Source organism: Rhodanobacter sp. B04 (genome assembly GCF_002001125.1).
Classification (GTDB): Bacteria; Pseudomonadota; Gammaproteobacteria; order Xanthomonadales; family Rhodanobacteraceae; genus Rhodanobacter.
Genome location: NZ_MUNV01000021.1, coordinates 1 through 44,776 on the forward strand (window position 1 = coordinate 1; position 44,776 = coordinate 44,776).

Sequence of the window (44,776 nt, forward strand, 5' to 3'; positions counted from 1 at the left end):
GCCGGCGATCACTGCCGCCATAGGAGACGCTCTGTGCCAGCGGCGTCCCTTCGGCACCCTGCGCAGCCATCAGCTGGGCTGCCTTGGCATAGCCGAATTCACGGTAATTGGCTTTCAACACCTCATGCAGGTCACCGCTGTACAGCTCAAGCTTCTCCACCTGTGGCAGCTGCTTGCGCAAGGCGATGGCCGATTGCACAGGGTCGCTCATCAGCGTGGCCGGATCGGCCGCCGCCAATACTTTCTCGACCTTGCCGCGCTGCGTGGCGATCTCGTCGGCCAAGGCATGCACGGCTTGATCCTGGGCCGCATGCACTCGCGCGATGGCATTGCCTTCGTCGGCAATCAACCAGGTCTGCCAGGCGCAAAACAGCCCCAGCACCAGCAACACCGTGCCACCGACCAGCGGCAGCAAATTGCGCCAGTCGATCTGCAGTTGCCGCAACCGTTCCCTTGCGATATCTATCGCCATGTCCCGCCCCGCAGGTTGTGCCCGGTGAATCGGCCCAGCGCATGCCCCGCGCCGGCCCAGCCTGTCATTTGATACCGGTCGAGCCGAATCCTCCGCCGCCGCGTTCGCTTGGCGCGAATTCGGTCACGATGTTCAGCCGCGCCTGTGCCACTGGCACCAGCAGCAGCTGGGCAATACGGTCACCGACCGCGATGGTGTACGACTGCGTGCCGCGATTCCAGCATGAAATCATCAGCGGACCCTGATAGTCGGCATCGATCACCCCGACCAGATTGCCCATCACCAGACCATGCTTATGCCCCAGCCCGGAGCGCGGCACGATCAGCGCGCACCAACCCGGGTCGCCGATATGGATCGCGATGCCGCTGGGGACCAGAGCGCTCTCACCGGGCGCCAGCGTCAGCGGCGTCTCCAGCGCGGCACGCAGATCCATGCCCGCACTTCCCGCCGTGGCCGCCTGCGGCAGCGGAATGCTGTCGCCCACGCGCGCATCGAGGATCTTCAGCTCGACATCGACCTTCATGCACGTGACGCCCGGTAGCGCTCGGCCACGTGAGCGACCAGCTGCCGTGCCAGCTCCGGCTTGGCTGCCCGCGGCAACTCGACGCCACCACCGGGCCAGTACAGGGTCAAGGCATTGTCCGCAGCCTCGAAGCCGAGCCCCTCACCGACCTGATTGGCAGCAATCATGTCCAGTCCCTTGCGTTGCAGTTTGCCCTGCGCGTAGTTCGCCACATCGTGCGTCTCGGCAGCAAACCCGACCAGAAAGGGATGCACGACTTGTGCCGACAGGCTGGCCAGGATGTCCGGATTCTCGCCCAGCTGAAGCGCCATGGGCGCTCCATCATGCTTTTTCAGCTTGTGGGCGGACACCTCCAGCGGCCGGTAGTCACCGACGGCTGCGGCACCGATGTAGATATCGGACTGCGCGGCGGCCGCCAGCACGGCGGCATGCATCTGCGCCGCACTGCGCACATCGATCCGCCTGACCACTCCAGCCGGCGTTGCCAGGCTCACCGGGCCGGCCACCAGGGTCACCACTGCGCCCGCCTGTACCGCCGCTTCGGCCACGGCGAAACCCATCTTGCCGGAACTGCGGTTGCCGATGAAACGTACCGGGTCGATATCCTCGTAGGTCGGGCCAGCGCTGACCAGCACGTTCAGGCCGGCCAATTCCTGACGGCCGAACGTGGCCGCCAGCGCATCGCGCAACTCATGCGGCTCCAGCATGCGGCCGCTGCCGATATCGCCGCAGGCCTGTTCGCCAGCCGCTGGCCCGAGCAGTTGCACGCCACGCTGGCGCAAGGTTTCGATGTTTGCCCGCACAGCCGGATGCGCCCACATCTGCTGGTTCATGGCTGGCGCCACATAAAGCGGCGCAGCGCTGGCCAGGCACAGCGTGGTCAGCAGGTCATCGGCCAGCCCGTGAGCCAGCCGCGCCAGCAGATCCGCGCTGGCCGGCGCGATCAGGATGCGTTCAGCCCAGCGCGCCAGTTCGATATGCCCCATCGCCGCTTCGGCGCCTTCGTCCCACAGCGAGACACGTACCGGCTGGCCGGACAGCGCCTGGAACGTGGTCGGGCCGATGAACCGGGTAGCCCCCTCGGTCATCACCACGCGCACCTCGGCGCCCAGCTCGCGCAGGCGGCGAACCAAGTCGCAGGACTTGTAGGCGGCGATGCCACCGGATACTCCCAGCAGGATGCGACGTTGGGCAAGACTCATGTAAGAAGGGCCTGACAATCGGGCAGACCTGTAGCTTACCGGATTCACTCACTTCAACCGCTGCCCGGCCTGGGTATCGTCCGGCAACTTGCAGGCATGACTATCCGTGACTGGCCCGAAGGCGAACGCCCCCGCGAAAAACTGCTGGCACGTGGCAGCGCCACGCTATCCGACGCCGAGTTGCTGGCTGTGCTGCTAGGCAGCGGCAGCCGCGGCAAGGACGCCATTGCGCTTGGTCGCGAACTGCTCGCGGGCGCCGGCAGTCTTAGCGCGTTACTCGGCCGACCTGAGCAGCCCACTAGTGTCAGCGGCCTGGGGCCAGCCAAACCCGCGCGATAGCGGCGACTTCCTGCGTGCGCAATTGCGCCATCTTCCTTACGAGGTATTCGGCTGCCTGTATCTGGACAACCGTCACCGCGTGCTGGGATTCGAGGAATTGTTCCGCGGCACCGTCGACGGCGCCAACGTGCACCCACGCGAGGTGGTACGGGCCTGCCTGAAGCACAATGCCTGCGCGGTGATCTTCCGGGTTTATGTAGTCAAGCGTTATGGTGCAATACTATCTAAGTCATTGAAATAAAGCAATATGTATGGCCAATGTCAACAAAAATGTTGCAAAAAGTGGGTGCAGTCTTGCAGCTATCAAAGCGCCTCTGGCTCAGCAGGCCTGAACTGCGCCGCGTTTCCATAGTGAAAACTGATGGTCCCCTGGCGTCGAGTTCAATGCCGACTTGAACGCTATCCCCGGTGTTTGCGCGTGCCCGAGATTCTGTTGAAGAAAGGCTTGGCAGAACAAAGATGCCGTGGATCCCGCAACTGAATTCTGTGGCGCTGCGAGAAAGCCACAGAAGCTGGCCTTAGAAAAATGCTCACTAAAGAGTGGGCTTCCGGTCTTGCAGCAGAGTGAAATGCAGACCTTCTTTGTCGAATGCTTAACCTGAAGTGCTTTCCGTATGTCTGCTGACGTTTTTTCTCCATCGACAGCGAACTCGATAGAGTCCGAGTCACCATGTCCGATGAAAATAAGATGACTAAACATATTGATTCTAGTGCTTGCCCATTTCTTGAGCTCGTCCAGAGAGCGGAGCTTTATTCCTTCAATGTCAGAATCGTTAATCATCAGCCTACAGAACTGAAGGACGCTCTTATAGAGTGGATCAATAAGCATCGGCTCTGTAGACAAGTCGCCGATTGCGATAATAGCGATCCCTATGTGCTTTGAACATTTAGATACCGGAATCCAGTTAGAAACGCCTGGGTTTGGAGTTCCGTCGGGCGGGAGCTTCACCCTTACCCGGTTTCCACCTTTCCCAGCTGCCCGTTGGACTTGAGCAACAGTCGTTTTAACGATTGCGTATTCAAAGACCTGCGGGTTTGTCGACGGAAGTAGGGTGGCCGGGATGTAAATGGTGTCGTTGGCTTTGAAGGTGGGCATGCTCTCTCCCTATTGAGCCATTACCTTAATGAACTGTTAGCTTCTATCCTTAGGAGTTTGCAGGCTGTAGATAACGGCGGTATCGCTAAACTCGGCCATTTGTGAGTCGTCTAGGACATAGATTAAATCAAAGACGGCTGTCGACTACCCGTAACCTTGATCCCAGCATAACCAGGGGTCCTTGAGCAGCTATTCATTATTCTCGCTTGATAGGTCTAAATGGCTCGGGTAGCCACGATAGGTTGGATATTCGATGCTCGATGTGCGGGCGCCAAAGCGGCGAGCTGCCCCAAGACCAGCAGCAACAACGCGCCGACTGGAAAATAGGATAGAGGCAGGTGCGATAGCTCGTAGTGGCGCATTAGCCATAAGTTAATGCCGTAAGCCGCAACCAACCCCACTATCGCGCCCATACCTACTACTACTGCATTCTCAATCAGGACCTCGCGTATCACATCACTACGCCGTGCGCCTAGTGCGCGACAAACACCAATGCTGCGCGTGCGTTGCTGTACCCAGTAGCCTGTCATGCCTAGGATGCCGGTGATGGTCACGATCAGTACGACCAAAGTTACACCGGAGAGCAACCAGACCGCGGCGAGTGGTGCCGCAAGCTCTTGGTTGCGCAGAGTTGCATACGAATCGCACCCGATTTGATCGCCTGGAAGCAATTCGCTCCCAACGTCCTGCTTCAGAACCAAGAGCATGTTCTTACAGGTTTGGTCCGTATCAGAGCTAGCCAAACGCACCGCAAACATCGGAACAGCCCATTGCTGGACAATCCCCGGTACAAGAATCGCGTACTCCAGTGCGCGGCTGTCCTTAGTGGGATTATTACGGATAAGGTGCGCCACCACCCCTACAATCTGCGAATTTGAATCGGGAAGTAAGTTCCCCACTGCGCGACCATTTGGGAACAAACGCGCGGCCAATGCCTCTGTAATGATGACAGCCTCATACTTATGGCTGCCCATGATGTTGATATCAAGGGTTGTAGCCTCTTCCTCGGGCGTAAAGTCACGCCCACCAGTCAATTGCAGGCCAAGTGAATTGATTAAGTTGTCGCCAAAATATACCGTGGCGCTTACTTTGACGTTTGACTCCGCGGTCCGTACGTCCTGAGCCCACTGCGCTGAGCTAATCATTGGAAGAGTAGCGGCATAACTGACTTGGCGGACTCCTGGTACCGCGCTCAGATCTGCCTTCAAACCACGCATGCGCACTGCTGGCCATGGATCTCCGCGCGCGGCAATATTGTGTAGGAATACAAGACGCCCGGGGTCACTGATTCCGTCCGACGCCAAGATCGGCATCAACTGTTGATTCAGCAAAAACAATGCATTGCAGGTAATCGCGCAAGCCAGCGCAACCTGAAAGATTACGAGCAGCGGCATCAAGGGGCGGCGAAGTTGACGTCTTACGATCAGCCACATGGCCATCTCCTTATGACTCTTTGATCTGCATGGCGGGAGGCAGCTTGCACACTCGCCAGGCCGGCAGGATGCCTACAACCATGCCAACCAGAAGCGAGAGCATCGCTAAACCGACGAAGACGCTCAAGCTGAATTGCGCGATAGGGGCATACCCGACAGGCTGCTTACGAACGATCCACATACCCAGCCAAGTCAGCGGCAACGCCGCCACCCCCCCAGCAAGACCCAGCAATCCAGACTCGATCAGGTGCTGCTCAAAAATTTGCCGAACCGACGCCCCAAGGGCGCGCCTAATAGCAACGTCTGCCACTCTCCGCAGGAAGCGCGCGGTGAGAAGGCCCGCGACATTCATCATGCACAGCAGCAGGAACGCGCCAGCGAATACCAAGTTCAGAGATACGTCATTAGGTACGACATGGTTCAAAGCCATCCACGCGCGAGTACCGTACAGTTCTGCCTGCGGCGGGTAGACGAACCGCCCAGCGTCGTGCTGCCCTTGGGCGTAGTTGCTTAGAAAGCTTTGATAAGCCGCTTCCGCAGATGGAGTAGTGGTGGATACCCACACTTCTAACCAACGACATCCTTGTACGTCCACCGTCCCGAACGTTACGGCTGCTATTCCATTGTCACACTCGCCCGAACTGGCTGGCCCCAGCCCAGCATCTAGGGCTGCACCGATTGGAATAAACAGTTGCGTATTGCTGGCCAGTATCCCTCCCATGTTTTGCGCGGCGCCCAAGAACGCGATTCGGGGCTTCCATGGGGCTGTCACACCAATCACACGGAAGCGATGGGTGTTCATTTGCACACTGCGACCCACAGCATCCTCAGTACCGAACAATTTTTCGGCCAAATCGCTGTCAATCAGAGCAACCGGCGCATGAGAAGCTAGTTCTGATTCGGACCAAGGTCTGCCAAAGCGCAAAGGGACACCTAGTACCTGAAATACCGCCCCATAAGCCATTAATCCGTTGGCGATATACGACTGCTCTCTCTCGGGATTGCCGATCTGGGCGTAACTCTGCGCCAACGCTACCTGCCCGGATGCTTGATGCGCATCAATTAGCGCGATGGCATCCCTCAGTTTAAGCAAGCTATCCGGCGTTGTGTAGGTAGGGTTGCCGTCGACCATCTTCTCCCGCGCATCAATGGTCACCACAGACAAGTGGTCGCTAATGCCGGGCAGTGGCTCACCTTCCAGCGCCCTAAAAATCGTGGCTGTAGTCATACAGGCCGCAACCCCGATCGCCATAGTCAACACAACCAGCAACGAAATCGCAGGCTGCATGCAGCTGCGGCGCATAGCCAATCGAAGGTAGTAATGAATCATGGCCCAAGCCCCATATATCCGCATCCGCCTGTAATTTGTCCAGAAAATATTACATGATTAACAGTTCAAGGAATCCCTTAGTGCCATTTATCGACACAGGACGTCACATCCTCATCCGTAGTCAGTGTGTACGACTGCAAAATGACAATTTGCCCTCTCAAGTCACGCGCCTGATTTGCTTTCAAGTTTGCTAGGTCAGCACAAATCAATTTGGCTTGAGATCTCATTTGATTGATGCCCGACTCGTCGTTATTGGCAAGCTCATTGCTTTGTTGAATTGTTGAACTCGACTGCGCAACGCTCCGGCTCTCTCCTGCGCGGACCTTAGCGGTACTAGGATCGGGGTGCGGCCCCTTCATCATTTGGGCGGTTACATAATATTTCCTAAGCAGCGTTTTCTGATCGGGAATGACGTCGATATTCTTGCCTGAGATGATCAAATCACCGGACGACGTAATTTTAGCGTCCGGATGTCCAGCAGAACGCAAGAAGATAGGGTCACTCGGCGTGCCGATGTCTGATATCGAATTGACCGAGTAGCTCTCTTGTCCACAAGCCGTCGAGCCGATAGCAAGTGCGATTATCACTAACAGGGTTTGCTTGCGCATAACATGGCTCCTTTGAACTTAATATTCCGCCTTACTCAACTACTTCAATTCAGATGGGAAGCTAATCTTTGTAAGCAAGTCAGCAGAATACCCGGCCCGACGCGCCACCATCCTGCCTTGGCCGTCAAATAAGAACTCAGCAGGGGTAAGAGTACCTCCAAGAAATCCCGAGCTAAGGTCGTCAGGGGTGTACAAGACGCGCACCTCCGCCGGGAGGGTACCGGGGGGAAGGGCCTTGCTGCGAATCGCCAGGACAATAATGCTTGCGTGTTGCGTCTTTTCGTACGATGAGGCGTTTTTACGCAACCATTCCATGGACTCAATACATGGACGGCAATCCATTGCGACTTTAAGAAGCACAGTGGGGCCGTGAATTGCGCTCCTTAGGTCGATATCACGCCCTTCGCCATCCTTCACGAGTAGGCCCGATGGAAGGGTCTGGCCTACATTTAATGCATTCTCGTCCGTTTCAATTTTTGCAACTTCGGCCATTTGTGCGGCTTGGTCGGCGGCCACTTTTGGGGACATCTCACGTCTGGAATACAACAGGGTTGCAAATACAACACAAGCCAGAACTGCGGCGTATAGTGCAAATCTCTCAATCAAGCGCCACGTAAGCATCACAGGGTCCTTTTGTTAGAACTAAATTCAACACGTCATAAGCATGGCGAATAGCGAAAAGGCTCAATCAAATATGTGGGCGTTCTTGAACACGTTACGTATTTCTCACTTTTGTCCGAGGACGAGTAAGGAGCAGCTGATCGCACTACTGGGACGTAGGTTCCACAACATGGCAAATAAGATGACCTTCGCACGTGTTCGGGCCACTACATACAACGACAGGGTAGCAAACCACGTCCATTGGCTGCATTGGACTTGTCGCACCTGTGCTGGTGCTATAGGCGACGGCCGAGCACAGGCACAGACTGATGCCAGCGAAAATACGGATCGGACGATTGGCTGAATGATTTTTTTCCATGACAATATCCTATGTGTACGACGTGGAAAGAGAAGAAGTGTTTTCGGCATCCACTTCTTTTACGTGTCAAGTTAATCTGTCGGGACAATACTAGATTAGTCCGTATGACGAGACTTGGCGCGCAGAAGAAAATCAAATAGATAAGCGCTATGGAATGAAGCTGGTTTCTCTGCTCACCTTCTAAAGAAGATGAGCAGAGATCCGCCGATCGAGTTAGTGTGCGGTGGGGCTCACGACGTGGCAAACCTCGTTAATTTGACAGTTTTGATTACCATTAATTATTGGTCCACAAATCTTGACGCCGACGCAAACCGTGTCCATTGGCTGCATAGTTCCTGTCGCACTTGCGCTGGCGCTATAGGCGATAGCCGAGCAGAGACACATGCTGATACCGGCTAGTATCCGAAGTCGGCGATTTACTGACTGATTTTTATCCACGACAATCTCCTTAATCTATCAAGCGAAAAAAAGCGCGGTTTTTTGCTGGCCCATGGTTAATGCGCGGTAGGTGCGACGTCATGACAGACTTCGACGAAGGCGCATAGGCTGGATCCACCTGGACCATCCACACATCTCTCCTGCGTAACGCATATCTGCGCCGCACTTGCGATACCGACATAAAACATAACAGCGAAGAAGCCGAGTGTGACGGCGGCTCTTACCTTTTTATTCTTCATGTTGGCTCTCCTTTCGTTAATGACACGACAGATACCCGCCAATGCTTGGCCTGGTAACGTTAGACGTGATGTTTTTTTAATGCATTACTAACTCGTGTTTTTTGCCACCTCCTTGTCCCGTAGGAACTTATTTGTAAATAAATTTCGAGGACTGCTGCGGCAGCATGACGGGAAAATGAAAGGGGAGATTGCACCAGTTCCCAGTTTCAGCCTGGGTGACTGTGCGTGGGCCTTCGATTCGAGAAGTGTGCGGGCATGATCCAGATCGACGAAATGGCGGAAGCAGCCCGGCCCCTCGCTGAATGCCTCGACGTCGGGCGTGCGAAGGGGCTTGCCTCACTTCGCGAGCGGCGCGTTGTCGACGTTGCGGGTCGGGTTGATATCGGACGCTGATTGCTCGGGCGTCTCGTCCGTGGTCACGAACTGTTTGCTGTTTGCTGATCTACCTGCGACCTGGGCTTGGCGTTGTCGCCGTTATGCTCATCGCCTAGGTGGGCGTCGTCGATCCGGGTCAATTCACTTAGCTGCCGAGGCTCTTCACACTCGGTCATAGCCTGCATGATGTCGTGCCCGGGCTTCTTGAAGGCATCGGGCGAAAGGCACTTCTTGCGGAACAGGCATGCGGACATCCATATCCTCCCGTGCTGTCCTCAGACGTCAGCGCCTGAGGACATAATTGGGAATTCGCTGCTTCCACTCTCTACGTGATTCAGCCAATTTCCCCGCGACATCGTCGGTGCATCCGCATCGCTTGATGGTCGCTGTCGTCTTACCTTTGAAGACGCCCCCTCTGCAGTGAGACTTGCGTAGGGTCTGGGTTGTGTCAAGCTGTAATTTATTACGGATGCATTCTTGCGTCATGACTTGACGCGGAAAGCGTAGCAATCCATTCGACGACGTGGACCATCAAGCGTACGTCTTCCTTCGCACGTGCTGAGAACGGGTGACATACCCGACATTTGACCGGGTTGGGCGTTCGCTGCCCCACATCAATTGACCACACATGTCGTCGCAGAGCGTCTGTGCTGGTTGTCGCCGAGCCGAGTGCCGCCGATCGGGCGATCACCCGCGAACTGCGCGATGCCCTGCAGCTGGTAGGCGTGCGCGTGCTTGATCACCTGGTGATCGGCAACGGCGAGCCGGTGTCGATGGCCGCTCGCGGCTTGCTCTGAATCAGGCATTCGCCCACAAAAAACGGCGTGGGATGAACCACGCCGTCAGGGCCGCTTTGGGAGGGGAGGGTGCGGCGTCTCCAGATGCCTGCCATGGAGGGGAGTCATGTCAGGCACCCAAGCAGTGTCGCAGCGCCGCATGACAGGTTGATGACGTGGCGCATCCCCTCGAAAGCGCCGCCAGGCCAACAAAACTTATTCACATATCGCCGATATCGGCACTTGGGGAAGGCATTACGACCACTTCTCTAATTTAGTTGTGCAATTTGTTGATATTACTAGATTCTTTGTTTCCGATGTTTGATTTCGGCGGGAATGCCGAAGCTTTCAAGCACGGGCAAGCCGCTTTCCCCACAGACTTATCCACAGGATGGCAGCCGCAGTGCATCAATCGCCGCGCCGCCGGGCAGCGCATGCCCGGCGATACGACTTGGCGTCGGCAAACCCCGTCCGCACTCATGGCGGTCTGTTAGGATTGGCGGTTCCATCACGAATCCGACCCCACCCGTGAAAGAACAGTTGCGCGAACTGGTGCTGCAGGCGATCCAGACCCTGCAAGCCGATGCCACCCTGCCTGCCGATCTCGCCCTGCCGGGCTTCGTGATCGAGCGAGCGCGCAGTCGTGAGCACGGTGATTTCGCCTGCAACGTCGCCATGCTGCTGGCCAAGCCGGCACGGGCAAAACCACGTGACTTGGCCGAGAAGCTGGTGGCGGCCTTGCCCGCCAGTGCGCTGGTGGAAAAGATCGAGATTGCCGGCCCCGGCTTCATCAACTTCTACCTGGCCGCCGCGGCGTATCACGCCGAAGTGCTCCGGATCATGGCGACAGGCGACGCGTACGGCCGCAACGACAGCGGCGCCGGCAAGACGGTCGGCGTGGAGTTCGTCTCGGCCAACCCGACCGGCCCCTTGCATGTCGGCCATGGCCGCAACGCGGCGATCGGCGACTGCCTGAGCCGGCTGCTCGATGCCAGCGGCTGGAACGTGAAGCGCGAGTTCTATTACAACGACGCCGGCGTGCAGATCGCCAACCTGGCGATCTCGGTGCAGGCGCGCGCGCGCGGCATCACCCCGGACGACAGCGGCTGGCCGGAAAACGGCTACCGCGGCGACTACATCGCCGACGTGGCACGCGCCTACCTCGACCGCGAGTCGGTGGTGGCCGACGGCGAAACCGTCACCGGCAGTGGCGATGTCGACGACCTCGACGCGATCCGCCGCTTCGCCGTGGCCAGCTTGCGTCACGAACAGGATCTGGACCTGCAGGCGTTCGGTGTGGGCTTTGACAGCTACTTCCTGGAATCGTCGCTGTACAGCGACGGCAAGGTGGAGGAGACCGTGCGCGAGCTGGTCGCCCACGGCCACACCTACGAGGAGGGCGGTGCGCTGTGGTTGCGCACCACCGACTACGGTGACGACAAGGATCGGGTGATGCGCAAGTCCGATGGCACCTACACGTATTTCGTGCCGGACGTGGCCTACCACCTGTCAAAATGGCAGCGTGGCTACGGCAAGGCCATCACCGTGCTGGGCTCGGATCACCATGGCTCGCTGGCACGGGTGAAAGCCGGCCTGCAGGCGCTCGATTGCGGCATTCCCAAGGGCTATCCGGACTACATGCTGTATCAGATGGTGACGGTGATGAAGGGCGGCGAGGAGGTGAAGATCTCCAAGCGCGCCGGCAGCTACGTCACCCTGCGCGACCTGATCGACGAGGTCGGCCGCGACGCCACGCGCTACTTCCTGATCGCCCGCAAATCGGACTCGCAGCTGGTGTTCGACGTCGACCTGGCGCGCTCGCAAAGCAACGACAACCCGGTCTACTACATCCAGTACGCCCACGCCCGTGTCTGCCGCGTGCTGGAGGAACTGGCTGAACGCGGCCTGCCCGCCGTCGACACGCAAGCGGGCATGGCGCAACTTGTTCGGCTGGGCAACGAACACGAGCAGATCCTGCTGACCGAACTGTCGCGCTACCCGGAAGTGGTCGAGGTGGCCGCCGCCAACCTGGAACCGCACCTGATCGCGCAATACCTGCGTGAGCTCGCCGGCGCCTTGCACAGTTATTATCACGAGCACAAATGGCTCGTGGATGACGCCGAGCTGCGCAACGCGCGCATCACGCTTGCCGTCGCCACGCGCCAAGTCATTCGTAACGGCCTGGATTTGCTGGGACTCAGTGCCCCGGAGAAGATGTAAATGGCAGCACGCAAGGGCAAGGGCCGGCAGGCCGTGCGCAACAACAGCGGCGGGTTCCCGGGTTGGGGCTATGCGGTCATCGGCGTCGTGATCGGTGCCATCCTGATGGCCGTGATGATGCGCGGCAGCCTGCTGACCAGCCTGCGCCAATCCGCAGCCGTCCCGCAGGCCAACCCGCAGGCCACGGCGCAGCACGACAGCGATGCCGGGCTGGCCCCGGCCGCCAGCGACAGCGCGCCGAAAAAGCCGCAATACGACTTCTATTCGGTGCTGTCGGAGAAAGAAGTGCGCATCCCGGATGCCGAGATCAGCGCCCAGGCACGGGCCGAACAGCAGCAGAAGCAGCTCGCTACCCAACAACAGGCTGCGCAACAGGCCGCCGCACAGCCACAGCAGGCCAGCATCCAGCCGCCTCCGGCTCCGGTAAACACACCGCCAGCGGTCAGCCAGGACATCACCGCCGCACCCGCCAGCGCCGTGCCCGTGCCCAGTGCCGGCAGCGGCTACCTGCTGCAGGTCGGCGCGTTCCCAAGCGCAGCCGATGCGGAAACCTTGAAGGCGAAGATGGCACTGCAAGGCTTCGTCGCCAACGTGCAATCGGTCAGCATCAACGGCCAGACCTATCACCGCGTGCGTCTAGGTCCGTTCCGCTCGGCGACCGAACTGGAATCGACCAAGCAGCGGCTGTCGGCGGCCGGAATCAATGCGATTGCGCTGAAGGAAGGCAAATAACCGGCAGCCGCACCAGCGCCTGTCTCCGACCGCAACATTGCGCCTGCCTGGCTGGACTTTCACGCATGACGACCAAGACTGTCTGGATTACCGGCGCCACCTCCGGGTTCGGCGCCGCCGCCGTGGAACGTTTCGTGACCGGTGGCTGGCGGGTGATCGCCAGCGGCCGCCGCGCCGATCGGCTGCAGCAATGGGTTGAACGCCACGGTGCTGACCGCGTGCACGCGACGGCCTTCGACGTCCGCGACGAGGCGGCGATGCGTGCGGCGCACGCGAACCTGCCGCCGGCGTTCGCCGGCATCGACCTGCTGGTCAACAACGCCGGCCTGGCGTTGGGCACCGCGCCGGCGCAACAGGCGGACCTGGCGCAGTGGAAGCAGATGATCGACACCAACATCACCGCGCTGGTGTCGCTGACCCATCTGCTGCTGCCGCAGCTGATCGAGCGCCGCGGCGCGATCGTCAACATCAGCTCGATCGCGGGCAGCTATGCCTACCGCGGCGGCAACGTGTACGGCGGCAGCAAGGCCTTCGTCACCCAGTTCTCGCAGAACCTGCGCTGCGACCTGCACGGCACCGGCGTGCGGGTGAGTTCGATCGAGCCGGGCATGGCCGAAACCGAGTTCACCCTGGTGCGCACCGGCGGCGACCGGGCCGCGTCAGAGAGCCTCTACGCCGGCGCGCACCCGATCACCGCCGGCGATATCGCCGACACGATCTGGTGGGTCGCCAACCAGCCGCCGCACCTGAACATCAACCGCGTCGAGGTGATGCCGGTCAGCCAGTCGGCGGCCGGGTTGCAAGTTGCCCGCGACAGCTGAGCGGATACGCCCGACGGGCGGCAGCACGCTTCCCCCAGCTCCGTGCTTCCCGAGGCAGGCGCGCGAAGAAATCAGCTGGCCTCGCCGCGATGCATGTCATGCGTCACGAACGGATCTTCAGGATCGGGAGCGGCCAGCCATTGCGGATGCGCCAGCGTGTGGCGCATGTCGTCCAGGCCGCTCTGCCAGTGACCATGCATGCTGGCTCCGCTGAACTCGTAATCCTTGTAGTGACTCTCGTACGGCTTGTCCCGGTAGATCAGGTGGATCACGTTGGTCAACGCCGCGGCCGAACGCGCCACCGCGCGACGGTAGGCCGGATCGTTGCGACGGACTTCCGGCACCAGCGCCATCACGTCATGCAGCAGGCGCCGGTGCTCCTGCGTGCGCCGCATGAATTCGGTCATCAGGCGGGTGCGGCTGGAGTACTGGATCTCCTTGCTGCGTTCGGCCACCTGCACCAGATCGCGCGGCAGGCGGCCATGCGCGTTCCACAGGTCGACCTGGAACACCAGCGTGTCGCGGCTGGGGCGCTCGCTCAGCACCTTGTACAGCGGCGTGTTGGAGACCATGCCGCCGTCCCAGTAGAACTCGCCGTCGATCTCCACCGCCGGAAAACCCGGCGGCAGCGCGGCGGAAGCCATGAAGTGTTCGGGCCGCAGCGTATCGCGGGTATTGTCGAAATAAGTGAAGTCGCCGCTGCGCACGTTCACCGCGCCCACCGACACGCGCATCGCGCGCGCATCGTTGATCCGATCGAAGTCGACCAGTCGCTCCAGCGTGGCGCGCAGTGGCGCGGTGTCGTACCAGCTCGCGCTGGCCGGACTGGTATGCCATGGCAACAGCGGCCCCACTCGCGGCTGGAAAAAGCCGGCCTGTCCCTCGGTCATCGCCCGCCATGCCGCAAGACCGCTGATGCCGTTCTGCCACAGCAGCGGCCACGCGCTCATGTCGAAGGCGTGCGCTCCCGGCAAGCAAAGGTTGCCGGCAGATCGTCTCCCAGAACTCGCGCAGCCGCTCGGCGCGCCGCTCCGGCGCGTTGCCGGCGATGATCGCCGCGTTCAGTGCGCCGATCGAGATGCCGGCCAGCCAGGTGGGCTGCAACCCGGCCTCGGCCAGCGCCTGGTACACGCCGGCCTGATACGCACCGAGCGCGCCGCCGCCCTGCAGCACCAGGGCAACGGTGTGGTAGTCGCGTGCCACGGTTTCAGCCAGCGTGGCCGGCGGTTTCGGACGCTTGGTGTCAGCCACGGCGCTTACTGCATGTACCAGCCGTGGCTGACCACGATCGACTGGCCGGTCAGCGCGGCGGACGGGAAGGTGGCCAGATACAAGGCGGTCTGAGCGATGTCCTCGACGGTGGTGAACACGCCGTCGACGGTGTCCTTCAGCATCACGTTCTTGATCACGTCCGCCTCGCTGATGCCCAGCTCCTTCGCCTGTTCGGGGATCTGCTTCTCGACCAGCGGCGTGCGCACGAAGCCGGGGCAGATCACGTGTGAGCGCACGTTGTGCGGCGCGCCTTCCTTGGCCAGCGTGCGGGCGAGGCCGAGCAGGCCGTGCTTGGCCGCGACATAGGCGGACTTCAGCTTCGACGCCTCGTGCGAATGCACCGAACCCATGTAGATCACGATGCCGCCGCGGTCGTCCTTGTACATGTGCTTCAACGCGGCCTTGGTGGTGAGGAAGCCGCCGTCGAGATGGATCGCCAGCATCTTCTTCCAGTCGGCGAACGCGAACTGGTCGATCGGGTTGATGATCTGCACGCCGGCATTGGAGATCAGGATGTCGAGCGCACCAAACGCGGCGACCACTTTGTCGGTGCCGGCATTCACCGCGGCTTCGTCGCTGACATCCATCGCCACGCCGATCGCCTTGCCGCCGGCCGCATTGATCTCCGCCGCCGTGGCATCGGCGGCCTGCTGGTTGATGTCGGCGATCGCCACGCTGGCACCGTGCTTCGCGTAGAGCTCGGCAATCGCCTTGCCGAGGCCGCTGGCCGCGCCGGTGATCAGGGCGACCTTGCCATTGAGACTTGTCATGAGCTGCTCCTTCGATGTTCGGGATGGCGGCCGGGCCCCCCTTCTCCCGATGGGAGAAGGGGGGCCCGAAGGATCGGACGAGGGTTCGGGCCCAAGAGACATTCCGCTCCGACCGGACCCTCACCGCAACCCCCCTCCCAGCGGGAGAGGGGCTTAAATCAATGCGTGTCTTCGGCCAGATAGGTGTAGGCGACCAAGCCGCCGTTGAGCGTGCCATACAGCTGCTCGGCCTCGGCCCCGCTCACGCCCGCACTGGCGATGCGCTCACGGTAGCTTCGGCGCAACGCCTCGAGGTCGTAGCCGACGTAATCGAGCATCAGGTCGGTGGTGTCGCCGCGGCGGACATGTGCGAACTCGTAGCTGTCCCCAGCCACGCGCACGTTCACCGCATCGGTATCACCGAACAGGTTGTGGATGTCGCCCAGCGTCTCCTGGTACGCACCGACCATGAAGATGCCGAGCCGGTAGCTCTCGCCGTCCTTCAAGGCATGCAGCGGCAGGCTCACGTCGACGCCGTCGGCATCGACGTAGTGGTCGATGCGGCCGTCCGAATCGCAGGTGAGGTCGACGATCACGCCGCGACGGGTCGGCTCCTCGTCGAGCCGCGCGATCGGCGTGATCGGGAAGATCTGCTTGATCGCCCAGATGTCCGGCACCGACTCGAACACCGAGAAGTTGACGAAGTACTTGTCGACCAGCTTCTCGTCCAGATCGTCCAGCGCCGGCCGGTGCGAGCGTTCGGCCGGCAGCAGGCGTGCGCGCACCGCGTTGGCGATCGCGTAATACATCTCGTCCAGTCGGGCACGATCGGCCAGCGCGAGCTGACCGAGCGCGTACAGCGTCTGCCCTTCTTGCAGGTGGTGCTGCGCTTCATGGAACAGTTCCAGCGCGGGACGCTTATCCAGCTCTTCGTGCGTTTCGCGCAACCGGCGCAGCACGGCCGGCTCGTCCATGCACGGCGGCGGAATCGCACCGGCAGGCACCTCCTCCACCTCGGTCACGTTGACCACCATCACCGCATGATGCGCGGTCATCGCGCGACCGGCCTCGGTGAGGATATGCGGCGCCGGCAGTCCCTCGGCTTCCACCGCCTCGGCCAGCGATTGCACGATCGTGGCGGCGTACTGCTCGATCGAGTAGTTGATCGAATTGTGGCTGCGCGAGCGGGTGCCTTCATAGTCCACGCCGAGGCCACCGCCGACGTCGACGATCTCCAGCGGCACGCCCATCCGGTTCAGTTCGACGAAATAGCGGGTGGCCTCGCGCATGCCATTGGCGATGTCGCGCACGTTGGAAATCTGCGAGCCCATGTGGAAGTGCTGCAGCTTCAGCGTGTGCTTGAGGCCGGCCGCATCGAGCCGCTCGATCAGGGTCAGCACCTGGTGCGGCGACAGGCCGAACTTGCCCTTGTCACCGCCGGTGTTCTGCCACTTGCCCGCGCCGATCGAGGCCAGCCGCACGCGCACGCCGAGCAGCGGCTCGATACCGAGCGCCTTGGCCTCAGTGAATACATGGTCCAGCTCGGACAGCTTCTCGATCACGATGTGCACGCGCAGGCCGAGCTTCAGCCCGATCAGCGCCAGGCGGATGTATTCGCGGTCCTTGTAGCCGTTGCAGATCACGATCGAGCCGGGCCGCGCCATCGCCAGCACCGCCATCAACTCGGGCTTGGAGCCCGCCTCCAGGCCGAAGCCCTGCTTTCCCGCGGCGACCAGCTCGCCGGCCACGCCGCGCTGCTGGTTCACCTTGATCGGATAGATGGCCGTATAGCCGCCTGCGTAGTTCCACTCGCCGATCGCCTTGGCGAACGCGCCCTGCAACCGAGCGAGGCGATCGGCCAGGATGTCCGGGAAGCGCACCAGCAGGGGCAGTCGCAGGCCTTCGGCGCGGGCGCGCTCGACGATCTGCGGCAGCGGCAGCGCCGGGCCGCTGCTGCCGCGCGGACGCATCACGATTTCGCCGGCGGGGTTCACGTCCACATAGCCATCGCCCCAGTGCGCCACGGCGTAGGTGTGGCGGGCGGCGTCAGTATTCCAAGGGTTCGACATCAGCGTAGCTCCTTGTGCATGCGCTTGTTACAAGCATGGATGATGTCGTCGCAGCGGCGAGCCTTGACGGTGTTGCTCCACAAGAGCACGAGTCCGAGCGACCGGAAGCCTCGCACGCCGCGGGGTCGATCGGGCTTGTCGGCAGCCGGGCGCGATGCGTCGGCGATACCAGAGCGCCATTGTAATGGCCTGCTGTGACAATAGGCGCATGGCCCGTCACTGTCCCCGCCGGGACGTTCATCGCCGTTGCGGCTACAATTGGCGGTCTTTACCTTATCCACCCGGTTCGTCAGAAACACTCGTCAGGATTGCCCACCATGTCGCAGCAGCTCAGCTGGTTCACCGAAGCCCATCAGGCTTCCGGCTCCTCCATCGGTTTCCGCACCGAGCAACTGCTGCACGCGGAGAAAACCCCGTTCCAGACGATCGAGATCTACAAGACCACCGACTGGGGCAACCTGATGGTGATCGATGGCTGCGTGATGCTGACCACCCGCGACAACTTCCTCTATCACGAGATGATGACCCACCCGGCGTTGTTCACCCATGCGCGTGCCAAGCGCGTGGTGATCATCGGTGGCGGTGATTGCGGCACGCTGCGCGAGGTGCTCAAGCACGAGGAAGTCGAATCGGCGGTGCAGGTGGAGATCGACGAGCGCGTGACCCGGCTGGCCGAGGAATACTTCCCGGAGCTGTGTGATTCCAACCACGACCCGCGCGCCGAGCTGCTGTTCATCGACGGCATCAAGTACATGGCCGAGGCGGAGCCCGAGTCGCTGGACCTGGTCATCGTCGACTCGACCGATCCGGTCGGCCCGGCCGAAGGCCTGTTCAACGCCGCGTTCTACGCCAGCTGCCACAAGGCACTGCGCCACGGCGGCCTGCTGGTGCAGCAGAGCGAATCGCCGCTGGCCCACCTGGACCTGATCAAGTCGATGCGCTCGGCGATGCGCACTTCCGGCTTCAGCGCGGTTAAGACGTTGCCGTTCCCGCAGCCGTGCTACCCGACCGGCTGGTGGAGCTGCACGATGGCGCGCAAGGGCGGCGACCTGTCCGGCTTCCGCGAGCGCGGCGCGATCAGCAAGAATTTCCCGACCCGCTACTACAACGCCGACATCCACAAGGGTACGCTGGCCCAGCCGGAATTCATGCGCGAAGCGCTCGGCGAATAAGCCACACGCTCAGAACAAGGTGCCGCGCACCTTGGGCAGCAACACCAGCAACAGCGTGGCGAGCGGGCCGAACAGCAGCGACAGCAGGAACCACAGCAGCCCGCTGCGGTTCTTGCCCTGCGCCAATGCGGCGTTGATCAGCGCCAGCGTGCCCCAGCCCACGAACCAGGGCGCGCCATCGGTAAGCCTCGACAAATGATCCACTGCGCGCCTCCCGGCATCAGGGGCGCGGTGGTGCGCCCAATCGTTCATCCTAGCAAGGATGGCGGCAGCTGCCCGGCCGGCCGGAACGAAGAATCAGCCGTGCTTAATCTGCGGGCTGTATGCTGGCTGCTTTGACCCGCGGACCCAACCCCATGATGCGTGGATGGCGTTGCCTAGCCCTGGCATGTGCAGTTTCACTGGTGACCACCCCGGCGCTCGCCGGCAAGGCCACGACCGGCAACGCCGCCAGTTCGCCCGGCAAGGCGGCCAAGGCCCGCGACAAGGCCCAGCTGGCATTCCAGCGCGACCTGATCAGCGTGCTGGCGCCCAGCGCCGCGGCACAACCGCTGCTCGGCGCCGCCCTGCTGGCGCGGCCCCTGCCCAACCAGCCGGAGATTGGCAGTTTCCATACCCTGATCGGGCGTGCCGCGATGGCCGACGACGCCGATGCCGCGGTGAGCTGGGTCCGCCTGGCCGACTGCGACGCCAAGGCCGATGCCTGCCCCAATCCCGCCGCGCTGGAGCTGCTGCAGACGCAGGCGGCGGACAACGCCGCGGTGTGGCTGCTCAAGCTGGCCGAGGACACCCGCAACATGAAGTCGGATGCCGCCCGCGAGGATCTGGCCAAGGCCGCCGCCGCCAAACTGTATGACGACTACACCGGCGCCAGCCTGAAAGCGCTGGCTGGCGCGGTCGGCATGCTGCCGCCCCCGGCCGGCACGTTTGATCCGGCCCGCGCGGCCGGCGCGGTCGGCATGCAGACCATGCTGGTCTACGGCATCGGCAGCAGCCAGCCGCAACCGGGCCTGCAGCTCACCGCCAAGCTGTGCGAGAACGCCGGCGACGATGCCTCGATCAAGGCTGACTGCCTGAAGCTGGGCAAGACCCTGGAATGGGGTTCGAGCCCGTTGTCGCGCTCGCTCGGCCTGCACCTGCGCGAAGTGCTGGCGGATGACCCGGCCCAGCGGGAAGATGCCAAGCGCACCCGCCTCAGCCTGATCTGGCAGGTACAGAACTTCGCCCAGCTGCTCGCGCGCGCGCCGGACGACAAGGCGCTGGCCCAGCACCTGCTGGCACTGGCCCGCAACGGCGGCACCGAGATGAGCCTGGTGCTGGCGGCCCTGCGCGACAACAACCTGCCGACCGATCCACCGGCGGACTGGAAGCCGCACTAGCCTGCCGCAACGCCGCTTTGCGCGGCATCCGCGGCCGTGTAGGCTTGGGTCACCTTCCACGGCAAGGGTGAGTCGATGCTTACGACGCTGGTGGCAAGCAGCAAGGGCGGTTGCGGCAAGAGCACGCTGGTGACCCAGCTCGCCTCGCACTGGGCACAGGCGGGCCAACACACCGCGATCATCGATGCCGATCGACAGGGCTCCAGCTACCGCTGGGCCAGCCTGCGACCGGACAACGTACCGGGTGTGCTGGCCCTCGAAGGCAGCCGCAAGGTGCTGCGGCAGCTGCCGTCGGACACCCAGCAGGTGCTGATCGACACGCCGGCCGGTTCCGGTGAGCGCGAACTGGAGCCGTACCTGGAACAGGCCGACGTGCTGCTGGTGCCGGTGCTGCCATCCTCGTTCGACCTGCACGCCACCCTCGGCTTCATCGAGGAGTTGCGCTCGATCAACCGCATCCACCGCGGCAAGCTGCCGGTGGGACTGGTCGCCAACCGGCTCAAGCCGTGGACGCATGCCAGCCAGGACGCGATCACCCAGCTTGGCGAACAATCGCCGTTCCCGATCGTCGCGCAGCTGCGCGACAGCCAGGCCTATGTGCTGCTGAGTGCGCTGGGCAAGGGCATCTTCGATTACCAATCCGAACAGGTACGCAGCCACCAGCAGGACTGGAAGGCCCTGCTGCGCTGGATCAAGCGGCAGCATTGAGGCAGCCGCACCTGCCGTGAAGCCATCCTCGCGCGTCCTCATCCACCGGAGTCCTCCATGCACGAACTGATCCTGTTGCGACACGCCGAAGCCGTGCCGATCGAAACCTCCGGCGATGACCAGCAGCGCCCGCTGAGCACGCGCGGCCAGCAGGAAGCACAGGCTGCGGGGCGATGGCTGGCCTCGCACGGCGTGCGACCTGGACGTGCGTTGTCTTCGCCAGCCCGGCGCGCCGATGAAACCGCACGGCTCGCCCTGGCCGCGCTCAGCGACGCACCCGCGCTGCAGCTGGCGCCGGAAATCTACGATGCGTCGCCAGGTGAGCTGCTGGCCCTGCTCGATCAATACGGCGAACCCGGCACGGTGATGCTGGTCGGCCACAACCCCGGCATCGAACGGCTGGTGGCGCTGCTGGTCGAGGGGCGCTCCGACGAATTCCGCGGCATGCCACCCGGCGCGCTGGCCGTGCTGCATCTGGATGGCGCGCTGGAGCCGGGCAATGCCCGGCTGGATGCCTTCTGGTCACCGTGAGACGGCGGTTAACCGCATCCCTGCTCGCTGCACTGATCCTCGTTGCACCGTCGGCACGATCCACCGACTACCGCATCGCCGCGGACCGTTCGCACGCGGATTTCGCCGTGCGCCTGCTCTGGCTGCACACGATCAACGGCCGCTTCATGCAGATCAACGGGCAGATACGGCTTGACCCGCGTGGTCTGGCGACAGTCGACGCGCGTATCGCCGTGGACAGTGTGACGATGGATTCCGCGCGCTTCCGCCGCTGGGTGCTGGCGCCGGAATTCTTCGATGCCGTGCAATATCCGGTCATCCATTTCATCTCCCAACCGATCCCGCTGGCCCTGTTGAGCACGGGTGGCACGCTCAACGGCACGCTCAGCCTGCGCGGCGTGACCCGGCCGATCCGCTTCGAGCTGCAGCCCGCCGCCTGCGGCGCGATCACCGCCAAGGACTGCGTGATCGAGGCACGTGGCGCCTTGCCGCGCAGTGCATTCGGCATGAGCAGCCACCGCACGGCGCTCTCAGACCAGGTGCAACTCGGCCTGTGGATCGCACTCGATCCCGCGGCGGAATGAAGCTGCCCCCGTATCATGGGCGCATGCCCTATCCGCATCAGCTCGCCCGGATCGCCCGGATCATCCTGCCCGGCCTGTTCGCCGCAACCATGCTGCAAGGCTGCACGCTGTCGCGGGCGCAGATCCGGCGTGCCGATGCGGTCGTTGCGGCCACGACCGACCAGCAGACCAGCTGCACGCGCGACGATCACTGTGCGCAGCCTTCGCCGCTGCTGGATGCGGCCACCCAGGCGCTGGCGGCATCCACCGCGGAACAACCGGTGCATGTGGTGACCCTGCTCGACGATAGCGAGCCGGCCCTGGTCGCGCGCATCAACCTGATCCGTGCGGCACGGCACTCGATCGACGTGCAGACCTATATCTGGGACCAGGACGATACCGGCCAGCTGGTGCTGGACGAGCTGGTGCAGGCGGCACGGCGCGGCGTGCAGGTGCGCATCCTGGCCGACCAGCTGTTCTCGTTCAACGATCCGGCCCTGCTCGACCGGCTGGCACGGGTCAGCCCGAACCTGCAGGTACGCCTGTACAACCCCACTTTCCACAAGGCGCGCACCGAGCCGGTGGAGTTTGCCGCCGGCCTGCTGTGCTGCTTCGTGCAGTTCAACCAGCGCATGCACAACAAGCTGTTGCTGGTCGACGACAGCATCGGCATCACCGGCGGACGCAATTACCAGGATCGCTACTTCAACTGGGACGACGACTTCGACTACATCGACCGCGACGTGATGGTCGGTGGCCCCGCGGCGCGGCAGATGGCTGCCAGCTTCGCGCTGTTCTGGCAGCACAAACGCGCGGTCCCGCTGACCCATCTGCGCGACGTCAATCGGCGCATGCTGGCCGACGGCAGCCCGGTCACCTGGCCGGCACCACATTACCGCCAGCCGCTGCGGGTGGCGCAGGTGCAGCAGGCCGCCGAGGATGCCGCCTGGCTGCAGGCGTGGCTGGTCGAACCGACCCTTCGCGTCGGCAATGTCGAATACTTCAGCGACCTGCCGTCGAAGACCGACCAGCCGGAAAAGAAACGCGCGCAGGATTTCACCCGCCACATCATGGCGATGGTCGGCGATGCCAAACACGAAGTATTGCTGCAGACCCCATACCTGGTGATGAGCCGTCGTGCGCAGGGCATCTTCAAGCGCCTGCACCGCAACGCCGAGCCGCCACGGGTGATCGTATCCACCAATTCGCTCGCCTCGACCGATGCGTTCGCCGTGTATGCGCTGTCCTACAAGCACCGCAAGCGCTACCTGAAGACGTTCGGCTTCGAGATCCACGAGCTCAAGCCGCACGCCCCGGGACCGGCCGTGGACTACGAACTGGCCAACCTCGGTACCGATGCCTCGACCCTGCCGCCGGAAACCGCCAGTCCGGCCAGCGCCACCCGCACGCGCTTCCACCTGCTGGGCAACCGCGGCAGCGGCAGCCGGCCGGCACCGCTGCGCAGCGAAGGGCGCCGCTTCGGCCTGCATGCGAAGTCGATCGTGATCGATGACCAGTTCGCGATGGTCGGCTCGCACAACTTCGACCCGCGCTCGGACCACTACAACACCGAGGCCGGGGTGATCGTCTACGACGCGCGCTTCGCCGACCAGCTGCGGCACAGCATCCTGCGCGACACCGAGCCGGAGAATGCCTGGGTGGTGGCGCCGCGGCGCCCGGAGGTACCCGTGCTGGGCGACCTCAGCGAGGCGATCGGCAGCGTCTCCGAGCAGTTGCCACTGTTCGACCTGTGGCCGTTCCGCTACGCCACCAGCTACGACCTCGATCCCGGCTGCCAGCCGATGCGCGCCAGCAATCCGGGGTTCTACGCCTGCTATGCGCCGGTCGGCGATTTCCCCGATGTGGCGCTGTCGCCGAAACTGATCATCACCCGGCTGATCACCGCGTTCGGCGCCGGCGTGAAGGGGATACTCTGACGTCTACAGCCACTGCGCCGTGCGCTGATCGCCGGAAGAGAACCGCATCGACAGCTCGCCGCTGATGCCGTCGGCATGCCCGGCCGGCACGGCGAAGTGCCAGCCCTGCACGCTGCGCAGCGCGTGCGCGTCGAGTACCGGATCGCCGCTCGATTCGACCAGCCGGGCGGCACGCACCCGGCCGCTGCCATCGATGTCGAGATGCGCCACCACATGGCCGTCGAGATGACCACGCAAGGTCTCCCACGACTGCGAGGTATCGTCGGGCATCGCCAGCGGCACCAAGGTCGCCGGCGCACTGGGCGGCGACGTCTCGATACGGCGTTCGGCAACGACATGCGGCGCCTGCACCAGGCCGGTCGGTCGGAGCCTGTGCGCCAGCAAGGGCAGGGCATGCCGCCGTGGTGCATGCTGAATCATGCTCAGGCGCGCCGCCGGCCCATGCCAGCCGGCGGTCAGGCTGCTGAGCCAGACGGTGCCGGCCACGCCGGCCGCCAAGGCCAGCAGGCTCAGCCCGGCGCTGGTGCGCAGGCGCAACATGGCATGGCGAACCCGGCGGCAGGATTATTGGCGCGAGCGGCCCTCACGGCCGCTCGAGAATTACCGTGACGCCCATGCCGCCGGCGGTGCAGATCGAAATCAGGCCGCGGCCGGAACCTTTCTGTTCCAGCATCTTCGCCAGCGTGGCGACGATGCGTGCGCCGGTGGCGGCAAACGGATGGCCGACCGCCAGGCTGGAGCCGTGCACGTTGAGCTTCGCCGGATCGATCGAGCCGAGCGGGGCATCGAGGCCGAGCCGGTTCTTGCAATAGTCGGCGCTTTCCCACGCACGCAGCGTGCACAGCACCTGCGCCGCGAACGCCTCGTGGATCTCGTAGTAATCAAAATCCTGCAGGGTCAGGCCCTGGCGCGCCAGCATGCGCGGCACGGCGACCGTGGGCGCCATCAGCAGGCCTTCGCCGTGCACGAAATCCACCGCCGACACTTCGGCATCGCGCAGATACGCCTGGATCTTCAGGCCACGCTGCGCAGCCCATGCGTCGCTGGCCAGCAGCACGGCGGCGGCACCATCGGACAGGCCGGTGGAGTTGCCCGCGGTGAGCGTGCCGTGACCGGAGGTCTTGTCGAACGCGGGCTTCAGCGCGGCCAGCTTCTCCATGCTCGAATCCGGGCGCAGGAAGCCGTCGCGCTTGAGGCCACGGAACGGCACCAGCAGCTCATCGAAGAAACCGTCCGCATATGCCGCGGCCAGCTTGTGATGGCTGTCCACCGCCAGTTGGTCCTGCGCCTCGCGCGTGATCTGCCATTCCTTGGCCATCTGCTCGCAGTGGTCGCCCATCGACTTGCCGGTACGCGGTTCGGCCACGCCGGGGAACGACGGCTTCAGCTCGCGAAAGGCGAACCCGCGCAACGCGGCCTTCAGCTTGTCCAGCGGCGTCTTGGCGCGGTTCATCGCCAGCAGGCGCTTGCGCAACCGGGTGCCGTAGACGATCGGCACATCGGAGGTGGTATCCGAGCCACCGGCGATGCCGGCGTCGATCTGCCCGGCAGCGATCTTGTTGGCGATGATGATCGCATTGTCCAGCGAAGTGCCGCAGGCACGCGCGGTGGTGATGCCGGGCGTGGTCGGCGCCAGCCCGGAACTCAGCAGCGCCTCGCGCGCCAGATTCCAGTCCGACGAATGCTTGATCACCGCACCCATCGCCACTTCGCCCAGTTCCACGCCATGCAGGCCGAACCGCTCGACCAGCGCGCCCAGCACCTTCACCGACATGCCGAAGTTGCCGACATCGGCATACGCAGTGTTGTTGCGGCAGAACGGGATGCGTACGCCGCCGATCACCCCGACGCGCCTTTGCGTGTTTTCCATGCTCAAAACAGTCCCGACCTCAAGTCGCCCAAGGCTAACCCGCCATGCCGTGCGGCGAAAGCCCAAAACACTGAATGATAGAATTGATCCTCTTTGCCGTCCGGAATCGCCGCCCGTGGAAGCACAAACGCTGCTCGCCCTGCCTGTCGTGCTGGCGCTGGAACCGGTCGCCGGCGAAACCTCCACGCGCCTGACGCTGAGTCGCGACGAAGCCGCCGAACTGGCCGAGCTGATTGCCACCGACCTGCATGCGCTGGTGCCGCAGGTCGCCGCCGCACGACTGGCGCTGGCCGGGGCGCTGTTCGACCAGGTCGAGCTGTTGCGGCCCGGTTTCCCGGCATGGGTGACGCTGGACGAACTGGCCCGGCGCGTGCCGCGCGGCCAGCTGGACAACGTGGTCGCCTTCGGCAGCCACGACGGCCACATGCCGGCGCAACCGCTGGAACCCTCACCGGTGTTCGCCGACGGCCCGATGCGGCTGCTGCCGTTGAGCCTGCTGGCGCCACTGGAACTGGCCGAGGCACTGTCCGAACAGCTGGAGATCCAGCTGGTGGGTCGCGGCGAAGCCGGCGTGCGTACCGCCGACTGGCTGATGCGCACGCTCGGCATCCGGCTGGAGCACGTACGTTACCTCAGCCGCAACGACCTGCTGGCACTGACCTGCGTGCAGTACGAACACGTCAACCTGGCCTCGTTGTGGACCCTGCTGGAAGCCGCGCTGCTGACGCCGTATCGCGCCGAGTCCACGCTCAGTGCACGCGGCTTGGCCTTGCACTACGCCGACGGTATCGTGGAAGCGCAGTCACCCTCACAGTGGCTGGCCGCACAGGGTGGCGACATTGCCCAGCGGGCGCATGCGCTTGCCGGCATCGTGTTCGAACTGCGCCAGTACGCCGCGCTGCTCGACGCCCATCAGCTGCCATTGCGGTTGCAGGCGACCGCCGGCCAGGCAACCGAGAACGCCGCCGGCCATCTGCTGGAAACCCTGGCCGCGGTCGAGCCCGGCTACGACCCGCCGACCCTGTTCGCGCACGAGGCGCCGGGCCTCGGCGTAGTCGCGGTCAGCGTGGCCCAGCGTGGTGCGGCCGGTGCAGCACGGGTGCTGGCGCACGCCTATCCTTTGCACCCGCAGGCGCTGGGACCGCTGCTGGCGTCACTGGCCGAGCGCTACCACACCGCCGCCGACCTGCATGCGCTGGGCCGGATCGTGCTGGATGAACACGGCCGGCTCGGCGCACCATCGATCGCCCTGCACTGAGTTCGTCGCAGCTGCGGCTGCGGCATTTGTGCCGTAGTGGAAACTCGGTGCATGATGGGGCAGCGCCAACAGGGGGCGCTCCAGCTGACGGAATGACCATGCGGCCGCACAAGTCTGCCGAGGTATTGCCATCGCTTCTCCACGGACCGGACTGGCCCGCGCGCATTCTGCGCGGCGCGCCTGTGCTGCTGGCCTATCTTGATGCGGACCAGCGCTTCCGCTACGTCAACGAAACCCATCGCAGCTGGCTCGGCATCGATCCGCAGGCCATGCTGGGCCGCCGCCTGGTCGACGTGGTCGGCAAGCGCAACCACCAGCTGGCGAGTGCGGCACTGGAGAAAGCCTACGCCGGCCACATGGCCAGCTACGAAGGTGAGCTGTACAACGGCAGCGAACGGCGTTATGCGCACGGCAACTTCCAGCCGGATATCGATACCGCCGGCCAGGTGCGCGGCGTGTTCACCGCGCTGGTCGACATCACCGAGCGGCGCACGCTGGAACTGCAGTTGCATGAAAGCGAGCAGCGCTTCTTCGGCGCGTTCCAGCACGCCGCGATCGGCATGGCGCTGGTCTACCCGGACGGTCGCTTCCTACGCGTCAACACCGCGGTATGCCAAATGCTTGGCTACCGTGAGGAAGAACTGCTGGCGCTGAACATCGCCGCGATCACCCACCCGGACGACCTGGCCGCCGACATGGCGCTGCTGGCGCAACTGCTGGCGGGCGAGCGCGAGTCGTACCAGCTGGAGAAGCGCAATTTCCACAAGGACGGCCATGTCGTGCATATCCAGCTGAGCGTGTCGCTGGTACGCGACGACCAGGGCGCGCCGCTGTACTTCGTCTCGCAGGTGCAGGACATCAGCGAGCGCAAAGCGTTCGAGGACGCGCTGCACCGCGAGCGCGAACTGGCCGAAGTGACCTTGCGTTCGATCGGCGATGCGGTGATCACCACCGATCCGCAGCTGCGCATCACATCGCTCAATCCGATCGCCGAGGCGATGACCGGCTGGACCGACAGCGAGGCGCAGGGTCGGCCGATCGAGGAAATCTTCCAGCTGTTCGATGCCCAGCACACCCAGCCGGTGGCCAACCCGCTGCGCGTGGCGATCGAACACAACACCATCGTCGATCTCGCCGGCAAGACCCTGCTGCGGCACCGGCATGGCTTCGATACGCCGGTGGAGGATTCTTCCGCGCCGATCCACGACCATGCCGGCAACGTGATCGGTGGCGTGCTGGTATTCCACGACGTCAGCGAGACCCGTGCGCTGGCGCTGAAGATGATCCACCTGACCCAGCACGACACGCTCACCGGCCTGCCCAACCGCAGCCAGCTGCAGGGACATATCGGCCAGGTGTTAGCCACCGCCGAGCGGCGCCAGCAACGCGCGGCGCTGCTGCATATCGACATCGACAACTTCAAGCAGGTCAACGAGCAGCACGGCCATGCCGCCGGCGACCGCGTGCTGCGTGCGCTGGTCGCCCAGATCCAGCGCTGCCTGCCCGGCGACGAACTGCTGAGCCGCTACGGTGGCGACGAGTTCGTGCTGGTCCTGCCGCACCTGGACAGCGTGGGCGAGGCGGCCAGCCGGTGCCAGGTCCTGATCAATCACTGCGAACAGGTCCGCGTGGACGACCTGCCGGAGCTGGCCCTGCGCGTCAGCATCGGCATCAGCGTCTACCCGGACGACGCCACCGAACCGGAAACCCTGTTGCAGCACGCCGAAACCGCGCTGGTCGCCGCCAAGGCGCAGGGCCAGCATGGCTACCGCTTCTTCACCCCGGCCATGAATGAGCGCGCGCAGGCGCGGCGGCAGATCGAAAGCGCCTTGCGCCAGGCGCTGCCACGCCACGAGCTGAGCCTGCATTACCAACCCAAGGTGGATGCCGCGGACGGCCGGATCGTCGGGGCCGAGGCCTTGTTGCGCTGGCACGTGAACGGGCAGGAGCTGCACAAGCCGGACCAGTTCATCCCGGTCGCCGAGGACAGCGGGCTGATCCTGCCGATCGGCGCGTGGGTGCTGCGCCAGGCCTGCAAGCAGGCACGGCTGTGGCAGCAGCAGGGGCACCACATGCCGGTCTCGGTGAACGTGTCGCCGCTGCAGTTCCAGCACGCCGATTTCTACACCTGGCTCGACGACGTGTTGGCCGAAAGCGGACTCGAAGGCCATCTGCTTGAGCTGGAACTGACCGAGCGCATGGTGATGTCCGGCGGCGAGGCCACCGCGAGCCTGCTGCGCCGGATCAAGCAGCGCGGCGTGCGGCTGTCACTCGACGATTTCGGCACCGGCTATTGCAGCCTGTCCTACCTGAAACATTTCCCGATCGACGCGCTGAAGATCGATCGCGCATTCGTGCGCGACCTCACCACCGACCGCGACACCGCCACGATCACCCGCGCCATCATCGCGATGGCGCGCAGCCTCAACAAGGACGTGATCGCCGAAGGTGTGGAAACGCCCGAGCAGGGCGCCTTCCTGCGCCAGGCCGGCTGCTCGCAGCTGCAGGGTTTCCTGTACGGCGTGCCGACGCCGGCAGCGGAATTCCAGCAGCTGCTGGCCGATACCGGCGGCCACGTCGCGGCATGGACTACTCCGCTGTCTTGAGCGGGTTGCCGCCGAGCGGGCTTTCGTACATCCAGTAGTGGCAGCGCTGCATGCCCAGGCCGGCATAGGTGGCCTGCGCCCGCTGGTTCTCGGTCTCCACATACAGCCGCAGGCCGACCGCGCCGGCCGCCGCGGCGCGCTGTGCGACATCCGCATACAACGCGCGGAACACACCGCCGCGACGTGCCTCGGACACCACATACACGCTCTGGATCCACCAGAAATCGCCGCAGCGCCAGTCGCTCCACTCGTACGTCACCAGCAGGCTGCCGACCGCCACGCCGTCGCGTTCGGCGACCAGGTAGAAACCGCGCCGCGCCTGCTCGAAGACACCGCGGATACCGCGCTCCAGCACGGCCGGATCCAGCTGCTTGCGTTCGGTTTCCCAGGCCATCGCCGCATTCCACGCAAGCAGTTCGGGCAGGTCGGCGAGGGTGGCGGCGCGAATCAGCAAGGACACGGAACGACTCCGGCAGGCGAGGGCAAGGACGCATCGTAGCGTGCGCGCTCTTCACATGCCGACGTGTAGGTTCGGGGAAGCTGGTGCCGACAGCTCGTCGTGACGGCCGCCGTCGGGGCCATCGTCGCGCTGGACGCGCCGCCGACCGGCCACGTGCCCCAAGGAAACCGGATTTGAATATCGGCAGTCTGCTCGACCTGCTCAAATTGCGGCATCTGCGCGCCCTGCGTCGACGTCGGGCCGCCGCGCGCACGAAACCGGAGCAGGAACCGGCGCTGCGCTCGGAGTTGTTCAGTGCCGAGCAGATGGAACGCCACGGCCAGCTGCTGGCCGGCCAGCATCGCCTGAGCCTGCGCGCCAACGCGGATCTGCTGTTGGCCCGGCTGGCCGACAACGAGGCGGTGCTGACCCACACCTGCGAGCGGCTCACCGGCGCCACCCGACGCAAGCGCCGCATCACCCCGGCCGGCGAGTGGCTGCTGGACAACTTCTACCTGGTCGAGGAACAGATCCGGATCGCCCGGCGCCACCTGCCGAAGGGCTACAGCCGCGAGCTACCGCGGCTGGCCAACGGTCCTTCGGCCGGGCTGCCGCGGGTGTACGACCTCGCGCTGGAAATCATTTCGCACGGCGACGGCCGGATCGACACCGCCAGCCTCAGCCGCTTCCTCGCGGCCTACCAGAGCGTGACCCCGTTGCGGCTGGGCGAACTGTGGGCGGTCCCGATCATGTTGCGGCTGGCCCTGATCGAGAACCTGCGCCGGGTCGCGGCGCGGGTGATGGCGGACTGGCGTTATCGCGGCAAGGCCGCGCACTGGGCCGATGCGATGACCGCCACCGCCGAGCACGATCCGAACAGCGTGGTGCTGGTGGTGGCCGACATGGCGCGTTCGAACCCGCCGATGACTGGACCGTTCGTGGCCGAAATGGCGCGCCGGCTGCAGGGGCAGAGCCCGGCACTGGCACTGCCGCTGAGCTGGATCGAGCAACGCCTGTCCGCCTCGGGCCAGAGCATCGAGCACCTGGTGCAACTGGAAGCACAGCAGCAGGCGGCCAACCAGGTATCGATCAGCAACAGCATCGGCAGCCTGCGCCTGCTGTCGGCGATCGACTGGCGCGACTTCGTCGAGCACAACAGCGTCGTCGAACAGACGCTGCGCGAGGACCCGGCCGGCGTCTATGCCGCGATGGATTTCGCCACCCGCGACCGCTATCGCCATGTGGTGGAAGCGATCGCCCGCAGGCACCGGCTGGGCGAGCCGCAGGTGGCCGAGGCGGCGATCGCGCTGTGCCAGGCCCAGGCACCCACGGAAACCACCCCGGCACCGATGCCGCAGCACGTCGGCTACTACCTGATCGAGCACGGCCGGCGCATGCTGGAACAACGCCTCGGCATCCGCCCGACGCTGGCCGAAACGCTGCGTCGTGGCTTCGACAAGGCGCCACTGCCGATCTACCTGGGCCTGCTGGCGCTGCTCACGTTCGCGTTCGCGCGACCGCTGGTGCTGGCCGCCGCGCACGACCGGCTGCCGCTGTGGGGGCTGATCGCGATCGCGCTGCCGTCGCTGATCCTGGCCAGCCAGCTGGCGCTCAGCCTGCTCAACTGGCTGGCCACGCTGGCGATCTCGCCGCAGCAGCTGCCGCGGATGGATTATTCGGCCGGCATCCCGGCCAGCGCGCGCACCCTGGTGGCGATTCCCAGCTTGCTCACCAGCACGCAGGACGTCGAGGATCTGGTCGAGGCGCTGGAGGTGCGCTTCCTCGGCAACCAGGACGAGCACCTGCACTTCGCCCTGCTCACCGATTTCGCCGATGCCGCCAGCGAGACGCTGCCGGAAGATGCCGCCCTGCTGCGGCTGGCCCGACGACGCATCGAGGCGCTGAACGATCGCTACGCCAGCCACGTGGCCGACCGCTTCTTCCTGTTCCATCGACCGCGCCGCTGGAACCCGGCCGAGCGGGCCTGGATGGGCCACGAGCGCAAGCGCGGCAAGCTGGCCGATCTCAACGCACTGCTGCGTGGCAAGCAAGCCGATTCAGATACGCCACTGCGCGGCACCGCGCACGAGCGCTTCATGCTGATCGTCGGCGACATCGCGGCGCTGCCGCCGGTGCAGTACGTGATCACGCTGGATACCGACACCGAGCTGCCGCGCGATTCCGCGCATGAATTCGTCGGCACCATCGATCATCCGCTCAATCGCGCGGTATACGACGCCGAGCAGCGGCGCGTCGTCAGCGGCTATGCGATCCTGCAGCCACGCGTGGGGATCAGCCTGCCCAGCACCGCGCGTTCGCGCTACGCGCAACTGTACGGCAGCGACGCCGGCATCGATCCGTATACGCGAATGGTCTCGGACGTGTATCAGGACGTGTTCCATGAGGGCTCGTTCATCGGCAAGGGCATCTACGCGATCGACCCGTTCGAACGCACCCTGGACGGCCGCTTCCCGGAAAACCGCATCCTCAGCCACGACCTGGTCGAGGGCTGCCATGCGCGTGCGGGCCTGCTCAGCGACGTGCAGCTGTACGAGGAATACCCGGCCCTCTACAACGCCGATGTGAAACGCCGGCACCGCTGGATCCGCGGCGACTGGCAACTGCTGCCGTGGCTGCTGCCGTGGGCGCCGACCGCGCACGACGGCTGGCGCCGCAACGCACTGACCGCGTTGTCGCGCTGGAAGATCCTCGACAACCTGCGCCGCAGCCTGGTGCCGACCTCCCTGCTGGTGCTGCTGATCGCCGGCTGGCTGCTGCTGTCGCCGGTGTTCTCGTGGATGCTCGCGGTGCTGGCGATGGTGCTGGTGCCGCCGCTGCTGGCGGCCCTGCTGGATCTGGCGCAGAAGCCGCAGGACGTGCAGCTGGACCAGCACCTGCGCGCCGCGTGGCGCGCCGGCGGCCAGCACCTGGCGCGCATGGCGCTGGCGCTGGCGTGGCTGCCGCACGAAGTGCAATACAGCCTCGATGCGATCGGGCGCACGTTGTGGCGGATGACGATCAGCCATCGCCGGCTGCTGCAATGGCAGACCTCCAGCGAGGTCGCGCGGCGCAGCAGCAATGCAGCGGCGGCATTGTGGCGACTGATGTGGATCGGCCCGGTGCTGGCGCTGGGGCTGAGCGTGGCGCTGGCGCTGCAGCGGCCACTGGTGCTGGTCCTCGCCGCGCCGCTGCTGGCGCTGTGGCTGCTCTCGCCGTCGATCGCGTGGTGGATCAGCCAGCCGCGCCGGCTTTCCGCGTTCGCGCCGAGCGCCGTGCAGTTGCGTTTCCTGCGCACGCTGGCACGCCGCACCTGGGCATTCTTTGACAACCAGGTCGGCCCCGCCGATCATTGGCTGCCGCCGGACAACCTGCAGGAACAGCCAGGGCCGGCGATCGCGCATCGCACCTCGCCGACGAACATCGGCATGGCACTGCTGGCGAACCTGGCCGGCTACGATTTCGGCTTCCTCAGTGCCGGCCGCCTGCTCCAGCGCAGCGAGCACACGCTGGCGACCATGCTGCGGCTGGCGCGCCACCGCGGCCACTTCTACAACTGGTACGACACACTGAGCCTGCAACCGCTGGCGCCGCTGTACATCTCGGCGGTGGACAGCGGCAACCTCGCCGGCCATCTGCTGACGCTGCGGCCGGGCCTGCTGGCGCTGCCCGACGAGCCGGTGTTCCAGCCGCGCGTGCTGCAGGGCCTGCTCGACACACTGCATGCGCTGCACGACGCACTCGAGTCGTCCCAGGCCAGCGCCCTGCAGCTTCTGCAGCAGGAGCTGCTCGACGCCCTGGCCGCGCCACCGGCCACCACCAGTGCCGCGCTGGCGTTGCTGCAGCGCCAGCTGGACCTCGCCCACGCACTGGCCCGGCAGCTCAGCGTCGCAGCCGGCAGCGATGCCGAGTTCTGGCTCGCCGCGTTGCTGGAACAAGCCAGCGAGCTGTGCGACGAGGCCAGCGCGTTCAACCTCGATCCGCCGGCCGACGACGACAGCGTCTTTCGCGGCATTCCCACGCTGCGCCAGCTCGCGCAAATCGAACCGTTGTGCTGGTCCGCCGACGCCGGCGCCGATGCCTTGCGCGAACATGCACGCGAACGCATCGTGCTGATCGAACGTCTCGCGCAACAGGCCGGCGAACTGGCGCAGATGGATTACCGCTTCCTGTACGACAGCACGCGCGACCTGCTGGCGATCGGCTACAACGTCGACGAGCGCCGGCTCGACGCGAGCTACTACGACCTGCTCGCGTCCGAGGCGCGGCTGGCCAGTTTCGTGGCGATCGCGCAGGGCCAGCTGCCGCAGGACAACTGGTTCTCGCTGGGCCGGCTGCTGACCACCAGCGGCGGCGAACCGGTGCTGCTGTCGTGGACCGGCTCGATGTTCGAATACCTGATGCCGATGCTGGTGATGCCGAGCTACGAAGGCACCTTGCTCGACCAGACCTGCCGTGCCGCGGTGGCACGGCAGATCGAATACGGCAACCAGCTGGGCGTGCCGTGGGGCGTGTCCGAATCCGGCTACAACACGCTCGACGCGCACTTCACCTACCAGTACCGCGCATTCGGCGTGCCGGGGCTGGGCCTCAAGCGCGGGCTGGGCGACGATGTGGTGATCGCGCCATACGCCACCGCACTGGCAATGATGGTGGCGCCTGCCGCGGCCACCAGGAATCTGCAGCGGCTGGCCGAATCCGGTGCACAGGGCCGCTTCGGCCTGTACGAGGCGATCGATTACACCCCGGCACGACTGCCATTGGGACAGAGCTCGGCGCTGGTGCGCTCGTTCATGGCGCATCACCAGGGCATGAGCCTGCTGGCGCTGGATTACGCGCTGCTGGATCGGCCGATGCAGCGCCGCTTCGAATCCGAGCCGCCGTTCCAGGCGACCAGCCTGCTGCTGCAGGAGCGCATTCCCAAGACCGCCGCGGAATACCTGCACGCTTCCGGCTTCCCCGAACTGGACGACCCCTCGCACGCGACCGAGGCGCGCCTGCGCGTGTTCGCCGATCCGGACCGGCCACGCCCGGCGGTGCAGCTGCTGTCGAACGGCCATTACCACGTGATGCTCAGCAGCGCCGGTGGCGGCTACAGCCGTTGCGGCGAACTGGCGGTGACGCGCTGGCGCGAGGACATCACGCGCGACCACTGGGGCATGTTCTGCTACCTGCGCGATGTCGCCAGCGGCGAGTACTGGTCCACCACGTATCAGCCGACGCTGAAGAAGACCGAGCTGTTCGAGGCGATCTTCTCCGACGCACGCGCCGAATTCCGCGTGCGCGAACGCGACTTCGACGCGCACACCGAGATCGTGGTGTCGCCCGAGGACGACATCGAACTGCGCCGCACCCGCATCACCAACCGCAGCCGCACGCGGCGCACGATCGAGCTGACCAGCTACGCCGAAGTGGTGCTGGCGCCGCCGGTGGCCGACGCGCTGCATCCGGCCTTCAGCAAGCTGTTCGTGCAGACCGAACTGGTGCGCGAGCTGCAGGCGATCTTGTGCACCCGCCGGCCGCGCGCGCACGACGAAGCGGTGCCGTGGATGTGCCACCTGCTGGCGGTGCACGACGCCGACATCGACGAGATATCGTACGAAACCGATCGCGCGCGCTTCCTCGGCCGTGGCCGCAGCGCGGCGCAACCACAGATGCTGGATCGCGAGCAGGCGCGGCTGTCCAACAGCGCCGGCTCGGTACTCGATCCGGTGGTGGCGATCCGCTGCCGCATCACGCTGGAGCCGGAACAGTCGGCCACGGTGGATCTGGTCACCGGCATGGCCCACAGCCGCGACGCCTGCCTGCAGCTGATCGGCAAATACCGCGACCGCCATCTCGCCGACCGCGTGTTCGACCTGGCCTGGACGCACAGCCAGGTGCTGCTGCGCCAGCTCAACGCCAGCCTCGCCGATGCGCAGCTGTACGAGCACATGGCCACCTCGATCATCTACCCGAACGCGAACCTGCGCGCCGAAGCCGCCGTGCTGCGCGGCAACCGCCGCGGCCAGTCCGGCCTGTGGGGGCAGGCGATCTCCGGCGACCTGCCGATCGTGCTGCTGCAGATCAGCGACCCGGCGCGGATCGAGCTGGTGCGCCAGCTGGTGCAGGCGCATGCGTACTGGCGACTGAAAGGGCTGGCGGTCGATCTGGTGATCTGGAACGAGGATCGCGCCGGCTACCGGCAGGAATTGCAGGACGCGATCATGGGCCTGATCGCCTCCGGCAGCGAGGCCAGCCTGCTCGATCGTCCCGGTGGCATCTTCGTGCGCCCCGCGCAGCAGTTGTCCAGCGAGGACCGGATGGTGGTGCAGGCCAGCGCACGCATCATCCTGGCCGACAACCGCGGCAGCCTGGCCGAACAGATCAGCCGGCGCCTGGTGGAAACCCATGCGCCGCGCTTCGAACCGAGCCGACCGAAACGTATCGCCAGCACCCTCGCGCCGGCGGTATCCACGCTTCCTGTGCTGCAGTTGGCCAATCCGCATGGCGGCTTCACCGCCGACGGTCGCGAATACGTGATCGTGCTGGCCGATGGCGACAGCACGCCGGCACCGTGGTCGAACGTGCTGGCCAACCCGCACTTCGGCACGGTGATCTCCGAGAGCGGCAGCGCCTATACCTGGGCCGAGAATGCGCACGAGTTCCGGCTGACCCCGTGGCACAACGATCCGGTCGGCGACGCCGGCGGCGAGGCGCTGTACCTGCGCGACGAGGAAACCGGCCAGGTGTGGTCGCCGACGCCGTTGCCCGCGCGTGGCAACGGCGAGTACATCACCCGCCATGGCTTCGGCTACAGCGTGTTCGAGCACACCGAGGACGGCATCCATTCCGAGTTGTGGGTCTATGTGGCGCTGGATGCCTCGGTGAAATTCTCGGTGCTGAAGTTGCGCAACGACTCCGGCCAGCCGCGCAAGCTCAGCGTCACCGGCTACGTCGAGTGGCTGCTGGGCGATCTGCGCGAGAAGACCGCGATGCACGTGGTCACCGAATCCGATCCCGCCAGCGGCGCGCTGTTCGCGCGCAACGCGTACAACAGCGAGTTCCCGAACCGGGTGGCGTTCTTCGACCTCGAAGATCCCGCGCGCAGCATCGACGGCGACCGCGGCGAATTCATCGGCCGCAACGGCAGTATGGGCGCACCCGCCGCACTGGGTCGCACGCATCTGTCCGGCCGCCTCGGCACCGGACTCGATCCCTGCGCGGCGCTGCAGTCGAACCTGACGCTGGATGACGGCGAGCAGCGGCAGGTGATCTTCCGGCTCGGGCTGGGCCGCAATGCCAGCGATGCCGGCGCGCTGGTGCAGCGTTTCCGCGGCAACGGCTCGGCCGCCGATGCGCTGGCCAAGGTGCGTGCGCACTGGGCGCGTACGCTGGGCGCCGTGCAGGTCCGCACGCCGGAACCCGCGCTCGATGTGCTGGCCAACGGCTGGCTGCTGTACCAGACCATCGCCTGCCGGTTGTGGGCACGCAGTGGGTACTACCAGTCCGGCGGTGCGTTCGGTTTCCGCGACCAGCTGCAGGATTCGATGGCGGTGATCCACGCCGCGCCCGAACTGGCACGCGTGCAAGTGCTGCTGTGCGCCGCCCACCAGTTCCCCGAAGGCGACGTGCAGCACTGGTGGCATCCGCCGCTGGATCGCGGCGTGCGCACCACCTGTTCCGACGACTACCTGTGGCTGCCACTGGCCGCCAGTCGTTACGTACTGGCCACCGCCGACACCGGCGTGCTGGACGAGAAGGTCGGCTATATCGAAGGTCGGCCGCTGCATCCGGGCGAGGAGTCGTACTACGACCTGCCGCAACATTCCGGCCTGCGCGAAACGCTGTACCAGCATTGCGTGCGCGCGATCGAGCACAGCCTGCCGCGCGGCACGCACGGGCTGCCGCTGATTGGCAGCGGCGACTGGAACGACGGCATGAACCGGGTCGGCGAGAAGGGCTTCGGCGAAAGCGTGTGGCTGGGCTTCTTCTCCTGCGAAGTGCTGACGCGCTTCGCCGAAGTGGCGCGGCTGCATGCGGACGAAACCTTCGCACTGCGCTGCGAGGACGAAGTCGCCAAGCTGCGCCACGCGCTGGAACAGCACGCCTGGGATGGCGCCTGGTATCGCCGCGCCTACTTCGACGACGGCACGCCGCTCGGCTCCAGCGGCAACGACGAATGCCGCATCGACTCGATCGCGCAGAGCTGGTCGGTGCTGTCCCATGCCGGCTCGCCCGAACGCCAGCAGCAGGCGATGACCTCGCTCGACCAGCATCTGGTGCGTCGCGACGCCGGCCTGGTGCAGCTGCTCGATCCTCCATTCGACAAATCGCCACTCGACCCCGGCTACATCAAGGGCTACGTGCCCGGCGTGCGCGAAAACGGCGGCCAGTACACCCACGCCGCGATCTGGGCCACGATGGCCTTCGCCGAACTCGGCGACAGCGCACGCGCGTGGGAACTGCTGCGCATGATCAACCCAGTCAACCACGGCAGCGACGCTACCGAAATGGACATCTACAAAGTCGAGCCCTATGTGGTCAGCGCCGACGTCTACGGGATCGAGCCGCACGTCGGCCGCGGCGGCTGGAGCTGGTACACCGGCTCCGCCGGCTGGATGTACCGGCTGATCGTGGAGTCACTGCTCGGCCTGCGGCTGGAGGCCGCTTGCCTGCGCTTCGCCCCGGTGCTGCCGGCGGAGTGGGAAGGTTTCTCGCTGGACTACCGTCATCACGACACGCTGTACCGGATCCACGTGCGGCAAAGCGACACCGGCACGCGCGGCATGGTGTGGCTGGATGGCGTGGCGCAGGCGGACGGCTGCATTGCGCTGGCCGACGACGGAGTGGGGCACGACGTGGAACTCAACTGGCCGCGGCCGGGCTGACTCGCCGACGAACTACGAGCATCGGCGGCCCGCAGCTCAACGATCCAGCGGGCTGAGCACGCCGTGGCCGCCACGGTTGAGCACATGCGTGTAGATCTGGGTCGTGGCGACGTCCTTGTGGCCGAGCAGTTCCTGGATCGTGCGGATGTCCTGGCCAGCCTCCAGCAGATGGGTGGCAAAGGAATGCCGCAAGGTGTGGCAGGTCGCCGGCTTCACGATGCCGGCCCTGATCCGCGCCGCGCGCACCGCGCGTTGCAGCCCCGCCTCGTCGAGGTGGTGACGCCGCGGATCGCCGCCGCGCGGATCGCGCGAAAGCCTGCCGGAGGGAAACACATATTGCCAACCCGGCTCGCGCGGCGCCGACGGGTACTTGCGCGCCAGCGCATGCGGCAACCACACCGCACCATGGCCCGCCGCCAGATCCCGCTGGTGAATCAGACGCACCCGCCCGATCTGTGCAGTCAACCCCGCGTGCAGCCGCTGCGGCAACGGCACATGCCGATCCTTGCCGCCCTTGCCGTCCCGCACGCAGATCTGGTTGAGCCCGAAGTCCACATCTTTGACGCGCAGGCGCACGCACTCCATCAGACGCAGGCCCGACCCGTACAGGAGCGACGCCATCAACGCGAAGCAGCCGTCCATCATCGCCAGCAACCGACTCACTTCATCGCGCGAAAGCACCACCGGCACCCGTTGCGGACGCTTCGCCCGCACGATCGTCTCCATCCATGGCAACTCGATCACCAACACTTCCCGATACAGGAACAGCAAGGCCGAAAGCGCCTGGTTCTGGGTCCCCGCCGCCACCTGTCCCCGCGTCGCCAGCGTGCTGAGAAAACCCTCCACCTCCGCAACGCCCATGTCCCGCGGATGCCGCTTGTCGTTGGCCAGAATGAACCGCCGGATCCAGCCCACATACGCCTGCTCCGTGCGCAGGCTGTAATGCTTCAAACGCAACCGCGCCCGCACCTGATCCAGCAACCGAGGCGTTCTCGCCTCCGTTACGCCCTCACTTTCATCTGCGTAACTCATACACCCTCAAAAATGTCGGATAACACCAGCATCCTGCCCCCATAGCCACCATGGCGCTGCAGCCCAAGTGCATGATCTGATGTAGGAGTTCGCTGCTTGAACGGTCAGAAACGGCACCGCATACTCCGCGCAACACCCCGCTTTTGGGGTCTACTTAGCGTTAGCCTTTACTCTATGAAAACGTACGAAGGACTTGATGCCCAAGGACGTGTCATCTACTTCGAGGTGCCAAATGCCATGCTTTCGCGTCGCGCTGCGTGCAAGCTCGTATCGCGCATTCCTGGCGTCTCGCTCACAACCCAGCCTAGCCTTTGGCCATTTGGTGGCGACGATGTTTTCTGCAAGTTCGAGCTGCACGGAAAGCACTTCGAGCTGTGGGAGCCATACGGCGACAACAGCCGCTTCCATGTTGCAGCAAAGCCCTTGGAGTCATGTGGCGCTTTGCAAAATCTCCGCGACGCCTTCCAACAGCATCACCCTATCTCAGGCATCACGCGTTGGCTCATACTCGTAGCTGGCTTGGCACTTGTTTGCTTTCGTTTGCTCGCAAACTGAGGCCGGCTAACAATTCGTTCAAGGCGGACGGCTTCGCCGCCGCTTAACTCAAGCGTTAGGCTTCAAGAGCATTTCCGGTTGGTGCCAGGTCAACGCCAGCATCTCGGTCAGGCTTCGCATCAGCATCGTTTCTTCGTTGTGCTTCCGGCCAGCCTGCGAGTGTTGCTCGTGGGCGCTTGGTTGGCTTTCGCAGCGTGCGCGCCGGTGTTTGTTTGCGTCTCCATCTCGGTTTCGGCGGGCGCGGTACGTCGCAACGTCACCACTTCGTCAGCGGGTCGTCTGTCGCACGCAGGCTCCTACCTTTCCGCGTTCTTGTCGCGCGTTTGGTGTGGCACTATCGTTCGCCAAAGGGTGGGCTTCCGTACCGCCTAACAGTTCGTTCAAGGCGGACGGCTTCGCCGCCGCTTAACTCCAGCGTTAGGCCTAAGGATCATTCACAAGGGAGTGTCAAGAATATGAATCCAGTTCCACGTACTGCTATGGCTTTTCTATTTGCTACGCTTCTAAGCGTAAGTAGCTACACACTTTTGTCTACTGGCATCATTGCCGTATTGGTGGCTCTATCTTGCTCTTTGGTCTTCATGGCGATTAGCGCAAACGCCAAGGAAATTAGGGCAAATGGAAAGTCAATTGGCTTCACAAGTGGTCGCTTGCTGCCGATCGCGGGATTGAATTTCGCGACACTTTTTACCGCTCTCGCGATATTAGTCGCCGTTCTACACGGAGTGTCCCAGGCAATTGCGGCCTAACAACTCGTTCAAGGCGGACGGCTTCGCCGCCGCTTAACTCAAGCGTTAGGCGGCAGAGCAGCATCCTTTTGTAGTCGTATCGCGCGCGTCCTTTTCTCGCTCTGCATCAATTGCGCGGGTCATGTTGTTTCGGGCTGGCCTGCGTTGTCGTCTGTCGTGCGCTTGGTCGTTCGTCGTGTGTTGCGCGCGTTGGCGTATTTCGCATCTTCTGGCTTTGTCGTGCGCGCGGTTTGTCGCAGCGTGGCTTTTGTGGTCAGCGGTTCGTTCTTCGCGCGCAGGCCACAACCTTCTCGGCATTGCCGGGCTTTCAAAGCAGCGCTATCGTGCAGGTCACCGACGGCGTAGCGTGCTGCCGTCTAACCAGTCATTCAAGCGGACGGCTCCGCCGCCGCTTAATTCCAGCGTTAGGCTTCAAATTGAAACTAAAGGTAATGATTGCAGATCTGGGGAATATTCCGCGGCCACTCGGCATGGTTGCGGTGGCTTCGATCCTCCTCAGTGTGGTCTTGCTACTTACTGCCGTCATTCCCGGCGCCCCTTTCACCCTCGCTGGCACGCTCATCTCTCACGAGGACATGTGGGCATCGGGTGAGGCAATTGCCATCTTGGTTTCAGTCCCGCTCATGGTGGCGGTAAGCATTGGCATAGTGCTTCGCTGTGGTTGGGTGCGTCCTTTGCTTATTGTCTTACCCGTGCTGCAGTACTTGCCGTTCCAAGTGCTGCACTGGTTGTTTGGCGCGCCAAACCCCACCCCATCGCTTCTGCAATATGCGCTAGGCTGCGGCAGTTGGGCCGCAATTACCCTTGTCTATTTCTCTGTTAGCGTCCGCGCAAAGGGGTACTTCCAAAGTGGGCGCGCCTAACCATTCGTTCAAGGCGGACGGCTACGCCGCCGCTTAACTCCAGCGTTAGGCTTCACATGGCTACTCCAAGAGAATCGTGGCTCAACAACACCGAGGCTTCCTCCGATGCATTGGATGCTTTGTTGCTTGCCATCCCTGCGCTTCCGGGGAACTACATTGATCTGCTAGCCAGAGGTAACGGTGGTGAGGTGGAGCTTGCGATATCCCCTTACAACTTCTGCCTAGACTCTGCTGAAGCTGCATTGGACTATTGGGCTAGTGGCACCTACACGATGAAAAATGTGTTCGTGTTCGGCGGTAACGGAAGTGGGTCACTTCTTGCGTTCGACATGCGTGCACCGGAGCCTTGGCCTGTCATCAGCTTCGACCCAATCGATCCTGAGGGCAGCATAGAGAACATAGCAACCGACTTTTCTTCCTTTCTTTCTCTGGTGACTCTAGGCAATACAGCCTAACCACTCGTTCAAGGCGGACGGCTTCGCCGCCGCTTAACTCCAGCGTTAGACAACAAGAGAGTGTCAGATGGAACTGAACTGGAAGCGTGGACTGACCAGGCTTTACATTGTCCTTTGGGGTCTCTGGCTCATATTTGTAGCTATCCGTACCGTGGTTGCTACGCCGTCGATATTCGTTGGCTCTATCCCGGGCTTTGTTGTCGTAGGGTTCGTCATAACCGGCTTGATATTTCCTGCCCTGTTGTTGCTAGCGTTTCGTTGGGCCGGCAAGGGCTTCTCTCGGTAGGCGTCGTGTCGCACCCGTCTAACATTTCGTTCAAGGCGGACGGCTACGCCGCCGCTTAACTCAAGCGTTAGGCCGCAAATGAGCGATCTGGATACTTGTCCCAAATGCTCCGCAAAGTTCGATGCTCGCAAAGAGCTTGTCTGGGGCGGCGTTCCGGTGCTCTTTGGGTTCATCACTATGCCGGGCGTTTCTACCAAGGTTCGTTGCCCTAAGTGTGGGTATTCGTTCTCCGCAAAAAACGCGCGCTTCTTCGGGTTCTTGTCAGGGCCTGCACTTTGTTTGGTTTTGCTCGTTGCAGTTGTCGCCGGCTTGCTTAGCGTTATGCTTTCATCGCTTCTCTAACGTAGGGGCCGTCGCGTTGCGGTCTAACTACTCGTTCAAGGCGGACGGCTTCGCCGCCGCTTAACTCAAGCGTTAGACCCAATGCCGATTCGAGCCGTAAATGATCCACAAGTAATTGCCGCTTGGGCACAAGCGACATCGACGTATCGCAAACGATACAAACTTGTGCAGCCATCCATAGGGTTGGCAGCGTTGGCCTGTATAGCTGCCGGCGTCTATCTGCAAAACATCTATGTTGTTGCCCTGTTCCTTGTTTTCTTTCTTGCCCTCATGATCGCTCGTGCCGCAGAGAGAGTCAGCCTGGTCTGTCCCCACTGTTCCCAAACTCCGGTCAGTCCATTCGAGCGGGCATCACCCCTAGACATCGACTATTGTCCGCACTGCTTCTATTGGCTTAAGTCTCCGTGGTAAGTCCCCGCAAGGGGTCTAACTACTCGTTCAAGGCGGACGGCTTCGCCGCCGCTTAACTCAAGCGTTATGCCCCTCTGAGAGGTCGAACTTGTTCAACTTTCTTGTAAACATTGGAAACTGGACTGAGCCCCGCGGCGAAATGCTCGCAAGTCGTATGTTCGAATCCACGGAGGCTGCTACCGCAGCTCAGTTGCACGGGGCGGGCGGCGGCGTAGACCTCCAACGAGCCATAGCCTTTCCTGTGTTATTCGCAGAAGAAACGCAGGCGGGCCGGCAGCAATTCGCTCGCGTCGGCTACATTTCGCACATACGTCTTTCCGGCCGCAGCTACGAGTTTCGTTTCACGTTCGACCCAACTATTCCCCCTATCTCGAACGCAGCACTCATAGAGGCTGGTTTAGAGCTTGGCATAGCAAATGGTGAGCTATCGCGTACTCATTGGGCAGTAAAAGAGCCTGATTTATTCAAAACATTACTTCGAAATGTTGCCCCTACTCGCTCTAAGCCGCGTGTATTTACCATCAACGACCCTGAGGTGACCGAGGATGTTCTTGTCTCTGTCATGATGCCGTTCGATGCTTCGTTCCAAGAAGTCTACAATTCAATTCAAGGTGCTACAGAAGATGTGCGTTTGCGCTGCCGCCGCGCAGACGAGATATGGGAAAATCCCGCGATTATTCAGGACATCGTAAATCTGATTGACCGGGCCAAGGTTGTTGTATGCGACTGCACGGGTCGTAATCCAAACGTATTCTACGAAATAGGCATAGCGCATGCTCTAGGCCGAGAAGTCATTCTTATTACTCAGTCCGAGCACGATGTTCCATTTGATCTTCGCCATCTGCGTTACATACGCTATTTGAACAACGGCGAGGGCCTTAAAAGTCTCCGCGAGCAGTTAGCAAAACGGCTTTCAGATCTCGCGTAGGGGCATAACAATTCGTTCAAGGCGGACGGCTGCGCCGCCGCTTAACTCCAGCGTTAGGCGATACAGGGGTTCCAAGGTGAAATTGTTATACATTGCAATATTCGCGTTAGCCCCTCTTGCGCAAGCTGGCTCACTGGCCTACGTCGAGAAAGTCGATCTAGAGCCAATGGCTC

Annotated in this window: 32 protein-coding genes and 4 pseudogenes; 18 read left to right on the forward strand and 18 right to left on the reverse strand. The window is 63.6% G+C overall.

The genetic code is table 11. The features are described from left to right. From B0E46_RS14235 to coaBC, 3 genes and pseudogenes are all read right to left on the reverse strand, one after another. Positions 1 to 472, reverse strand: a pseudogene (locus B0E46_RS14235) (phosphomannomutase/phosphoglucomutase); the annotation flags it as partial. A gap of 64 nt (positions 473 to 536) precedes the next feature. After that, positions 537 to 995: a dUTP diphosphatase gene (gene dut / locus B0E46_RS14240; RefSeq protein ID WP_077556442.1), complete on the reverse strand. Its 459-nt coding sequence runs from the start codon at positions 993 to 995 to the stop codon at positions 537 to 539. Beyond that, positions 992 to 2,197, reverse strand: a complete 1,206-nt coding sequence (coaBC, locus tag B0E46_RS14245) for a bifunctional phosphopantothenoylcysteine decarboxylase/phosphopantothenate--cysteine ligase CoaBC (RefSeq protein WP_077556443.1) — start codon at positions 2,195 to 2,197, stop codon at positions 992 to 994. Before coaBC ends, dut begins: the two co-directional genes overlap by 4 nt. A gap of 96 nt (positions 2,198 to 2,293) precedes the next feature. Here coaBC and B0E46_RS14250 point away from each other — a divergent pair. Next, positions 2,294 to 2,723: pseudogene (locus B0E46_RS14250) on the forward strand (UPF0758 domain-containing protein); the annotation flags it as partial. Positions 2,724 to 2,855: 132 nt separating this feature from the next. On the opposite strand, the gene B0E46_RS17435 reads toward B0E46_RS14250, so the two are convergent. The 5 genes from B0E46_RS17435 to B0E46_RS14270 form a co-directional block, all read right to left on the reverse strand. Next, positions 2,856 to 3,632, reverse strand: a complete 777-nt coding sequence (locus tag B0E46_RS17435; RefSeq protein ID WP_139350563.1) for a hypothetical protein — start codon at positions 3,630 to 3,632, stop codon at positions 2,856 to 2,858. A gap of 215 nt (positions 3,633 to 3,847) precedes the next feature. After that, entirely contained in the window at positions 3,848 to 5,065 is a 1,218-nt protein-coding gene (locus tag B0E46_RS14255) for an FtsX-like permease family protein (protein WP_077556470.1), read from the reverse strand. A gap of 10 nt (positions 5,066 to 5,075) precedes the next feature. Further along, positions 5,076 to 6,395 (reverse strand): ABC transporter permease, encoded by a 1,320-nt coding sequence (locus B0E46_RS14260; protein WP_077556471.1) that lies wholly within the window; start codon positions 6,393 to 6,395, stop codon positions 5,076 to 5,078. A gap of 77 nt (positions 6,396 to 6,472) precedes the next feature. Beyond that, the gene (locus B0E46_RS14265) at positions 6,473 to 7,003 is read right to left on the reverse strand and encodes a hypothetical protein (RefSeq protein ID WP_077556444.1); all 531 of its coding nucleotides are present in this window, start codon (positions 7,001 to 7,003) and stop codon (positions 6,473 to 6,475) included. A gap of 39 nt (positions 7,004 to 7,042) precedes the next feature. Continuing rightward, positions 7,043 to 7,624, reverse strand: a complete 582-nt coding sequence (locus B0E46_RS14270) for a hypothetical protein (protein ID WP_077556445.1) — start codon at positions 7,622 to 7,624, stop codon at positions 7,043 to 7,045. Between the two features lie 1,290 nt (positions 7,625 to 8,914). Here B0E46_RS14270 and B0E46_RS17775 point away from each other — a divergent pair. Beyond that, positions 8,915 to 9,052, forward strand: a complete 138-nt coding sequence (locus tag B0E46_RS17775) for a hypothetical protein (RefSeq protein WP_168171217.1) — start codon at positions 8,915 to 8,917, stop codon at positions 9,050 to 9,052. A 23-nt stretch (positions 9,053 to 9,075) separates the two neighbouring features. On the opposite strand, the gene B0E46_RS14275 is transcribed toward B0E46_RS17775, so the two are convergent. Continuing rightward, positions 9,076 to 9,288, reverse strand: coding sequence for a hypothetical protein (locus tag B0E46_RS14275; protein ID WP_077556446.1), 213 nt, complete (start codon positions 9,286 to 9,288; stop codon positions 9,076 to 9,078). Positions 9,289 to 9,690: 402 nt separating this feature from the next. Here B0E46_RS14275 and B0E46_RS14280 point away from each other — a divergent pair. From B0E46_RS14280 to B0E46_RS14295, 4 genes and pseudogenes are all read left to right on the forward strand, one after another. Continuing rightward, positions 9,691 to 9,831 (forward strand): annotated as a pseudogene (locus B0E46_RS14280) (JAB domain-containing protein); the annotation flags it as partial. A gap of 507 nt (positions 9,832 to 10,338) precedes the next feature. Further along, positions 10,339 to 12,030, forward strand: a complete 1,692-nt coding sequence (gene argS, locus B0E46_RS14285) for an arginine--tRNA ligase (protein WP_077556447.1) — start codon at positions 10,339 to 10,341, stop codon at positions 12,028 to 12,030. Next, positions 12,031 to 12,762, forward strand: a complete 732-nt coding sequence (locus B0E46_RS14290) for an SPOR domain-containing protein (RefSeq protein ID WP_077556448.1) — start codon at positions 12,031 to 12,033, stop codon at positions 12,760 to 12,762. A 65-nt stretch (positions 12,763 to 12,827) separates the two neighbouring features. Continuing rightward, positions 12,828 to 13,583, forward strand: a complete 756-nt coding sequence (locus B0E46_RS14295) for an SDR family NAD(P)-dependent oxidoreductase (protein ID WP_077556449.1) — start codon at positions 12,828 to 12,830, stop codon at positions 13,581 to 13,583. Positions 13,584 to 13,654: 71 nt separating this feature from the next. Here B0E46_RS14295 and B0E46_RS14300 read toward each other — a convergent pair whose 3' ends face one another. The 4 genes and pseudogenes from B0E46_RS14300 to speA all read right to left on the reverse strand — a co-directional run bounded on the left by B0E46_RS14300 (position 13,655) and on the right by speA (position 17,673). Next, complete coding sequence (locus B0E46_RS14300; RefSeq protein WP_254425176.1) at positions 13,655 to 14,533, reverse strand: DUF3734 domain-containing protein; 879 nt, start codon at positions 14,531 to 14,533, stop codon at positions 13,655 to 13,657. A gap of 106 nt (positions 14,534 to 14,639) precedes the next feature. Further along, positions 14,640 to 14,834 (reverse strand): annotated as a pseudogene (locus B0E46_RS18005) (patatin-like phospholipase family protein); the annotation flags it as partial. A gap of 5 nt (positions 14,835 to 14,839) precedes the next feature. Continuing rightward, positions 14,840 to 15,625 (reverse strand): 3-hydroxybutyrate dehydrogenase, encoded by a 786-nt coding sequence (locus B0E46_RS14305; protein ID WP_077556450.1) that lies wholly within the window; start codon positions 15,623 to 15,625, stop codon positions 14,840 to 14,842. A 158-nt stretch (positions 15,626 to 15,783) separates the two neighbouring features. Further along, entirely contained in the window at positions 15,784 to 17,673 is a 1,890-nt protein-coding gene (gene speA / locus B0E46_RS14310; protein ID WP_077556451.1) for a biosynthetic arginine decarboxylase, read from the reverse strand. Between the two features lie 317 nt (positions 17,674 to 17,990). On the opposite strand from speA, the gene speE reads away from it, so the two are divergent. Further along, entirely contained in the window at positions 17,991 to 18,845 is an 855-nt protein-coding gene (gene speE, locus B0E46_RS14315; RefSeq protein ID WP_077556452.1) for a polyamine aminopropyltransferase, read from the forward strand. Between the two features lie 9 nt (positions 18,846 to 18,854). Here speE and B0E46_RS14320 read toward each other — a convergent pair whose 3' ends face one another. Next, a complete protein-coding gene (locus B0E46_RS14320) occupies positions 18,855 to 19,049 on the reverse strand; it encodes an antitermination protein NusB (RefSeq protein WP_077556453.1) in 195 nt (64 codons plus the stop codon). 152 nt (positions 19,050 to 19,201) lie between these two features. On the opposite strand from B0E46_RS14320, the gene B0E46_RS14325 reads away from it, so the two are divergent. The 5 genes from B0E46_RS14325 (at position 19,202) to B0E46_RS14345 (ending at position 23,942) form a co-directional block, all read left to right on the forward strand. After that, positions 19,202 to 20,224 carry a hypothetical protein gene (locus tag B0E46_RS14325; protein ID WP_077556454.1) on the forward strand — a complete coding sequence of 341 codons (1,023 nt, stop codon included), beginning with the start codon at positions 19,202 to 19,204 and terminating at the stop codon, positions 20,222 to 20,224. A gap of 75 nt (positions 20,225 to 20,299) precedes the next feature. After that, entirely contained in the window at positions 20,300 to 20,932 is a 633-nt protein-coding gene (locus B0E46_RS14330) for a ParA family protein (RefSeq protein ID WP_077556455.1), read from the forward strand. Positions 20,933 to 20,989: 57 nt separating this feature from the next. Further along, a complete protein-coding gene (locus B0E46_RS14335; protein WP_077556456.1) occupies positions 20,990 to 21,463 on the forward strand; it encodes a histidine phosphatase family protein in 474 nt (157 codons plus the stop codon). Beyond that, entirely contained in the window at positions 21,460 to 22,026 is a 567-nt protein-coding gene (locus tag B0E46_RS14340) for a YceI family protein (protein WP_077556457.1), read from the forward strand. Before B0E46_RS14335 ends, B0E46_RS14340 begins: the two co-directional genes overlap by 4 nt. Before the next feature lie 23 nt (positions 22,027 to 22,049). Then, positions 22,050 to 23,942, forward strand: a complete 1,893-nt coding sequence (locus B0E46_RS14345) for a phospholipase D family protein (protein WP_077556458.1) — start codon at positions 22,050 to 22,052, stop codon at positions 23,940 to 23,942. A gap of 3 nt (positions 23,943 to 23,945) precedes the next feature. On the opposite strand, the gene B0E46_RS14350 is transcribed toward B0E46_RS14345, so the two are convergent. Beyond that, positions 23,946 to 24,482, reverse strand: a complete 537-nt coding sequence (locus B0E46_RS14350) for a TonB family protein (RefSeq protein WP_077556459.1) — start codon at positions 24,480 to 24,482, stop codon at positions 23,946 to 23,948. Between the two features lie 43 nt (positions 24,483 to 24,525). Then, the gene (locus B0E46_RS14355; RefSeq protein ID WP_077556460.1) at positions 24,526 to 25,812 is read right to left on the reverse strand and encodes an acetyl-CoA C-acetyltransferase; all 1,287 of its coding nucleotides are present in this window, start codon (positions 25,810 to 25,812) and stop codon (positions 24,526 to 24,528) included. A gap of 115 nt (positions 25,813 to 25,927) precedes the next feature. Here B0E46_RS14355 and B0E46_RS14360 point away from each other — a divergent pair, with 115 nt between their 5' ends. Further along, positions 25,928 to 27,070: a hypothetical protein gene (locus tag B0E46_RS14360; protein ID WP_077556461.1), complete on the forward strand. Its 1,143-nt coding sequence runs from the start codon at positions 25,928 to 25,930 to the stop codon at positions 27,068 to 27,070. Positions 27,071 to 27,168: 98 nt separating this feature from the next. Further along, on the forward strand, positions 27,169 to 29,676 hold the full coding sequence (locus tag B0E46_RS14365) for a GGDEF and EAL domain-containing protein (protein ID WP_077556472.1): 2,508 nt from the start codon (positions 27,169 to 27,171) through the stop codon (positions 29,674 to 29,676). On the opposite strand, the gene B0E46_RS14370 is transcribed toward B0E46_RS14365, so the two are convergent. Then, positions 29,660 to 30,136 (reverse strand): GNAT family N-acetyltransferase, encoded by a 477-nt coding sequence (locus B0E46_RS14370; RefSeq protein WP_077556462.1) that lies wholly within the window; start codon positions 30,134 to 30,136, stop codon positions 29,660 to 29,662. The two genes, B0E46_RS14365 and B0E46_RS14370, sit on opposite strands and share 17 nt — an antisense overlap. A gap of 173 nt (positions 30,137 to 30,309) precedes the next feature. Between B0E46_RS14370 and B0E46_RS14375 the strand changes: the two genes are divergently transcribed. Beyond that, positions 30,310 to 38,982, forward strand: a complete 8,673-nt coding sequence (locus B0E46_RS14375; protein WP_077556463.1) for a glucoamylase family protein — start codon at positions 30,310 to 30,312, stop codon at positions 38,980 to 38,982. A 36-nt stretch (positions 38,983 to 39,018) separates the two neighbouring features. On the opposite strand, the gene B0E46_RS14380 is transcribed toward B0E46_RS14375, so the two are convergent. Further along, the gene (locus B0E46_RS14380) at positions 39,019 to 40,014 is read right to left on the reverse strand and encodes an integron integrase (RefSeq protein WP_077556464.1); all 996 of its coding nucleotides are present in this window, start codon (positions 40,012 to 40,014) and stop codon (positions 39,019 to 39,021) included. 1,627 nt (positions 40,015 to 41,641) lie between these two features. Here B0E46_RS14380 and B0E46_RS14390 point away from each other — a divergent pair. From B0E46_RS14390 to B0E46_RS17910, 3 genes are all read left to right on the forward strand, one after another. After that, positions 41,642 to 42,181: a hypothetical protein gene (locus B0E46_RS14390; RefSeq protein WP_168171218.1), complete on the forward strand. Its 540-nt coding sequence runs from the start codon at positions 41,642 to 41,644 to the stop codon at positions 42,179 to 42,181. Positions 42,182 to 42,237: 56 nt separating this feature from the next. Next, positions 42,238 to 42,636 carry an SMI1/KNR4 family protein gene (locus tag B0E46_RS14395; RefSeq protein ID WP_077556467.1) on the forward strand — a complete coding sequence of 133 codons (399 nt, stop codon included), beginning with the start codon at positions 42,238 to 42,240 and terminating at the stop codon, positions 42,634 to 42,636. A gap of 1,193 nt (positions 42,637 to 43,829) precedes the next feature. Then, on the forward strand, positions 43,830 to 44,603 hold the full coding sequence (locus B0E46_RS17910; protein ID WP_217316355.1) for a hypothetical protein: 774 nt from the start codon (positions 43,830 to 43,832) through the stop codon (positions 44,601 to 44,603). The last annotated feature ends 173 nt before the right edge of the window (positions 44,604 to 44,776 follow it).

Excerpts from the sequence above, each read along its gene's own strand:
- dut (WP_077556442.1), bottom strand. The coding sequence starts at position 995 with ATGAAGGTCGATGTCGAGCTGAAGATCCTCGATGCGCGCGTGGGCGAC.
- coaBC (WP_077556443.1), bottom strand. The coding sequence starts at position 2,197 with ATGAGTCTTGCCCAACGTCGCATCCTGCTGGGAGTATCCGGTGGCATC.
- B0E46_RS17435 (WP_139350563.1), bottom strand. The coding sequence starts at position 3,632 with ATGCCCACCTTCAAAGCCAACGACACCATTTACATCCCGGCCACCCTA.
- B0E46_RS14255 (WP_077556470.1), bottom strand. The coding sequence starts at position 5,065 with ATGTGGCTGATCGTAAGACGTCAACTTCGCCGCCCCTTGATGCCGCTG.
- B0E46_RS14260 (WP_077556471.1), bottom strand. The coding sequence starts at position 6,395 with ATGATTCATTACTACCTTCGATTGGCTATGCGCCGCAGCTGCATGCAG.
- B0E46_RS14265 (WP_077556444.1), bottom strand. The coding sequence starts at position 7,003 with ATGCGCAAGCAAACCCTGTTAGTGATAATCGCACTTGCTATCGGCTCG.
- B0E46_RS14270 (WP_077556445.1), bottom strand. The coding sequence starts at position 7,624 with ATGCTTACGTGGCGCTTGATTGAGAGATTTGCACTATACGCCGCAGTT.
- B0E46_RS17775 (WP_168171217.1), top strand. The coding sequence starts at position 8,915 with ATGATCCAGATCGACGAAATGGCGGAAGCAGCCCGGCCCCTCGCTGAA.
- B0E46_RS14275 (WP_077556446.1), bottom strand. The coding sequence starts at position 9,288 with ATGTCCGCATGCCTGTTCCGCAAGAAGTGCCTTTCGCCCGATGCCTTC.
- B0E46_RS14290 (WP_077556448.1), top strand. The coding sequence starts at position 12,031 with ATGGCAGCACGCAAGGGCAAGGGCCGGCAGGCCGTGCGCAACAACAGC.
- B0E46_RS14295 (WP_077556449.1), top strand. The coding sequence starts at position 12,828 with ATGACGACCAAGACTGTCTGGATTACCGGCGCCACCTCCGGGTTCGGC.
- B0E46_RS14300 (WP_254425176.1), bottom strand. The coding sequence starts at position 14,533 with ATGAGCGCGTGGCCGCTGCTGTGGCAGAACGGCATCAGCGGTCTTGCG.
- B0E46_RS14305 (WP_077556450.1), bottom strand. The coding sequence starts at position 15,625 with ATGACAAGTCTCAATGGCAAGGTCGCCCTGATCACCGGCGCGGCCAGC.
- speA (WP_077556451.1), bottom strand. The coding sequence starts at position 17,673 with ATGTCGAACCCTTGGAATACTGACGCCGCCCGCCACACCTACGCCGTG.
- speE (WP_077556452.1), top strand. The coding sequence starts at position 17,991 with ATGTCGCAGCAGCTCAGCTGGTTCACCGAAGCCCATCAGGCTTCCGGC.
- B0E46_RS14325 (WP_077556454.1), top strand. The coding sequence starts at position 19,202 with ATGATGCGTGGATGGCGTTGCCTAGCCCTGGCATGTGCAGTTTCACTG.
- B0E46_RS14330 (WP_077556455.1), top strand. The coding sequence starts at position 20,300 with ATGCTTACGACGCTGGTGGCAAGCAGCAAGGGCGGTTGCGGCAAGAGC.
- B0E46_RS14335 (WP_077556456.1), top strand. The coding sequence starts at position 20,990 with ATGCACGAACTGATCCTGTTGCGACACGCCGAAGCCGTGCCGATCGAA.
- B0E46_RS14345 (WP_077556458.1), top strand. The coding sequence starts at position 22,050 with ATGCCCTATCCGCATCAGCTCGCCCGGATCGCCCGGATCATCCTGCCC.
- B0E46_RS14350 (WP_077556459.1), bottom strand. The coding sequence starts at position 24,482 with ATGTTGCGCCTGCGCACCAGCGCCGGGCTGAGCCTGCTGGCCTTGGCG.
- B0E46_RS14355 (WP_077556460.1), bottom strand. The coding sequence starts at position 25,812 with ATGGAAAACACGCAAAGGCGCGTCGGGGTGATCGGCGGCGTACGCATC.
- B0E46_RS14365 (WP_077556472.1), top strand. The coding sequence starts at position 27,169 with ATGCGGCCGCACAAGTCTGCCGAGGTATTGCCATCGCTTCTCCACGGA.
- B0E46_RS14380 (WP_077556464.1), bottom strand. The coding sequence starts at position 40,014 with ATGAGTTACGCAGATGAAAGTGAGGGCGTAACGGAGGCGAGAACGCCT.
- B0E46_RS14395 (WP_077556467.1), top strand. The coding sequence starts at position 42,238 with ATGGCTACTCCAAGAGAATCGTGGCTCAACAACACCGAGGCTTCCTCC.
- B0E46_RS17910 (WP_217316355.1), top strand. The coding sequence starts at position 43,830 with ATGTTCGAATCCACGGAGGCTGCTACCGCAGCTCAGTTGCACGGGGCG.